This window comes from Paenibacillus chondroitinus NBRC 15376, from assembly GCF_004000765.1.
GTDB lineage: Bacteria > Bacillota > Bacilli > Paenibacillales > NBRC-103111 > Paenibacillus_E > Paenibacillus_E chondroitinus.
Genome location: NZ_BILW01000043.1, coordinates 1 through 51,942, shown reverse-complemented (window position 1 = coordinate 51,942; position 51,942 = coordinate 1). Strand labels below are relative to the sequence as shown.

Sequence of the window (51,942 nt, the reverse complement as noted above, 5' to 3'; positions counted from 1 at the left end):
CTCTTGTTGCTTCCGAAGGAAGCATGTTGGAAGAGGATTATGCGCGAGCGGGAAGCGAAAGGGAACTGGCGTCCGCTATTTCGATCAAATCAGCCTATTTCCCCGCCTAGGGGAACTACAGGGCTTTATTTGCTTCCAAAGGCGGGCGCATCACCCGAAAACGGCAAAATAGCGGACCATGGTTCCCTAGGAGGGGTGGATGCACCGTTTTCCAGCTAAATAGAGGCCTGTAGTTCCGTTAGCGTACAGAAGAGACACGGTACAGCCATGAAAGTCGACTTAACCCGATGCCAAAGCCCTCATATTTCTTGGCAAAAGTAAATGAAAGCGGTATACTTGTTTTGTTAACGTGTGCATTATCGTGAGACGATATCAATGAAATGAGGTCGGCGACTATGAAGGCGAAAAAGCTAGGACATGCGGGTTTTGACATCTCAAACATAACTTTTGGCTGTTGGGAGCTTGGAGGAGGTCCTTGGGAGTTCACGAACGATCAAAATAATATCGAGCTCATCCGTAAAGCGTTCGAACTGGGCATCACAACGTTTGATACAGCTGAAGGTTACGGCAATGGACACTCGGAAGAGATTGTCGGCGCTGCTTTGGCGGATATACGTAAGCAATGCATCATTACGACGAAGGTGAGCCGAAGCAATCTAGCTCCTCAAGATGTAAGAAGATCGGCAGAAAACAGCTTGAACCGTTTGAAGACTGATTACATAGATGTTTATTACATTCACTGGCCAAGTTTTGAGATCCCGGTGCAGGATACGCTTGGTGAATTTGTGAAGCTGAAAGAAGAAGGCTTGATTCGGGCGATCGGCGTTTCTAATTTTTCTTTGGAGCAGCTGAAAGAAGCCGTAAATTACGCGCAAATCGATGTGATTCAGCCGGAATACAGTTTGCTGCACAGAGCTATCGAGCCAGAGATTTTGCCATTCTGTCAGGAACATAACGTTGGTGTGATGAGCTACAGCTCGATCGCCAAGGGGATTCTGACAGGCGCTTTCCACCTTCATGGAAAGGCATTGAAAGAGGGAGACTTCCGCAAGGAGAGAAGGCTGTTCCTTCCGGAGCATCTGGAGGCGGAGAAAGAACTTTTAGCTGTCATGAAAGAAATGGCGGATGCCAAGGACGCTAACGTGACACAGATCGCAATTGCTTGGCTGCTGCACCAGGAAGCACTTACTTCGGCTATTATTGGGACACAGGATGAGCATCATCTTGAAAATAATATCAAAGCGGCCTCATTGTCATTATCCGCCTCGGAGTTAGCAACTTTGAACACAGTTAGCGATCGTGCGCTATCCGTAATTGGCTACACCTAATCGCAGGAAAAACCACCCTCTAGGGTGGTTTTTTTTGCCCATTATCCCTAGTATTCCGTACGCAATATGCGACAAAATCCAATGGTAAAACTTACCGTTTTGCAAAGGTTGTACCTACCAATTAAACTATGCTAGTCTAACATAGACAAAAAATGCCGAATCTTGGAGCATCGCAAGCTCTGGTACGGGGGACTTCTTTATTTGGGGTGAATGAGCGCTGCTAGCTGAGCGTACTAGGGAAAACCTCTTCCCGAACCCGTCAACTAACCTCGGAGGCGTCAAGGAGGCAAGGTTTTGAAATCTTTTTCTTCACGTCTTATTTGTTCATGCGCACTATTATGCGCCGCAGTACCGATGTTTACAGCACACTCCGCTCAGGCTGCATCCACGCCTACGGACAGCCCTGTCAAGGTGCAAGTCAATGATGAGCTCCTGAAGTTTCCGGAAGTTCAGCCTTATATTGATGACAAGGGCATCATGCAAGTTCCACTCCGCGTGTTATCTGAGAAGCTGGGCTATCAGGTGAGCTGGGAGAAACAAGAGGACCAAATCGAGGTCACACTGGTTAACAAACAGCAGTCCATCTTACTCATTACAGAGCAGAAACAAGCGCTTGTGAACAGTAAGAAGATCAGTTTGGAGAGCAGTCCAACCGTGTACCAAGGGAATACCTATGTTCCACTGCGTTTCATCACGGAAACCTTCGGTTCGCCAATTGAATGGAATGAAGCCAATCAGATCGCGATTGTGGATGTGGATGGAAAATCGCACAAGCCAGCCTGGATCGCACCGCCGCCACCACCAGCTCCAGCACCTGCACCTAAGGTGGCAGCCGCTGCCGTTGTTCCGTCTGTGAGTGAGCAAATTATTCAGGCGGCGAACTCCTATATGGGCGTGCGTTATGTATGGGGTGGGACGACGCCGAGTGGTTTTGATTGCTCCGGTTTTGTGCGATTCCTGTATCAAGCGAAGGGGATCGATTTGCCCCGTACGTCAGCGGAGATGCACAGTGAAGCAGGTACAAAAGTTTCAGATTTGAAAGCCGGAGACTTGGTATTTTTTGCTTCAAAAACAGTGAATCACGTAGGCATTTATCTCGGCAATGATCAATTCATTTCAGCGACAACATCCAGAGGCGTGGCTGTGGATAGCCTTTCGAGCGCTTATTGGAGCGCAAGGTATGTCGGAGCGAGAAGAGTTCTGTAAGGATAGGACTATCGAACACTTGCTTCTATGTTCTTTCAATTGAAAGACATAGAAAGCAGGTGTTTTTTTTCGTTCGCAGAATCATGCGATTTTTATCGAAATTTTATGGTTTTTAGCCTATAATGAAGAAATGTTTGGAAGAAAGAAAGAGCAGGTGAACACGAGCGCATGCAATTAAGTGTCTGGAAGAGTTGGTTTCATAAAAAGAGACATTCGAGTGTAGCAGATAGCATGTATACCGTGGATAAGGGACCTGCAATGCCAGATGAGGTCAGGGAAGTTATTCAGCAGTTTTTCCGTACATACAATCATTTCAAAGGGGCTAGAAGCCTGCAAACGGATACGTTTATCAAAGAAGTATTTTACGCAACGAAGCAGGATCCCAAAGATCAGAGATCAGTTGAAGAAATGGAAGCCTATATTCAACACAAGAATGTGCTGAGATTGCGCTTGAAATCTTATGTAATCGATGAGTATCTGAGTCTTGGTGAAAAAATTTGTATGATTGGTGTTACGAGGGAGTTTAGCAACAATCACAAGAATCGCGTCTTGTATTTTCTCATTAAGGAAAATAATTCCTGGAAGTTCCACCATATTGCAAGGTCGCATCATGGCACCATTTTAGATAAATTTCAAGTTAAAGAACAAACGGGTTTCGTCGTAGGCAACGATAAAGCCGCGCTCCTGTTCCTCACACACTCCAGTTCGTTAGATGCCTCCACGTTTATTACGGGAGATTACGTGCATGCGGAGGGGTATTTGGAAGTGGAACAAGAGCCGAGCAGCCATTTGTATTATAGGGTTGTACGGATGAATCGTGTTCACTAGAACGATAAACGATAATATGATGCCACATACCGTGAGGGTAAGCTTTGCTCTGTCGAGTAACGCTTATTTGGCGTTTGCTCCAAGGTTACCTTTTACTTCTTTTAAGCTCACGAAGCGAATAAAAGGTACCTCTCCAGTAAATGCCGCCTTGTTTCCAAGTTAGCCAAACGGACCGAATCATTGTATAGACAAGCAGTGAAGCGCTGACGGGAAGCAGATAGGCGGAATCACCTCGTAGGCTCATTAATCGGGACACTAGCTTGCGATAGAGCCAGATTTGCAGGATAACAGCAACCGCATAGACGGCTCCGCGCCAATCCCAGAGGAAGAGGAGGCCAAGCCACGGGCATATAAAAAAGCCGATCTGTCCCAAACAAGCGAGCAATGCGACTATGTAGCTGTAACGAAAGCCGGAAAAAAGGTTTTTTTCCAGTCCAATTACCGCATCTTTGAGCGAACGGTACCATTCTACTTGAAGCAGGTGTTTGGCAGACAGCACTCTTTGGCGGAAACCTGCTCTTTTGAGGAAGATACCTAACTGTAGATCATCGTCAGGTCGTAATGCGATTGCTTTATGCATACCAATTGCTTCATAAGCGCTCCGGCTTACCATATTAAAGGCTCCGATCCCGATGCCTGTTCCTTTCGCGTTGTCGATATTTGCGCGCCAAGGTCGAACGAACAAAGAAAATGAGAACAGAAAGAAATGGACGAATCCCTTGAGTAAAACGCCTCGCGCAAACATATTGGGGGTCAGCGTGAGATGGTGCACATCCTGTTCCTTCATATAGGTGACCGCGTCGGTGATCGTACCGGGAGCAAAAAGAATATCCGCATCTGTAAAAAGCAAATATTGCCCTCTAGCCTGGAGATACCCTTGGTATAGCGCATGGTTTTTGCCAAGCCAACCATCCGGCAGATGCGTGATGTGAATGATTTGCAGTTTGGTACGGATGTCCTGCTTACCTTCCGACCACTTGCGCAGCTCCTCCAACCGGACACCGGTAGCGTCCCGGGATCGATCATTCACCGCAATGATCTCGAGGCGCGGGTAATTTTGCGAAAGGAGATGCTTGACGGTTTCGCGGATTGTCGATTCCTCTTCTTTGGCGGCGATGATAACGGATACGAGCGGTGGCTTGTCCGAGAAAGGAGTGAGCGGAGACTTAGGCAGCGTTCGCAGGTTAGGCAAACCTTTTAACACATCCACAGTGACGTATAACCAATATAGGAGGGTCAGAAGAGCGATGATGCCGAGAGTGGACACAGGATACCTCCTTATGGAAGAATAGAAGTTGATCGCATTATATCATTCATCCTTGGTAGGGGGAAATTTTTGCTGGAAGCTTGTAAGAGGGGGTAATGATGGATGGGAGAGACGTTAGACAAACAGGAGCAATTTTGGAAAAAAATGAATGGCGAGCAGTTAGCTTCCTTTCTTGCAACTATTGAAAAATCGTCTGAGATGGAGCCGAGCGCGCTCTTTTTTGTATGTATCGGGACAGACCGATCAAGCGGTGATGCCTTAGGACCGTTAGTAGGCAGTAAGCTCGTTCAAAGTGGGTATCCTCATGTCATAGGGACGTTGGAGGCACCTTGTGATGCCAGTAATATCGCGGAGCGTCTACAGGAAATCCCGCAGGGCCATGTCGTTATTGCGATAGATGCGTGTTTGGGGCAAAAGCTGTCGATAGGCATGTACCAAGTATCGAATCAGCCTCTGGCGCCAGGAAAGTCGGTTGGCAAAGATTTACCGCAGGTTGGCGATTATACCATTGCCGCCATTGTCAACGTGGACGGGCCTAGGCAGTATAACATTTTACAAACGACGTCGCTTTACAGGGTTATGAATATGGCGGATGAAGTGGTGAAAGCGATTCGGCATGCATTCCCCCTTGCTTAGACAGTTTAAGTAACAGAATGGAGGGACGAAAATGGCACCAGGCGATATGAGGCGCCTATCCGATAGGGACCGGCCTAAAGCGAAATTGAAGGATGTGTCGGTTAAAAGAATTCTGACCTTATTCCGAGGGTACTGGGGACAACTGTTAGGCATTATCGGGTTGGCGCTGCTTGCAGCTGTGGTTGGGTTAATCCCGCCTTTGGTCATGAAAGAGATCATTGACCAGGCGATTCCGCAAGGAAGTATGAAGTTGCTGGCCGAGATGGCGATGCTCATGCTGCTGCTTCCAGTTGTGAGCGGCGTGCTCGGCGTATGGCAAAATCATCTCAATACCAAAGTAACGCAAGGGGTTATCCGGGATTTGGGGCTGTCTTTGTTTCAAAATTTGCAGCGCCAGTCCATGGCGTTCTACACGGATGCCAGATCGGGCGAAATCGTGCAGCGGATTACGGGCGATGTGCAGGCCGTTCAAGGGGTGGTGACCTCGCTTGTGGTGTCTTCCATCACCCAGCTTGTCATCGTTGCGACAACGATTGGGATTTTGTTTGCCCTGGATTGGAAATTGGCCATTATCGCCGTGCTGATTCTTCCTCTTTTCATGATGCCGGTTAAAAAGGTTTCCAAGCTGCGCAAAGCGCTTCGCATCGAAACGCAAAAGGTAAGGTCGGATATTACCTCGCAGCTGAGTGAAAACTTCGGCATCTCGGGCGCTTTGTTGACCCGTATTTTCGGCAGGGAGCGTCAGCAGGAGGCGGAATTTAAGGCGATGAACCAGAAGGTGATGGACCTGGAGCTGCGGCTCAATCTGGTCGGCCGATGGTTCGGGATGGCAACGAGTACACTTGGGCCGCTTGGGACAGCCATTATTTACTTATATGGCGGATATTCGGTGATTTCCGGCACCATGTCACTTGGGGCCATTGTTGCTTTCTCGGCCTATCTCGGCCGACTGTATATGCCTGTAGGCACACTGCTAAATCTACAGGTAGAAGTTGGGACGGCGCTGGGGGTATTTCAGCGGATTTTTGAATACCAGGACATGGTGCCCGATGTCATGGATGCTCCTAATGCGCGGCCGCTGAGCCAAGTGGCGGGGCGAGTGGCTTATAAGCAAGTTTCCTTCGCTTATAAGCCAGGGCAGTACGCGCTGCGCGACGTCATGTTCGAGGCGCAGCCGGGCGAGATGATCGCGCTCGTCGGGCCGAGCGGCGCCGGCAAATCGACGCTGATCGGCATGATCGCGCGGCTGTACGACCCGACGGAGGGGATCGTCGAGGTCGACGGCGTGAACGTCCGCGACGTGGGGCTTGCCTCGCTGCGCGCGCAAATCGCGTACGTGACGCAGGAATCGTTTCTGTTCCACGCGACAATTGGCGACAACCTGCGCTTCGCGCGGGAGGACGCTACGCGTGAGGAGATGGAGGCCGCGTGCCGCCAGGCCTACATTCACGATTTCATCGTGTCGCTCCCCGAAGGGTACGACACGATGGTTGGAGAGCGCGGGCACCGGCTCTCCGGCGGCGAGCGCCAACGGATCGCGATTGCTCGCGCGATCCTGAAGCGCCCGCGCATCCTCATCCTCGATGAGGCGACGTCGCACCTGGACTCGGAATCCGAGTCCTATGTGCAGGCGGCGCTCGAGGAGCTGATGCAAGGGCGCACGACGCTCGTGATCGCGCACCGGCTCTCCACGGTGCTGGCCGCCGATCACATTCTGGTGATCGAAGCGGGCAGCGTCGTGGAGCGGGGCACGCACCGCGAGCTGTTGGCTCTTGACGGGCTGTACGCGCGGTTGTACAGCACGCAGTTCGCCAAGACGGAGGAAGAGGCTTAGGCGATAGCCCTGCCCTGGAAGGTCTGAAAAGATCTTCCAGGGCTTTTTTGTGCGTGAGCCGAAGGGATAAGGAGCGCGAGGGAGAAGAGGGGAACTACAGTCCTCTATTTTGCCCGAAACCAGGTATTTGGCTGTGGGGTGGGAATTACGGTCCCCTATTTTGCTGTTTTCAGGCTGGCTAGACCTCCCTGGGGGAGAATAGAGCCCTGTAGTTCCACTCCATGGGGGAAACGTGCTGATTTTGCCCAAATAACGGCCTGTAGTTCCCATTCGCTGCTATCCAACGGCTGCTCAAAAGAGACACTTCTTGTGGAGATTGCAGGATTTGGTGCATAAACCGCCAACTATAGGATATTCCCACATGTCAGTTAGAGGACAAGGAGTAGTGACGATGGTCGAGATCAACCAAGTGCTGGAAGAGATCGTTAGCGATATGCATGAGAGGTTTGGTAGGAGCGTTACGGATACTTACCGGCTTAATAGAGGTTGGTTGAATGTGAAATGGCGGATGGTGACAGATCAGGGACCTGTTTTCGTTAAGTTTTATCATCCGGATCGGTATAAGCTGCATGTACCGGAGAAAAGGAAAAAGATAGAGTTGACTCTATCTTTGCAGCAGCGGCTGCATGAGTCGGGTTTGTCTTGTCCAGAGGTATATGCCTCCGCGGAGCGAGTGTTCATGCAAGAAACCCCGGCTGGCCACCACTATGCGGTCTTGAGCTGGGTTGAGGGGAATGTTCCTGTTCCTGGCCGCATGAGCGATTCTCATATGGTTGATTTGGGCAAAACAACAGGCCATATGCATCAGCTGCTTCAACAGGTTCCGCTAGCCAAACAAGCATGGAAACCGGATCAAGCAGCATGCCTGAAGGAGCTTCAGGCTAATCTGGAGCAAGCGATACAGAGCAATAACCTGCGACTGACTGCTTTGCTGGAAAAGGCGATCAGGAACATTCAGACGCTGGATTTTGAACGGTTTTCGGAGTGCCGGGTCGGTTGGCTGCACTGGGATCTGTGGGCGGATAATCTGCTGCTGGATGCGGAGAGGATAGCGGCGATCGTCGATTTTGACCGGATGGATGTGGCATATCCTGAAATTGATATCGCTCGAGCTGTGTTGTCCGGTGCATGGGAGCTGGGTGGGATTCGGCTGGATACGGTTCATGCTTTTTTACATGGGTATCGGGAGCATGCTGAAGCACCTAAGGGATTGCTTCTGCGAGCCATTCATATGCTGTATTTAATTGAATCCGTTTGGTGGCTTCGTACGGAGATTTATGAGGAGACTGGCGTCCCGGCGCGGTTTTTACAGGAGATGGAGTGGCTGACTGAGCAGTGGGACAGGCTGCCGGATTTAATTGGCCATTTGTAATAAACTCCCACGATCTGCACAAGATAACTGCAAATAAGCAGTAATGTGAGGTCATTATTTTGAAAATACTTATGTGCATTTGGACGGTTGTCCTCCTGTTTAGCGTCAGTTGTCTGCCAGTTTCAGCTGCTGACGGAGCAGAGGTATTTGACATTCAAAAGGGTGAGGTCGTGAAGTCTTTTCCCCACTCGGCCCAACTGCAAAGTGAAGTAGAGAAGTGGCTGGCAGCGATTGAAGGTCCTATAGGTTCTATGAACATTGAGCCAGATCTTATTTGTAAGTCAGTCGGATACGTACACCCCAAAGCTTTTAGTTTTTACACAGGAAAATAATATGATCGCAATGACGCTTAAGTATGATTTACACACATTCTTAATTAGGAATAATCTTTACCACCCACAGCTAAACCTGTCCATACCAAACTAGAACTCTTGCATACGATATATGGAATCGTATTTCTAGTAGGAAGCGGGTGAGGTTTCATGAAAAAGACACAGGCAGCTAGAATGGAAAATCAGGTGTATTCGAATCGGGTTGCGAGATCGGAGTTCGATAAAAACTGGCGGACGGTGATAGGCAGAAGCGGGTATATCATCTATATTGCGACGGCTAATCAGGCCAAAGTGACCGTTTTGCTGAATAACGGGTCAAGCAAATTAATTACCTTTAATAAAGGCGGCAGGGTGTTGGTTGGTTCCGGGGGCGTTAGTCATTATAGTAAACCCCATTTTGCCAAAGACCTTTAAATAGAATCAGGAAAATGAAGGCTGCCGAGGTTCGGTGGCCTTTTTTATGCCCAGATATGGTACGATATAGATAATATGTTTGCAGGAAGAGAGGTCATCCTTAGTGGAGTTAACGTATTTAAAAACCTTTCGTGAAGTAGCCAAATGGGGAAGCTACACACGCGCCGCGGAAGTGCTCGGGTATGCGCAGTCGAGTATTACGACGCAAATTCAAAAGCTGGAGGAAGCTTACGGAGCCGTTCTTGTAGAACGATTCGGAAGAAGTATGAAGCTGACGCTTGCCGGCGAGGCGCTTCTTCAGTATGCCAACGACATTTACAGGCTCCATGAGGAGTCTAAGGAGGTCGTTTCCCGACAATCCAAAGGCATACTTTCCATTGGAACGATAGAAACGTTAGCCGCTTTTTTCCTTCCGCCGCATCTACAGGCGTACCGCCAGCATTTCCCGGAAATCAATGTGATGATTCAACCGGGTAATGAGCCTTTCATTATCGAAGCTGTCAAAGAGGGTGCCCTTGATGTGGGCATCATTTTGGATCCGCCTTTTAGCGATCCTGAGCTGTATTGCCACATTTTAAGGGAGGAAGAGCTGGTGATCATCGCTAGTCCTGCGCATAAATTTGCCGCCGGTATCGAGGGTGTGCAGATCGGAGATTTGGAAAAAGAATCGTTAATTTTAACGGAAGAGGGCTGCACGTACAGGGCCATGCTGCTTAGGACGCTCAAAAGCAATCAAGTTCCCTATTCCTTGTCATATGAGTTTGGAAACCTGGAAGCAATCAAGCAGTGCGTCATGTACGGACTTGGCATTGCGTTATTACCGCGCATTGTTGTTGCTGAGGATATTCAGAATGGACGTCTCGCCGCGGTTCCGCTTGTTCATCCAGATTTTAAATTCTACACGCAGCTTATTTATTCGAAGAAAAAATGGCGGTCCAAAGCGTTTACCGGCTTCTTAGATGTTCTCGGTGCATCCAATTATCAAAATGAATGAAGTATAGTATCGAATTCTATCGATAACTCCATGGTTTAGGAACGTGTTATAGTCAACTCAAGTCATTAAGCAATTGAAAATAACACTCAATGGAGGTCTTCATTATGAACAATCAACCTGTAAATTCGCTAGTCCTGGAAACACCTGCTGCTTCTCCGGAGGCTGTACATCGCCATTTTATGAATAAATTATCGGTCGAAACGGATGTAGCGGATGTGCGCTATGACATGCAGCATGGGGTCAATGATTTCTTGCTGATTGATGTGAGGAGCAGTAAGGCGTATATGGAATGTCATATCCCCGGTGCAATCAATGTGCCGTCCAACCAGATCAGTGAAGAGACGACGGCTGCATTTTCCAAAGACCAAGTGATTGTTGTCTACTGTTGGGGGCCTGCATGCAATGGAGGTACGAAAGGCGCAGCCCGGCTATCCGGACTTGGGTTTAGAGTGAAAGAAATGTTAGGCGGAATCGAGTATTGGCGCAAAGAAGGAAACGAGGTAGAGGGCACATTGGGGCAAGCAGCTCCGTTGATTGGATAGTATTAGCTGAAAAAAGGCACTTCTTCGGTCATTCGATGACTGGGGGGAGGCCTTTTTCTTTTTCGGATTGGAGAGGAATGGATATTAAGGGTTTTTTAGATAAAACAATTGATATTGATTATCAGTATCAATATAATAAAGCTATTGAATAGGTAATCATCCAACAAATACCAGGAGGTGAACGAATGTTGTCTTTTCAGGAGCAAATCTTGCTTTGGAATCATGCGGCGCTGAAAGTGTTGGACGTGCGTCGTACGATTTTGCAGCCAGGTGAAAGTATACATGGTTATCAGCTTCCAGCGAGTGTATTTCTGTATACATCTCGGGGAAGGGCTCAGCTGCTGCTTGATCATAGTGTATATTCAGCGGATAAATGTCATGTTTGTCATGCGGGTAAAGGCACTTTTCTTGATATTGTCAATGTTATGGAAACTTTTGAGTATTTTATGGTGTTCTATAAAGCTGTTCTAGCGCTTCCTGCCAGGAAGGATCTGTTGCGGCTGCAGGAGAAAAACAATCCATTTAAATGGCAGTTTGGATTTATGCCGCAGCGTTCGCTCTCCTTGTTTCTGCAGATGGAAGAAATGCACCAACAATGGACACAGCTTGGCGCATTGGAAAAGTTCCACGTCAAAGCGTTATTCCATCAATTTGTCTATGTGATGCTGCAGCAGTTGCAAGAGCAGGGCGGCGAAATGACAGGCCCAGAGCCTGTCGGGCAAGCAATTCGCTATATGCAGGAACGTTATGCGGAGCAAATTACGCTGCAGGGATTGGCGGAGCTGTTGGACTGCAACGGACGACAGCTGCAGAGGCTATTCAAAGCGAAGGTAAGCATGGGGCCGATGGAATATTTGATGCAGGTCCGATTAGGGAAAGCGAAATCGCTTCTGCAACACACGGATGTACCGATTACCGAAATCGCAGAGGACGTTGGATATACGGACAGTTACTATTTTAGCCGGATATTTAAAAAGCATGTTGGCGTCTCTCCAGGTCGATTTAGGGAGAAGTCGGGTCAGGCTGATTTCGGTCGTCAAAATCCATTGGTTTTGTCGCAATTGCCCATTGTTCCCAGTAAATTGCAAAAGTATAGTGGGTTAGGTGAGGATGAATATCATTATCAAGATTTGGGTAGAGGTATGGCAGCCTATGCCGAATCAAATCCAAAGTCTTCTATTGCCGTTGGCTTCATGCTGACGCTTGCCTTGCTCCTTAGTGTATGTTCAGGACCAGCCGCTGTAAGTGCTCAGGCAGACGGGAGTTCAGCTTATACGAAAAGAGCTTTGGTACAGTCTTCGGCAGTAGTCGGAGGGACGGCAGAGTCGACTGCTATGGCTGCTGTACATACAACTCGAACGATCACACATCTTAAAGGCGAACTGCCCCTGGACAAAATACCCGAGAAAATTGTTGTACTTGATGCGCAATATATCGACCAGCTGTTGACGCTTGGCAAAAAGCCCGTTGGCACGGTGATTGCTACATCGGATGTTTCGGAATTCCCCGCTTATCTCTCACATCAGCTGAGTGGCATCCAATTGATGGGGACTAAGGAGAAGCCTGATCTCAAAGCGATTAAGCTGGCAGAGCCCGATCTAATTATTTGCACGGAGTTTCAGGCGCATAAATATGATGAGCTAGCTCAGATCGCGCCGACGCTGCTGCTGGATCGGAATACGGATTGGCGTTCCACGCTTCAAACATTCGCGCAGATTTTGGACAAAGAGCAAGAGGTGCCTGACGTATTGGGTTCCTATGAGCATAAGATCGCAACTCTGCAAGCTGCGCTGGCAAGCAAGTTGGGCGGCGAGACTGTTGCTCTGATCAGGCCGCGCGATCATCAAATTCGGCTTCATACGATTGCACACCGCACAGCAGATATCTTGTATAGAGATCTAGGGATTCAAGCTCCGGATTGCGCTAAGGATAGGGAGAGGTCCAGCAAGTGGATTTCCCTGGAGTCGCTTCAACATGTCGATCGATTACTAGTTTTAACTGACGATTCCAACAAAGAACTGATTAGCGAATATCAAAGTTCCGAAGAGTGGCAGTGTCTAAGAGCTGTGCAAGCCAATCAAGTGTACTCGGTTAATACAACCATGTGGATCGGATATTATGGTCCTATTGCCATCGATCTTATTTTGGATGAGATCGCAGTAGCTTTCCTGCAAGAAGATTTGCTGACGGTATAGAGATGCTAGTGTGAGAGTCACCTACTATATACGGATGGAGAAGAGAATATGACCTTAACCAAAGTGCGTTTGACGATCGATTCCAGTGCGGAGGATGAATTGGCGCGTGCTAAGCTGATCGATTTGCATCAAATTGTCGTTGACCAGGTGATGCGGCTCAAAATCAATGAATCGGTGAAAGTCACGATTGAATATGGGGGAGCCGATCTGGAAGATCGGCTTTCTTCGCAAGCGGTGGCGAGTGGTGAGAAGGATGGGGATGATTTGCAAAGCGGGAAAATGGATAGCTTAAGTGAGAGACAGCGGCAAATCGCCGAGATGCTCTGTAACCATTATTCGATTAAACGAATTGCAGAAGAGCTTTATGTGAGTGTAAATACCGTCAAGAAACATATACAGAATATGAAAAAAGTGCTCAATATCGATGTTTCGGGCGCAGATTTTATTTATACGGTGAAGAAAATACTGCAATATGGGGGCAGTGAGCGTAAGGTGATGCTTCAATCGGAGTAGTGATATTATCTGATTGGAGAATTTACTGTATTTGGACTTGTTTGGTATGCTGATGATGTTAACTGATAATGATTATCATTATCATGTAAATAACATAAATTAAACAAGATCTGAAGGAGTGAAGCAATAATGGTTAATCTTACTGTCACGGAACAGTCCCAAAATACGCGCTATCTCGAAAGCCAATCGCAGCGGGAATCCAATGCGAGATCGTATCCTAGAAGGCTTCCGATTGCGATACAAGAAGCGGAGGGAATTTACGTAAAAGATATGGACGGCAAGGTGTATTACGATTGCCTTGCAGGAGCCGGGACGCTTGCGCTCGGTCACAATCATCCTGTGGTCGTTGACGCGATCAAGCAAATGCTGGACAGCAAGCGACCGCTGCACACACTGGATTTGACGACTCCACTCAAGGAGCAATTCGTGGATGAGCTGTTTGCCAGCTTGCCGGAGGAATTCGCGAAGAACGCGCGCATCCAGTTTTGCGGTCCGACAGGCGGGGACGCCATTGAAGCTGCGATTAAGCTTGTCAAAACAGCTACGGGCAACCGCAGCATCCTGTCCTTCCAAGGCGGATACCACGGATCAACCCATGCGGCTATGAGCCTTAGCGGAACGCTTGGGCAAAAAGAAAAGGTGAACGGCCTGATTCCTGACGTACACTTCATGCCATACCCCTATGCCTATCGCTGCCCATTTGGCGTTGGCGGAGAACTGACGCATGAGCTTTCCTCCCGTTATATCGAAAATTTACTCGACGATCCCGAAAGCGGCATTGTTTCTCCAGCCGGCATGATTTTTGAAGTCGTGCAAGGCGAAGGCGGGTCTATTCCTGCACCTGTGGAATGGCTTCGCGAAATGCGGAGAATTACGCAAGAGCGGAATATTCCACTCATTATTGATGAGGTGCAAACAGGGCTTGGCCGGACCGGCAAGCTGTTCGCTTTCGAGCATGCCGGCATCATTCCGGATGTGCTGGTGCTGTCCAAAGCGATTGGCGGAAGCTTGCCGCTATCGGTCGTCATTTATAACAGCAAATTGGATGTATGGAAGCCGGGCGCGCATATCGGCACGTTTCGGGGCAATCAGATGGCCATGGCAGCGGGGCTGGCTACACTGAAGTTCATTAAGGAGCATGATGTACCAGGCAAAGTGGAGAAACTCGGCCAACATCTGCGCAATCAGTTAAACGAGTTGAAACTTGATGTGAACAGCATCGGAGATGTGCGTGGAAGAGGCTTAATGGTCGGCGTAGAAATCGTCAACGCGAAAGCTTCGTTGGACCGGCTTGGCCATTATCCCCAGTATCCCGAGTTGGCTAGAAGGATACAGCAGGAGTGCTTCAGCAGGGGCCTAATCTTGGAAGTAGGCGGCAGACATTCCTCCGTCATGCGCTTCTTGCCACCGCTCATCGTCACGCAGCAGCAATTGGATGAAATTGCGCGTCTGTTCAGTGAAGCTGTTCATGCATCCTGCGCTGCTTTGGATGCGTGAGCGGAGCGGCAGAGAGAGGAGAGAACGATCACGGATGTTACAACAGCAAACGGACGCAGCCGCGAAAAGTACGGAGCTGGCGGAAATGGCGACCATACGCGCATTGCTAAACAGCTATTTGAGAGAAACCGGAGAAAGAGACCCTAGGGCAGCAATACCTGGATTACGATATTTTATTGACTCCTTTCCTAAGCAAGGCGATCCGTTTATGCTTCATCTTCCCATGATCGGCAAAACGATCACCGGGGCCATAACGTATTACTCGGCTATTGGCCAGCATACGTATGGATCGTTCTTTTATGAAGCCATATCCGGTGGTGTATTTCGTGAGCTGAACATGGAGCGGTTGCTTACGCTGCTGCTCTCAGAGCTGGGAACAAGTGAAAAGGCAAAAAGTGGTCTTAGTGACGAACAGCGGGTAAGATCCCGAATCGACAACAGCTACCGGAAAATGAGCCTGTACATGGAGCATTTTCTTAATCAAACCCAGGCGGAGCTCGCCTGGAAGCCGGAATATGTCCGCTCGGAGCAATCGCTCTATATCGGTCATCCGTTTCATCCTTATCCGAAAAGCACCGAAGGTTTTGACTTTAGCGAACTTGCCGCTTACAGCCCTGAGATGGGTGCATCCTTTCAGCTGCATTATTTTGCAGTCCGCAATGAGCTGGTGCACGAAGAGTGGCTGGATGGAGAAGAAGCCGTGGCGCTTCGGCCTTTTGCTACCTTACATGCGCGTCAGCAGTTAGGCGATGCAGCAGGAAGCTACAAATTGCTGCCTATGCATCCTTGGCAGGCGGTTCATGTCCTGCGCCAGCCGCAAATGCAAGAAAGGATGAAGAAATCGGATATCATCAGCCTTGGGTTATGCGGTCCTGTCGTATATCCGACTTCATCGGTAAGAACAGTGTGGGAACCGGCCGGAGGCTACGGCTTCAAGCTGCCGCTCCATGTTCGCATCACGAATCTGCTGCGCGAGAATACACAGGAGCAAGCAGAACGGACGATGGATGCGGCACGCGTGCTGCATCATCTTAAGGATGCGTATAACAATGCACATTTTCAAATTCTTTCTGAAACGGGCTACAGCAGTGTGCGGTTGACGGAGATGCCAGAGGAATGGTCAGCCTGTTTCACGGTCATTTACCGTCCAATGAAGCTTCCTAACCCATTCACGTATGTGCTGGCTTCGGCGTTAGAAAGCTTGCCAGGGCAAACGGAGCCTAAACTGATCCAGGCCATTAGACGAAGCGGGCAGGGTACACTGCCTGACATGCGGGAGTGGTTGGCTGCATACTTACGAATCTCGATGGTATCGCTGCTGCGCCTTCTAGCCGAGCAGGGAATTTCCTTCGAGGCTCATTTGCAGAACTCGCTCGTTTCCTTGAAGAATGGCATGCCCGATTGTTTCTATGTGCGTGACCTCGAAGGCGTAAGCATCGACCGCCGCAAGGCCGCCGAAGCTGGCTGGACCCAAAAGCTGCTGGCAGAGAACAGTCCTGTGCTCTACGAAGAGTCTGAAGCTTGGATGAGAACGAAATATTATTTCTTCGTGAATCACTTAGGTTCACTGGTGCATACGATTGCGGCCTATAGCCGTGAAGCGGAGGAGCCATACTGGCGCATCGTCCAGGACGTACTCCAACAAGAGCGTTCGAGAGCGGACGAAAGGATGCTTCCTTATCTTGATGATTTGCTGCATAGCGAAAGCCTGCCCGCGAAAGCCAATTTTACAAGCTGTTTTTTATCCAGGGGTGAAAAACCGCTGTTTGTTGACATCCCAAATCCGATGAAGGTGTAACTGTGGAGAAGTGGAAACGGAATCTTTACATTTTATACGTCGGTCAATTTCTGGCTATGGCCTCAACGAGCAGCATTACCCCCTTTTTACCGCTGTACTTACAAGAACTTGGACTTACAGATCCGAAAAAGGTGCTTTTCTGGTCCGGCATGATCTACGGTGCGAACCTGCTGACAGCCTTTCTGTTCTCCCCGATCTGGGGAAAGCTGGCTGACCGCTATGGGCGCAAAGTGATGCTCGTCCGATCCGGCATCGGCATGGCGGTCACAATTACGTTGATGGGCGTTGCCACCAGCCCGTTGCATTTACTGCTGCTGCGCCTCGTCAATGGCGTGCTTTCCGGGTTCGGCCCGGCGGCCATCGCCCTTACCGCCACGAATACGCCCAAAGAGCGCAGCGGGTACGCGCTGGGTATTTTACACTCCGGGGCGGTAGCCGGAACGATTTGCGGGCCGCTGCTGGGCGGCTTGATGGCCGACCATTTCGGCCTGAGAGAGGTGTTTTTTTATACCGGCATCAGCATTTTTGTAGCCGCTCTAATCGTTATTTTCGGCGTTAAGGAAAAGTTCGAGAAGAAAATGAAAACGGAAAAGAAAACGGATCTGATTCAGGATTTTAAAATTATTGTAGCTAGAAAGCCAATTGCCTCGCTTTTCGTCTCCTCCGCAATATTAAGGGCGGCAATGATCGGCACCCTGCCGCTCATTCCGCTATATGTACAGCATTTGGCGGCCGGATCCGATAATCTGGTCGTACTGGCAGGGATCACCTCGGCATCCATGGGGATTGCCAATATGATCACAGCTCCGTATCTGGGCAAGCTCGGCGACAAATACGGTTCGCATCGCATTTTTATCTATGCGGTACTTGGCGCAATTGTGTTTTCGATTCCGCAGGCATTTGTCCACCAGTTGTGGCAGTTAATTGTCTTAAGGTTTTGCACCGGCGCTTGCATTGGCGGCATGATGCCATCGATGAATGTGCTTGTTCGGCAGTATGCGCCGGCAGGCATGGAGAGCCGCACCTACAGTTATGTCAGCTGCGCAGTGCTGCTTGGCGGCTTGGCAGGCTCACTCGGTATGGGCGTCATCGCGTCGAACTTCGGCTTGCCGATGATCTTTCTGTGTGCAGCCGGACTGCTGATTATGAGTAACATATGGATGAGAGTGAACGTGTTTCCCCACATCACGCAGCGCAAGGAATCAGCTGCTCTGGCCGTCGGCCAGGAAATAATCAAATGAGGTGTAGCGAATGAATACGACACAATGGGTATCTGCAAGCCAAGTTGATTTGGATAAAAAAGTAGAGGAACGGGTGCTTGGCCAGTTAATTGAAGCTGTTCTTTATGAGCAAATTGCCATCCCTTTAAGCGGAGTGCCGGCTTCCGGATTTGATGGGGGGCTTGTTTTGCATGGGAAAGCGGCTGACGGGGAGACGGTTACTTATCGTTTTCAGGCGAAAAGAAAAATGACCTTTGACCGCATCCGTTTAGCCAGAGATACGATCAAGCGCCAGAAGGGCAAGGAAGAATGGGCCACTGCGCAAGTGTCCCAGTTCGTCCTGGAAGTGCTTGGTCAGATTCAGCCGGATAAAGAACGGCTGGGTATGCTGCTTCAAGAGCTGCAAAACACGTTCGTGAACGATGTGCAGGCTCAGGCTTACCGGGCATCCTTGCCACAAACAGGGCAGCAGCGCAGCTATGATGAGTTGGAAAGCTTGCTGGACGGACATCCGTATCACCCGTGCTATAAATCTCGAATCGGCTTTAGCCTGGAGGAGAATGCACGTTACGGCCCTGAGTTTAATCAAGATCTGCAGCCTGTATGGTTGGCCGTTGCCAAGGCTCATAGTCAGCTTTCCCTTTTGGAAGGCGAAGATTATCGGAACATGATTCAGGCTGAACTTGGCCGTGGCGTTGTTAGCCGGTTCGAGGCGATTTTGACCGAAAAAGGGTTGAATGCGGCCGATTATCTGTTCATGCCTGTTCATCCTTGGCAGTGGGAACACATGATTACCTCGGCCTTTCAGCAGCAATTAACGGATTCTACAATCGTGAAGCTTGGGTTTGGGGAAGACATGTACCGTGCGCAGCAATCCATTCGCAGTTGGGCAAATCAGTCGAACCCGGAGAGAGCTTACTTGAAAATGGCGCTGAATATTACGAATACATCGACCAGACGCATGCTTGCGAAGCATACGATTCTGAACGCGCCGCTTGTTTCACGCTGGTTGTTGGCATTGACGGAGAAAGATGAGACGGCTCGGAAGCTTGATCTTGTTTTTCTGGCTGAATTTGCAGGCATTACCTATGAGTATGATCAGCTTCCAGCTGACTTGCAGCCGCAGGCTTACGGGAACTTGGGGGTCGTGTGGAGGCAAAGCGTACACCGCTTCTTGAAAGACGGCGAAGCCGCTATTCCGCTGAGCTCCGTCACATATATAGACGGTCAGCAGCCATTCATTGAGCCGTGGGTACAGCAATATGGCCTCCAGGCCTGGACGCGCCAGCTGCTTGATACAGCTATAACCCCGCTTATTCACATGCTGTATGCGCACGGATTGGCAATGGAGTCGCATGCCCAAAATATCGTGCTCATTCACAAAGACGGCCTGCCTGCTCGACTGGCGTTGAAGGATTTCCACGATGGTCTGCGATTCTCCAAAGCGCAGCTTCCACAGCCGGAGCTTTGCCCGGACCTGAACTTGGAACCAGCAGCGCACCGGGCAATCAACCGGCATTCCTATATGCAAACGGATGACTTGGAAGCCGTGAAAGATTTTCTGCATAGCGCCTTTTTCTTCGTGTGTTTGGGCGATATCGGGATATTTTTGAACGAGCGTTACGGGTTGGAAGAGTCAGAGTTTTGGCAAATGGTCGCCGATGTCATTCAGCAATATCAACAGGAGCATCCTGAGCATGAGGCTAATTTTGAAAAATATGATCTTTTCTCCGATACAATTCGGATCGAACAATTAGCGCGTAGAAGGCTGTGGAAGGACATGGAAGTCGATCCAAAGCATGTTCCGAACCCGTTAGCCCATTATCGTTTCTCACAAGGAGGCCGTGTATAATGCCAAACAAACATGCAGGTAATAAGGCTGAACAACGGGTAATGGAAGATCTGGTGAATGCTTTACTGGCCGAACAATTTCTAGAAGGTCAAGCGTCTGTAGAGCTGCTAGCCAAAGAAGAGTGGACTTCCATTGCCTCTCAAGACGATCAGTTGAAAATGGTTCAGGAGCAATTTGGAGCTGAGGTAGAAGCGCAGGCAACTCATGTATACCGGTGGAAGCTGGAGGATGCCGTCATTGTGTTTCCAGTGAGCACGTCGATCACACAGCCATATCGGTTTGAAGCTTCCTACGGTGTGTATAAAGTGAACCAAGGAAATCTGTCCAGGCTCGGCTCACTGGAGCTTATGGGGCATGTCGTGACGCTGTACGCCAATGACCCGGTGGCGGTAGATCCATATGGCGCAGTGAAGTTCCTGCATATGATTGAACAAACGCTGCTGCAAACCTCATTTTCGCTGGAAAATGAGCAGCCAAGCGCGCCTATTCTCGGATTGCCGCAGGCGGCTTCCCTGCTGGAGGCAGAACGCAAAGCGGCTTACCGTGACCGCCCTTTTCATCCGGTGTCCAAAGTGAAGCAAGGATGGGTTTATGACGAGTGCAGCAGCTACACGGCGGAATTCGGCCGTCCGATTAAGCTAAACTGGATGGCTGTGAAGCAGGATTACGTCGTATCCGGGCTTGAGGAAGGGCGCGAGTTGTTCCCGGTAGACCTGCTGCTTTCGGAGGAAGAACGAAACCAAATCAACGCGGAGTTGGACCGACGCGGTCTAGGTGAAGGCGCGTATACAGCGATCCCTGTGCATCCGTGGCAGATGTCCGCGATTTTGCCGGAGCAGATGAAAAGAGAGCTCGAAGAAAAGATCTGCATTCCTTTGGAGACGGAAACGGGCACCTTCTACGCAACATCATCCGTGCGTTCCTTAATGCCGGAGAATGAGAGTCCTTATCATGTGAAACTGCCGTTAGGCATTTATTCACTTGGCGGACTTCGTTATTTGTCGGCGATTAAGCTGATGAACGGCCAGCAAGCGGAGTCCTTGATGAGACAAGCCGTGGAGCGGGATACCGTACTGAAGCAAAAGCTGTTTTTATGCGATGAAACAAAATGGTGGGCGTATTTGCCGGAAGATCGCGATTTGTTCGCGGACTATCCAAGACATTTATCTACGATGATTCGGGAATATCCGGCAGAGCTTGTGCAAGATGCTGATATTCGTTTGCTGCCGATGTCGGCTCTATCGGTTCATGAGTCTGTGGAAAACGGGCATCTATTTGATGAGTGGTTAAAATGGATTGGATCGAATCAAAGTGAGGATGCCGTCGTGCAGCTGTTTCGTGAAGTGCTGGTGTCCTACTTCGAGATCTGTTTCCGCTTGTTCCGACTCGGCATGATGCCGGAAGTGCACGGCCAAAACTGTGTGCTGGTCTGGAAGCAAGGCAACATCGAAGGGCTGCTGCTTCGCGATCATGATGCGCTGCGCGTGCATGTGCCTTGGTTAAACGCGAATGGTCTCGAAGACCCGGCGTACACGCTCCGTGCGGGATATCCCAATTCACTGTATCACGATCAGCCGCAAAAGCTGCTGACTTTTTTCCAAATGCTCGGTATCCAAGTGAACAGCTACGCCATACTGAAAAGCGTTGCTGACTATTACGGTTTGAACGAAGCGTTCTTGTGGAAAGAGCTTCAGTCATGCTTGGAGGAGGCCATCCAGAATGCAGAAGTGCCGGATGAAGTAGCGGAAGTTCTGAACGACGCGCTGTTCGTTAAGGCTGCTTGGCCATGGAAGCAGATCGTGCGTCCGCTTCTTAAAAAGCAGGCCTTGCGCGTTCCGGGCAGCATGCCTTATGGCCAAGGCGAAGTGGCGAATCCCTTTCATGTTTGGAGTGAGGCACATCAGACAAAGGACTTGAGCAGAGAAGCTCAGCTGAGAGTCGTGCATAATTAACGAAGTTAAGGACTTTAACGAGGTTAACGATAGGAGAGATCACGTATGTTTCGTATTCAACCAAGGGTACAAGGCGTAACGCCTGAGCTTCTGGAGCTGTATAAAGACATTAGCCCCTCTACGATCGGTCATATGACAGACTTTGGCTTTCTGCATGGCGCTCAGCCGCTGTTCAGGCCGATTCGGCTGTTGGGGAACGCTGTAACGGTACGTACACCGCATGTTGACTCCAGCGCCATTACTAAGGCTATGGAGTTGGTGCAGCCCGGGGATGTGCTCGTGATTGACATGTCCGGCGATGAGCAGCGTGCTTGTTGGGGAGAATTCAGAACCTATGCGGCGATAGCTAAAAAGGTTGCCGGTGTCATTGTTTCCGGCTGCGCTGCGGATGTTCGCGCGATTACGGGGCTCGGATTTCCCGTGTATTCCAAGGGAATCAGCGCGCTTACCACGCGAACGCTGAAGCTGGAGGGCGAGGTTAATACGCCTGTTAGCATATTTGGGGTAAGCATCCAGCCCGGTGATTTAATCGTAGGGGATGATGACGGTGTTTTCGTTATCAATCCGAGCGAAGCGACGGAAATCGGTTTGAAGGCTTTGGAGAAACAGCAGAAAGAAGAGCAAAGAAGAAAAGAATACGGCTATGTCCTGCCGATCTAGATAAATTCCAATATATGAGGTGATAGGAGTGAAAGAACCGAAGAAACAGCTGCATTTGAACTTGTTTATTTTAAGCACAGGCCATCATGAAGCCTCATGGCGGCATCCGGACGCGCAGCCGCAGCTTGCGACAAGTCTGGACTACTACCAGCAGCTGGCCAAAACCGCCGAGCGCGGCAAAATGGATGCTATCTTTTTAGCTGAAAAATACAGGTTAACCCCGTTAATTAAATATCGGGTCATTCCCCAGCTTGAAGCATTCACGCTGCTATCGGCGATAGCGGCCGTGACCGAGCATATCGGACTGACGGCAACGGCCTCGACCACTTACAATGAGCCGTACCATATTGCGAGGAAATTTGCTTCTCTCGATCACATTAGCAGAGGTCGGACGGGATGGAATATTGTGACTTCGACAGGGGATGCAACGGCGCATAATTTTAGCAAGGAGCACCATTTGGATCATAAAGTCCGTTATGAACGCGGCAAGGAGTTTGTGGAGGTTGTTAAACGGTTGTGGGCTGGTTGGTCGGAAAACTCGCTGCTGGTTGATAAGCAGTCAGGCATCTATGCCGATGTCAGCCGGATTAAGGGCGCTGAATTTGCCGGTGAATTTTTCTCTGTAAAAGGGGCCTTGAATATCCCGCGTTCTCCGCAAACGCACCCTGTCTTGGTGCAAGCCGGTTCATCCGAAGATGGCAAGCAGTTTGCTGCCGAGTTGGCGGAGGTGATTTTTACGGCGCAGAACACGATGGAGGAAGCGATTGCCTTTTATACCGATGTGAAAAGCAGATTGAAGCAGTTTGGGCGTTCCGAGGATCAATTGAAAATCCTGCCTGGGTTTATCCCATTTGTCGGGGACACGGAAGCGGAAGCCAAGGCGAAAGAAAGAGAGCTGAATGAGCTGGCCGTTTCGGAATATGGCATTCGAAGCTTATCGGATTTGCTCAAAATCAATTTGTTTCAATATCCGCTGGACGGTCCCGTGCCGCTCGAGGATCTTCCAAATATAGACGAGATCCAAGGGCAGAAAGCACGGTTCCAACTATACGTCGACCTGGCGCGCCGGGAAAACCTGACGATTCGAGAGCTGATTATTCGGACGGCAGGGGGCAGGGGGCATTTTACTTTTGCCGGAACCGCTGTACAGATTGCAGACGAAATGGAGCGTTGGTTGGTAAACGGAGCGGCAGACGGATTTAATTTGATGCCTGCGCTCTTGCCAGGAGGTTTGGATGATTTTGTGAATAAAGTGATTCCCGAGCTTCAGAAAAGGGGCATTTATCGTACGGAATATACGGGTTCCACGTTGAGAGAGCATTTAGGTTTAACCCTTGAACATGAGCTGGTAACACGCAGTTAGGTTTGGAAGTATGGGGAAGATTGTCAGAAAAGTCCAAAAAAGTGGTCGCGAATGTCCATTTTCATTACCAGGTACTTCCGTATAATAATAATGAGAATCAATATCATTTACAGAAAATATATGTAGGGGGATCAACAAAAATGGTAAGGCCAAAAAAAGCAACACTAGTACTGGCTGCAATGCTTTCCATGGCAGCTATATTTACAGGCTGTCAGCCAAAACAGGAAGCGGCTCCGGCAGCCGCACAGACGCAAGCGCCGGCACAGGCGACTGCGGACGCGAATAGCGTCAGAGTGATCAAGCACGCGATGGGCACGACAGAAATCAAAGGTACGCCAAAAAAAGTCGTGACTTTGTTCCAAGGGGCGACAGATGCTGCTTTGGCTTTGGGCGTGAAGCCGGTTGGAGCGGTTGAGGCATGGATCGAGCAGCCTTGGTACAACTACATCAAGGACAAAATGGACGGCGTTACGAACCTGGGGTCGGAAAATCAGCCGAACCTGGAGAAATTGGTTGCTCTGCAGCCGGACCTTATTATCGGAAGTAAATTCCGTGATGAAAAAATTTATGAGCAATTAAAAGCTATTGCACCAACGGTAATGACGGAAGACGTGTATTTCTGGAAAGACTCGTTGAAATTGACAGCTGAAGCCACGAATACGAAGGATGCCGAAACTAAGTTTTTGGCTGACTGGAATAAAAAAGTAACGGATTTTAAAGCGAAAATGGGAGATAAGTTGAAACTGGAAGCCGGCATCGTTGATTTCCGTGTGGATCACGCACGTATCGTATACACAGGGTTTTCGGCATCTGTCTTGGAGGAACTTGGCATCACACGTCCAGCCAGTCAACGGGGCAAAGAGTGGGGCATTCAACTGCAATCCAAAGAGAATATCACACAGATGGATGCAGACATCATTTTTGACCAAACGGCAAATCGGACGGATGGACGCCTGGAGTTAAGAAAAACTTGGAGTGACTCCCCGCTTTGGAAAAACTTGAGGGCTGTTAAAGCAAATAAAGTATTCGAAGTGAATGCAGCAACGTGGAATAACGGTTCCGGCCCGTTAGCAGCAACTCTAATGATTGATGATCTTTATAAATTCTATGGTGTGACGAAATAATTGGAATTTCGAGGCTGTTGACCTTTATGTCAACGGCCTTCCCTTAATTTTACAGTAAATTTAGATGAGGGGGATCCCTGTGAGACCATTATTGCACCAGACACCCTATAAAGCGCTGGGTTTGGTGTTTGGGATAATTATTTTTGTACTATCCTTTGTGCTAAGTGTTGTGCTTGGTTCATCGCATACAAGTGTTGCATCGGTTGTGCAGTCATTGATTCATTACGATGTGAATTCGAACGAGCAAGTGATCATTCGAACGACCCGGATTCCCAGGGCTCTTTTCGCTACAATGGTTGGAGGGAACTTGGCCATTGCAGGTGCGCTCATGCAGGCGCTGACACGGAATCCGTTAGCGTCTCCGAGCATTTTTGGCATTAATGCAGGGGCCGTATCTTTTGTCGTCATCGCGATTACATTTCTCCCGCTTACGTCAATTGACCAATTGATATGGGTAGCATTCGCTGGTGCAGGTATTGCTGCTTTCGCTGTATATTTCCTCGGTTCTCTAGGGCGAGAGGGACTGACGCCGATTAAAATTGTATTGGCCGGTTCTGCCATGACCGCTCTATTCAGTTCATTCACGCAAGGGATGTTGGTCGTTCGTGAGGCTACCTTGCAGAATGTCATGTTTTGGTTAGCAGGGGCTGTGGCGGGCAAAAATCTGGATACGTTGATTCCGGTGCTGCCCTATATGTTAGTTGCCGCCGTTACAGCGCTGGTGATGGCACATCCTGTTAACATCCTTGCTTCGGGTGACGATGTTGCCAAGGGTTTGGGTCAGAAGCTTGGACTAGTTAAAGTGACGGTAGCCATAACCGTGATTCTGTTAGCAGGCAGCTCGGTGGCTGTCGCGGGTTCGATCGGTTTCGTCGGTCTTGTGATACCGCATATTGCCCGGTTTGTTGTTGGCCTCGATTATCGTTGGGTCATTCCATATTGTGCCGTTTTGGGGGCTATTTTGCTTCTTTTGGCTGATCTTGTTGCCCGATTTGTCATTATGCCGGGAGAGGTGCCGCTTGGTGTTATGACGGCTTTGATCGGCGTGCCCTTTTTCATCTATACCGCTAGAAAAGGGCTGCGTTCGAAAGGAGGGATGTCATCGTCATGAGTCGGTTAATTGTGTACCGAAGTAAAACCGGCAGGTTTTCTTTTCTTTTTCATAGGAGAACACTCCTTGTTATATCAGGTCTGACATTGCTGACAATCGGGGTGTTCTTGATTAGTACGGGGCTTGGCGGCAATTTCATAACACCGCAGGATGTGTTGAAAACGATCTTTGGACAAAGTACTCCGCAGCACGAACTGGTGATCGGAACGCTGAGGCTTCCGCGGATTATTGTGGCCATCCTCGTGGGCGCTTCGCTGGGTGTTGCTGGATCGATTCTTCAGGGAATGATTCGTAATCCACTTGCCTCGCCTGATATTATTGGCGTAACTGGAGGGGGCACGCTAGCGGCAGTTACGTTCATTACTTATTTTGCAGGCACTGTCAGCATTCATTGGCTGCCTGTAGCTGCTTTTGTAGGGGCTGGCTTCGTGTCCCTGATCATTTATTTATTGGCGTGGCATAAAGGGATTACACCCACGAGGCTGGTTCTAATCGGGATCGGAATTTCGGCGGCGACCAGTTCCTTAACGATGTTAATGATCGTGCTCAGCCCGATGAATTCAGCGACCAAAGCGTATACCTGGCTGACTGGGAGCGTCTACGGCACATCTTGGGACAACGTGTATACCTTGCTGCCTTGGGTGATTGTGTTCATTCCATTGGCGCTCTATTTTGCCAGGCATATTAACTTGCAGGAGATGGGAGACGACCTGGCTGCAGGGCTGGGAGCCACCGTTCAGCTGCATCGCTTTTTCTTGCTTTTCATCAGCGTGGCGTTGGCGGGTTCGGCCGTGGCGGTTGCCGGCGCAATCGGCTTCGTAGGATTAATCGCGCCGCATATTGCGAAAAAGCTGATCGCTCCCTCGTATGGGGGATTAATTCCCGTATCAGCGCTGATTGGAAGCCTGATGGTCTTGATCTCCGATACAGTGGCGAGAACGGCGTTTCCTCCGCTGGATATTCCGGCCGGCGTTTTTACCGCAGCTATTGGCGCTCTGTTTTTTATTTTCCTGCTGTATCGGAATCGGAATCGATGAGGGGATAATGTTTAAGAAGAATTTTTGGACACTATTCAAATAAACAAAGAAGACCAAACTTTATGGTTTGGTCTTCTTTGTTTACTTACCTATATGTCATATGTAATGGAGTTGTGTAATAGACTTTTTTTATATTTGGAAGAATTTCTTCCGCTTTCACCATATTATTCTTCAGGATATTATCTACAGTAAGGAAGTTAGTCCCGTAAAGATTTGCAAGGCTAGCATTTGCAGCATCGGCTGCACCCAAATGCTTCTTGAGCTTTATTTGGTGTAAAACGGAATTTTTATCACCTTCGAGTACTTTCAATATGCCCTCTTCGATAAAAATAGTTAGCATATTTTCAATAAACGCCTCTAGGTCATGGCGATCAGCATCAGAAAACATAATGCCGAAGCGTTCAGTGAAATTCTTAAGCGATCTGGTGGATAAATGCAACACTTCATTTACAACAAGCGGATTCGTATATAATAAAATGAGTTCGCCCTCAGGGAAAATATAATTGTCGAACAGTTCTTTGACCGTCTCATGCCATGGGTCATGGCTTGAGGCTAGAGCCAACAGAATCCCTGTATCAACTAAAATATCTTCCCCTTGATCGAACCCTTGAAATTCATGTGGATTATTAAAATCAACGATCACCATACTTTTCCCAATCCCTCACTTGATTCAAGTTTACGGGGGTTGTGGGAGCTTTGCCGATAAATTGCTTCATAATATCCTTTTGTCTTGTTGTTAGACCCAGGTTAGTTTTTGGAATTGGCTTTGCCTCTTTATGAGCAGCTTCAGTAAATGGCATGTCCTTACCCTCCTTGCCGCTACCTTCACTCATAGCCAAAACCTCCTAAAAGAAATTTAGGACTATTATATGCTAGAATGATAGGAAATATACTTCTGCTTCTGAAGTACCTATTGTTCTACTAATTATATCATTTGTTATGTAACACATTCAATATAGATGGAAATATTTTCATCTACTAGAAACTGATCGAGGGCCTTGGGCAGTTGCCAGACTCGAAGAGAACGAACAAAAGGGAACGGACACAGGGGATTCCCTGTTTCCATTCCCTTTTTAGGCGATAGGAAGCTACGCTCCATACCCTCGGCAAGTATTCAGCACGCAGGTGGCTGTGCTTGAAGAGTGTTGCGGCTGCAATCTATATACATCGGGTAAACAACTTCTCTTTTTTGGACGGAAGATAAAGACAGTGGCAATGTCTCCTCCGAGGTTCCGAAATCCGCAAGCCCCTCAAATACCTCAATGACCTTCGAAGGTTTTTCACTGCTTTCATTTCCGAGCTGACTCTGATAGGAGAACCTCATCGCTTTGTCCTTTATGAGCACATCTACAAACATGCAGAACATGATACCTACAACGAACACACCCATTATAATGAATTCCAAATCTCTCATCATGGTTGTCCTCCTATGAATCATTTTTCATAGGTTAACGTACTTTGGATAAAATGTCGCTCGAATGTCGGTGTCGTATTCTAGCTTATTTTAACGACAAGGCTCAATTGCCCTCATTTGTCCTGTTTCTTACTCAAAATAGGCTTTTTTCCCTTTTCCATGAACGCCGGCTAACCCGATTTGCCCGAATCCGGTTACACCTTCACGAGCGCCGTCAATCATGGGATCGACGTAGCGGGCAAACCAGGCTTCCAGTTCGCCTCTCATTGCGACGGTCTGATCTTGCGTCCCTGGCAGGTCGATCAGATTATGCCTTTCATCGGGATCCTCGGCCAAATGGTACAGCTCATGCGGACCGTAAGGGTAGCGGTGCACATATTTCCAGTCGGTCGTCCGAATCATGCGCACAGGACCGTACTCGTCATAAATGACAACCTGCTCACGCATAGGAGCCGATTCACCCAGGAGGAGGGAGTGGAAGCTTGATCCAGGAAGCTTAATGGTATTCGGTTGTTCACAGCCCACATAAGCAAGCAGCGTAGGCATGAAATCGTACCCGCTTACGAGATTATCGCAAACTTCCCCTTGGGGGATGATGCCCGGCTGGCTAAAAATGGCCGGTACTTTGACAGAAGTATCGAACATGTTCTGCGGGAACGTCCCGTTTCCTTTTCCCCATATGCCGTGATGGCCACAGTTGAAGCCGTTGTCGCCCATATAAATAATCAGGGTATCTTTGCGAATGTCCATGCTGTCCAGCTTATCTACGATCCGGCCGATATTCGTATCCATCGCGGTCACAGCGGCAAAGTAACCTTTCAAATTCTCCCGTTGGTCGTCTGACCATGGCGCTGTTTTGATCGACCATGGATGCTTGGGCTCCTGCGGACAAGTTTCGAACTTGCAGCTATCGTAAGAATCGACAATGTCCTGAGGATGATTATCGATCCATGGACTGTGAGGCGCCGTGTAGTGGACGCTTAAGTAAAACGGCTTGCTTCTGTCCTGCCGATCCAAGAAGGAGAGTGCATCGTCCGTGATGACGTCGGTCAAATAGCCAGGCTCATTCACCAGCTCGCCGTCGCGAATCATCGGGGCCTCGTAATAATTGCTGCCGCCGCTTTGGTGCGCATACCAGTGCGTGAAGCCTTTTTGTGGTGTGATGCTGTCTCCCAAATGCCATTTGCCGCTTAGTCCGCAAACGTAACCTTCACCGGCCAACACATCCGTGTACGCCATCTGCCCCTGCAAATATTGGATAGCAGAGTCACCTACATTGCCATCCCGGATCCAATCGTGTACACCGTGCTGGGACGGAATGCGCCCAGTCATCAGCGAAGCGCGTGCCGGCGAGCAGACCGGCGAGGTGCAAAAGAAGCTGGAGAACCTCATTCCTTGGTCTGCAAGACGATCCAGATTAGGTGTACGGATCTCGTGATTGCCTGCACATCCCATAGCCCAAGCCCCGTGGTCGTCCGACAAGATGACTATAATGTTAGGCTGCTCATTTCGGTTTGCATGCGTCGATTCCTGCCTTTGATCGGTACTCATCGTCGTTCATTCGCCTCCATCACTTATTTTTTTTGTGCCAAATAAGCTTTATTGACAGCTTCCAGCACCTTGTCGCCGCCTTGTTCCCGCCACTTCTTGGACAGTTCGGCCAGCCCGCTGTCGATATCTTTCTTGCCCGTAATCATATCCAAATAATATTGATTGGCCAGTTCATTAATGACACTGCCTCGTTCAATTTCTTCAGGAGTTGTCGTGTTGACCAAATTCGGAACCATATATTTGGAGGCAATCTCTACAGATTGTTTAGCCCTGTCTGCTTGAGGCTCGGTTTGCGGCAAGTAGGTTTCCGTCAGTGGCCAAACGACACTACCCCATGCAAGCGGATGAGACCATCCATTCGAAGCAAAGTTATCTTTTGCCCGTTCTTCTTCATTATAAGTGATTTTATCGCCTTGTTTGGTATAATGGACGCCTTCGATCCCTAGCTCCAGCAAATCACGGCCTTCTTTGGAGAGCATGAACTCAATGAATTTAGCCGCTTTTTCCGGATTTTTCGCACTTTTGGTAATCGCCGTTAATAAGCCGCTCTTCGGAGCCTGCGCCAAACCCCGTTTTCCATCCGGACCAGCAGGTGGAGCCATAAACCCAAGCTTGCCGTTAGGATTCACTTTTTGCAAACTTGTTTCCAGTCGACTCACATGCCGGTAAAGAGCAGGGGCCATGAATCCGACTTTGCTTTGATAAAACTTCTGCTCGCGCTGCTGCGTGTCGTTGAGCAAAAATTCGGGATCAATCAGCTTCTCGCTCCACAATTTGTGAATATATTGAACGCCTTGCTTAAATGCGGGATGCTCAAAAATGGGAATGACTTTCCCGCCATTATCTAGCGCCCAGTCGGAGTAAGGCAAACCGTAGGCATAAAATACGAAGTTAAAGGAACTGTTAAACCCGGTACTCTTAACTCCCGTTAGGCCATAGGTATCCGCTTTGCCGTTTTTGTCCGGATCTTGCGTAGCAATAGCTTTCATTGTTTGATAAAAGTCATCCAGCGTCTCAGGCGGTTTCAGCCCAAGCGTTTCCAGCCAATCCGCTCGGTAGGCAAGCGTTTGATTGGCACGTTCGAGTTCGACGAATGGATAGCCGTAATACTTTCCATCAACAGCCGTTCCCTTGAAATTGGCTTCAATTTTCGCTTTCGCGGTCGGCATATCAGAGAAATAGTCGTTAAGCGGGACGAGCAAACCTTCACTGATCCATTGGCTCACGGAAGCCGAAGGATAGTTAATCGTTACGACATCCGGCATATCGCCCGAAGCCATGGCTACGCTGATTTTCTCATATCCGCCCTCTGGAACGGTTCTGACCTCAAGTTCAATACCTAGTCGCTTGTTAATTTCAGCGATAATCCGGTCCCCGGGCTGTATCGACTTGGCGGCCGCATCACCCGAAGTTAAAAACACCAGCTTCGTAGGTTGCCCACTTTTTGCGCTGCCCTCCGTCGGGTTCGCATTGTCCGTTTTAGTAGAACATCCTGCCGTTGTTAATGCAAGTATGGAAGCCAAGGCAAAACCTGCCCATTTCTTTTGCAATCGCATGCTCGTTCCTCCTTTATTTTCCTATACATAAAATTACGATCCTTGCTACTCCTTAACAGCTCCAAGCGTAACCCCTTGCACGAAATAACGTTGAAAAAAGGGGTAGATAAGAATAACAGGAATGACAGATATCATAATCGTCGCCATTTTGACGGACGGACCGAGCAGGAAAGGGCTGTCCCCTCCCGATTGGAAAGCGGCCTCGTTATCAATCAGCATGGAGCGCAGGAAGAGCTGCAGAGGCCATATGTTTTTATCTGTAATGTACATGACTGCCGTGAAAAATTCGTTCCACCTGGATACCGAGTAGAAGAGGGCGATCGTCGCCAGCGCCGGCATGGAAAGGGGGACGACAACCCTTAGCAGAATGCCGAAATCATTACATCCGTCTAGCTTAGCGGACTCTTCCAAGCTCTCAGGTATGGAGCTGAAAAAGCTGCGCATAATGATCAGGTTATAGGTTGTAATGGCTGTCGGAACCATCATGGCCCATACGGTGTTCATCATGCCAAGCTGTTTAATGACCAAGTAAGTCGGAATAATACCACCGCTGAACATCATCGTAAAAATGATCAAGAACATGACCGTTCTGCCGCCGGGAAGCTGTTTTTTGGAGAGAGCATAGGCGGCCATTGTCGTTGCGATCATGCTGATGACTGTACCCAGGACGGTTATGAAAATGCTAATCCCGTAAGACGTCCATAGTTGCTCCAGACTGAGCATGTATTGATAAGCCTCGAATGTCACACTCTTTGGAATTAGATGCAAACTCGAAGTCACGCTCTCTTGCATCGGCGTAATCGAAACAATCAGCGAATCCCAGAACGGATATACCGTCAGTAACGCTAAGAGTGCTAGGAGCGCATAATTGAGCGAGTCGAAGATTTTGCTTCCTAAGCTGCTGTTAGGCATAGCTGGCCCTCCTAATACACACCCTGCTCGCCGAGCGCTCTGGACAACCAGTTGGCGACGATAAGCAGCGTGAAGTTGATAGCGGATTTGAACAGGCCGACTGCGGCAGCCAGGCTGTAGCGCCCTTCGGTGAGCCCAATTCGGTAAACATAAGTGTCGATGATATCGGCTACGCGATAGACGCCAGGATGATACAAAACGAATATTTGCTCAAATCCTGCCTCCATTAAACTGCCGATCCGCAGGATGAACAAGATGATAATCGTACTGCGGATGCCCGGCAGTGTAATGTGCCAGATTCGCCGCCACCGATTCGCCCCGTCCATCACGGCGGCTTCATACAGCTGCGGATTTAGACCCGCCAGGGCAGCCATGTAAATGATCGTATTCCAGCCGAACTCCTTCCAGATCATCGAACCTACCAATGTACTGCGAAAAATTCGCTCATCGGTTAAGAAGCCGATCGGTTCTCCAGAGAACGAACGGACGGCATTGTTAACAGCGCCCTGATCTGTAGAAAGCAAGCTGATCAAGAGTCCGCCCATAATGACCCAGGAAATGAAGTGAGGCAAGTAGATAATGGTTTGAACCGTCCGCTTGAACATGATTTTACGGGCTTCATTTAGTAGAATTGCGACGATAAGCGGCAGCGGAAACCCAAAAACGAGTCTGTACAAGCTGATTACAATCGTATTCCAGAAGACTTGCCAAAATTTTTCTAATTCGAATAAATACGTGAAGTGCTGGAATCCGACCCATGGGCTGCCTATAATGCCTTTGGTAATGCTGAACTGCTTGAAAGCAATAAGCGCCCCGTACATCGGTACGTAATGAAACACCGTATAATAGATAAGCGCAGGCACCAACATGGCATACAAATAACGGTTGGCCAGTAAACGTTTCCAAAAAGTCGGTTTACGAAGCTGGCGTTTGCGTGCAATTGTCGTCATTGGCACTGACATAGCTTTCTTCCCCCTCTCTTCTCATGCATTTGTGACTGCACTTTCATCATAAAAAGGAGGGGGAGGTCGGGCAAGAATCAATACCGTTGAATGGATTCAATTTTCGTTTTTGATGAAGTATCAGATTTTCATTTTAGTATCAATTGTTGCCTTTTATCTCGTTTTACCCCTTAATTCGCTGCACGGATCGCTGATTCCGATATTCGGAAGGCGTTAAACCGCAGTATTTTTTAAATGTACGGATCAAATTTTGCTTCTGTCCGAATCCGGTCGCTTCCGCAATTTCGTTAATCGTTAAATACGTTTGTTCAAGCAAACGGCAAGCTTCGTTGTAACGCGTTTCGGTCAAGTAATCGAGGAAATTTTTCCCGGTCACTTCTTTGAACAATTTGGACACGTACTGGCTGTTCATCAATGCCATATCCGCGAGCGTCTGCAAGCTGATCGGCTCCCGGTAATTGTGCTTGGTATACTCGACCAGCTTCTCAACGACGTCTTGATGCTTGACTTCACGTTTTCCTTCCAACCTTCCAGCGATGTCGCGTATCACGAGATCAAGGTCGACGCGAACTTGCTCCAAGCTGTTCTTTTTGCTGAATGCCAAAATCAAGTCCGGACTGCCGTCTTCTTCATCTCCGCAAAGCTCGATACGAACGGTCATAAGCGCATGAAGAAGCTGCGTCAACATAATATCTTTATAGGGAAAGCCAACCAATTCATCGCTCGCAAGCCGTTCGATCAGCTCGTCCTTGAGCTGCAGCGCCTTATCCGTGTTCCACGTTTTGAGCTCATGAATCAGCTTGTCCACGAGCTGCCTGCAGGCGGTGAAGCGACTGCGGTCCACATGGTTGGTCTGATAGTCTGAAATGCTTAGAATGCTGCCTTTGCCGGCAATCCGCTCATACAGCAAAGCATCCAAAGCTTCGTTATACGATAGGGAGATCTCGCTTAACTTCTCGTACTTCCCACCGATGCCTACGGTAACTGCCGTTCCATGCAGTTCATCGGCCACTCGGTTCCGCAATCGAATCGCCAGCTCCTTCGCATGATGGTAGGCGGATTGAGGGCCTCCCCAATGACCGGCGTTCATAATAAGTACATCACGGCTATGGAATTGGCTGACGTACAGCCCTTTCCCACAAGCTGCGATGAGCTCTTCACAGATGGCGCGTACCTGAAAATGCAGTAAATTTAGCGCCTGCTCCTCAGGCCCTGCCGGAATATCGGCATCCACATGGATGCGAAGCACCAGCACAATGAAATGAGTTTGATCTAAATCCAGCTCATAGTACTGCATTTGGCGCATCAACTCGTCGTCATTCGTCTTGCCCGACAGCAGGCTGAGTACAACGTGATCCCGAATGACGAGTTCTTGACCGCGAAATTTTTCTTTAAATGCTTCTTTTTCGACATAAAGCCTGTTGACCGAATCGCCGATATAGCTGAACTCATCTCGGTCGTGCATTTTGGAGAAAGGCTTGTCCAGCAGCGTTGAAATCATGTGAACCGTTTTTCTTACAGGCTTGTAATACCTGATGGATACGATAATCATCATCAGCATCCCCAGCGAAAAAGCGATATAGGAAATGAGGAGCGTCACGCGGATGACTTCGTGGGATTTCTTAAATACTTCTTCTGACGGATTCAGAGTCAAATAAATCCAGCCGTTGGCATCCGAGGTCAGAAAGGAAACAAGGGTATCCTGCCCATTGATCTTCTCCGTGAACGAGCCTTCCTTCTCACGCTGAATCCGCTGGATGTCCGCTTGATTGAACCGGCTAAGCAGCATGCTTTTATCCTTATACGAGAGCACTTCGCCCTCCTGATTTAAAATGGCTACATTCCCGAGCTTGCGGTTATTCGAATTAACGACGGCGCTGTACAGCACATCCTCTTTCAAATTCATAAGGATCGCGCCTTTCTTCTGGATGCCCCAGATGGGGACGGAGAACAGGAACGTCATGACGTTCACGGAATGATCGCCTTCTTCCAGATGCACAGCTTGCCAATCGTAGATATGTTTGCTTTCCATAAATTGCTGCACCCCTTGCTTGTATGAAAACTGCTGCAAGTCGGTGATGCCGGAGGAGGAGATCAACTTTTGATTTTGGGCGCTGTACAAATAGATGGAGTCCAGGTACGTGGAGGAATTAATCCGTTCGGTGAGAAGATCTTCGGTATTTTTCAGAAATCGATACTCCTCCTCCAAATCCCATGAAAGCCATACCGCTTTCTGCAAATCGGAGTGCAGAGCAAGCGAAGCCGCTGATTGCTTCACTTCTCCAAGTGCCTGCTCGACCATTTTCTTCGATTGCCCGAGCAATTCCTGATTATGGAGGAGCACTTCTTCTCTCAGCATCGAATCTGTATATCGGTAAACGAGCGTACCGACCAAGAGCGTAATCAACACGACGGCAATGGTTAAATGCAGCAATAGACGTATAAAGATAGTTCGTTTCATAGTTTCCCCCTAGAACGCCGGACTTCCGACCCTTTTATGTAAGCGCTTTATAAAAAAGTAATTCGAACGACTAAGCCAATAAGAAGCAGTATATCTATGAAGGATACCACAAAATTCATCGGCATAGATGTTTAGCGGCATTTAAAATAAGACAACCCTCAGGAAATCTGAGTAATTTCAGACCTTGAGGGTTGTAATGTCTTTTTATTTGACCGTATGGGCGGAGCTTTCACTGCTAGAAGTATTGGAAAGCGTTGCGTCTGGATCCAATTTGGTCTCTTCCCGCAGCAGATAGCCGAAAAACAGGATGTAGTAGGAGACGATGATGAAGAATACGCCGGCTGTCACGGGATCTTTTGTAAATTGTGTCGGATCAGCGGGATTCATGCTGGAGGGGTTCGGAGAAAGCGCGATGAACGCCACGCGATAAATAATCCGGCCAAGAAATAGCACAAGAACAGCAAATTCAATCCATAGATGAGTGCGGTAATACCAGCCGTCGGCCCGGTGCTCGAAGCGGGTGTGGCGAATGGCGGTAAGCCCTAATCCCACGCCGGCAGCAAGTCCGATCAAATAGCCGATGAAATGGATCGGATGAACGAAGCCCAGCAGGAAAATGGCGATTCCGAGGATGCTGAACAGCGTGAGGCGAAATTTGAGCCGGCCTTTGGCAAGCTTTTGAAAACCAATGGTACGTTTGGTTCGGCGATAAATGAAAAAACAAATCAAAACGGCAGGGATGGCGTAATGCATCCAATCTTGCATGGGTGTTCCTCCAATCGGTTTTGTAACATTTCCTCATTGTAGCAAATTTAGGCAGCTTGTCATGAGAAATCTTATTCCGTTTACAAAAAACTGTCATACACTTAATAGTAGTGCTATAAACTTACTATTACACACAAAATGCGCCGTAAGGAGTTGACATTCATATGGCTCTAATCACTCACGTTAATGTATGTAATGCAGACGGTGAAATTTACTGTTGTCTAAGGAATAAAATTGTAAAGCTGGATGCCAATCAGCAGAAGCACTTCTGTCAGGGATGTAAAATGTTTGCTGGAAATGCAGACGACTATGGGCGTGGGGTATCCTGTGTGTGGGAAGATCTTCGCATCGTCAGCAATCCGCATATCGCCAAAGATCCGCTTGAAGAGTTCGCGAATAATCAAATCAAAGAAGTGCCGACTGAGGGGCCGGCCCTGTTTCTATATACAACTGAATGGTAAAACATATCCTATTTGATTTTGATGGGACACTTGTCGATTCCAGGGCTTTGCTTGTTAAGTTGTACAATGAAATAGCGGGACAGCATCAGTTTCGCAAGATTCGCGAACAGGATCTTGCGCTTCTCCGGACACTTTCGATTGCGGAGCGGGTCGATCGGTTGGGCGTGCCGGCCCTGCAGATTCCTAGGCTTATCGTTGCCGGAAGACAGATGTATCAAGAAAACATTCGCACGCTTCACGTGGTGCCGGGCATGAAGGAGATTATAGCGAGGTTATCCTCCCATGGGCTGAAAAGCTCCATTCTCTCCTCCAATTCGGAGGCAAACATTCGTACGTTCCTGAAAAATAACAAGATGGAAGGCTCCTTTAAGGAAGTGATCTCAGCTAAACTTCTTTTCGGCAAGCACCATGCCATACGCAAAGTTATGAAGCAGTGGGGCACAACGCCTGGCCGAATGATTTATGTTGGAGACGAATTAAGGGATATCGAGGCTTGTAAAAAGTTAGGCGTGCCGATCGTCGCCGTTACATGGGGGTATGATGCTCCGCGACTGCTGCTTCGGGGACAACCGGATTACCTGGTAAACACTCCCGGTGAGCTGCTGAGAACACTTCTGACATTAGCTTGATGGAGAGCATGAAGATTACATGCAGAATGCTCCGTGTGTAGCTGCCTAAGCGTGACTGGGGCGGCTATTTGCGTTGTTAATGGAAGACTATGGGATAGAAGGGATACCGGGGCCGTAAGATTCGCCGTAGAGGCCATATATCATGTAAAATGGTGAGGAGCTTGTATTTTCAAAATAGGGGGAGTGTTATGTTATTTTATATCGTCTTTTTTGTCGTTACAGCCATTGATCAGATTTCAAAGGTCTGGATTCGAGCGATGCTGAAAGTGGGAGAATCCATGCCATTCTATAAGGATATTATTTCATTTACGCATTATCAAAATACGGGAGCGGCAGGCAGTTCACTGCAGGGCTGGGCACGTTACCTTGGCATTTTTGCCGTCATTATTGTTATAGCGATCTTCTACTACAGGAAGAAAGGACGTCTTCAAGGCGTTCTGCTGCAATGCGGAGCAGCGCTGTTTGCAGGCGGAGCGATAGGCAATGCGATTGAACGATTGCTCTTCGGCAAAGTGACGGATTTCATCGTCTTCCGTTCGGGGAACGGTATCATGAACGTAGCGGACTTGGCCATTAATTTGGGCGTCGTATGTTTTGCGTTGGATATGTTTTTCTCACTCCGACGAAAAGGTTTCCGCAAAGAAAAAACTGCTTCATAGGTTAGGTCTAATATACTATAATATATAGATCAAAAGAACTATTTGTGGTATCCTATTCTACGACAGTATGGATGATGTTGAAGTTAGACTGGGAGATGGTCGTATGAGTATGGAGAGACAAGCTTTGATCGATGATTTTTTTGTGATGATCCGTAAATTGAACAAAACGGGCGCTGACATTATACATGTGCGGGATTTCTTCTGGAAGTCTTCCGAAATACGCGGCTTTATTCCTCCGACAGTTGAATTTATGACAGTACTCAAAACATATAATGTTGTTTTATTTCATGAATTCCGCAAATCACTTGTCCCTAATACAAGTATGCATATATTGGCGAATGTACACATGGAAGCAGGAGAGGCATTGATTAGTTTAGGCATTACTAGCTTAGAGGAACTGCAGTTGGCGGTAAAAGGAAAAATATTGAATTAGTCTGCAGAAAAAAACAGCCAGCAGAAAAAAAACCAAGCAAGGACGAAAGTCTCTGCTTGGTTTTTTCATGCTCGTTCTAGGCTAGTCTTCCTTATTCTGCTGTAGTGCTGCAAGCAGCTTGTCAGCGAGCGAGTTTCCGACACTCGTTTGATCGGAATATTTCTCGATAAGCTGACGATTGGCTTTGGCTGAGGCACGACGGCCGCCGCCGGAAGCTTCGTTATCAATCTTCTCCACCACGTTGCAGGGACGGCATTGGAAGTACTTGCCGGATTTCCCTGTGTGGATCTCCATTTTTTTATGGCACTGCGGACAACGGTGGTTCGTCAGCTGGCCGTCCGCTTCCCGTTTGTAAGAGCATTCCCGGCTGGAGCAAACGAGATAACGCCCGCGTTTCCCCTTAACTTCCTGAAGAAATTCTCCGCAGTCCGGACATTTGCTGCCTGTTAAGTTATGCGGTTTATACGCCGCATCGCTTTTCTTAACCTCATTAACTAATTCCACGGCTTTGGTCCGAATGCCGCTTAGAAATTGCTCCATGCTTCCTTTGCCCTTGGCAATGCGCTCAAGCTCAAGCTCCCAGCGCGCTGTCAGCTCAGGAGAACGCAGCTCTTCCGAAGCGAGCTCAATGAGCTGTTTGCCCTTGCCCGTCGGAATGAGCTGGGATCCTTGGCGCTCGATGGTGTCGGACGACACGAGCTTCTCGATAATATCCGCGCGGGTTGCCGGGGTGCCGAGACCCCATTTTTCCATCTGCGACAGTAAAGAAGCTTCATTATATCGGCCAGGCGGTTTGGTCTGGCGGTTCAGCTGATGAGCCTGTTTAACCGTCACGGCGTCTTTCTCTTTGGCTTGCGGGAGCAGTTGAGACGCATCGTCATCCGTATCGGACTCTTCCCGTTCAGGATCGGTGAAATCGTTCGCGCCGTAAACTTCTTTCCAACCGGCCTGTTTGACGACTTTCCCTGAAGCATACAGCTTCTCGCCGGCAATTTCGACGGTCAGTTTCGTCTCATCATAACGGCAAGGACCATAGAACAAGGCTATGAATCTGCGTACGATCAGATCATAGAGTCGGCGCTCATCTGCGCTTAGCGTTGCGAGTGAAATGGCTTCGCCGGTCGGTATGATCGCATGGTGATCGGATACCTTGCTATCGTCGACGATGCGCTTTGTGATGGCTAGCGGCTTGCGCAGCAATGGAGCGGCAAGCGGTGCATAGGGACCAATCGCTGCGCCTTTGAGTCTGCCTGCCAACGTTGGAGCCATATCGGAAGTCAGATATCGTGAATCTGTCCGCGGGTAGGTCACGATTTTGTATTGTTCATACAAACGTTGCAGCACGTTAGACGTCTGTTTCGCCGAAAAGCCGAACTTGCGGTTGGCGTCGCGCTGAAGCTCCGTTAAATCGTAAGCAAGCGGATGAGGAATTTGCTTTTCGGTTTGCTGAATCTGCACGATGCGGCCGTTTTGGCCTTGCAGCTTCGCCTTCAACGCGTCCGCGCGCTCTTTATCGAAGATGCGCGAGTCGCCTGTCTTGGGGTCTCGCCACGCCGCGCGGAAAGAGTCCAAATCGGTTTCGATCAACCAATAGTCGACAGACCGGAAATCCCGGATTTCCGTCTCGCGGTTGATCATCATGGCCAGCGTGGGCGTCTGCACACGCCCGGCGGACAAGGACGCGCCGAACTTGCTGGTCAGCGCGCGCGTCACATTCAGGCCGATCAGCCAATCGGCCTCGGAACGGCACACGGCTGCTTGATACAGCCGGTTGTAGTCCGTGCCAGGCTTCAGCTGCGCGAAGCCTTCGCGAATCGCCTGATCCGTCTGCGACGAGATCCACAGCCGTTTGAACGGCTTCTTCCAGCGGATCAGCTCCATAATCCAACGGGCGACGAGTTCCCCTTCGCGCCCGGCGTCGGTTGCGATCACCAGCTCGGCGAGATCGCCGCGCCGGCTCAACTGCTCGATACCGCGAAACTGGTGCGACGTTTCTTTCATGACCTTGAGCTTCATGCGCTCGGGAAGGATAGGCAGATCTTCCAGGTTCCAGGTTTTGTACTTGGGATCGTAATCGTCAGGCTCAGCGAGGGTTACCAGGTGGCCCAAGGCCCAGGTGACAACGTATTTGGGGCCTTCATAATGGTGTTTTTGCTTCTGATTGCAGCCGAGAACGCGGGCAATTTCTTTGGCGACGCTCGGTTTTTCGGTGAGCACAAGAATTTTCATAGAATAATAACCTCATTTCGTATTACAAATTAGCATAAGCGATTGAAGTTTTCTTTTCAAACATGAACGGATATGGAGAAAAGTCTCTGGTGAAAAATGTCGAATTATCATATATTCTGCCTGTTTTTGTCTTGATTTCAAGGTATAATAAACGTATTGAAAGAAAGGGGCTGAGACCAGAATGGGACGCAAATTTGCTTATTTCTCCAGTCAATCCTTGAAAATGAGGTTTCAAATGTGGATTGGCGTCGCTATTCTGGCTTTAGCTTTTTCCATTATTGTGCCATTTTATTGGATAGAAAAGAAGAACCGAATTGGCGAAGCGGAAAATCAGCTCAAACAGATGATTACGCTGCAAAGCTTATATATTGAAAAATGGAATCAGGAAAAACTGGATGCCGTCCAACGGTTTGCCCTTTCGGATTACGCCAAATTTCATCAGTTGGAACCATTAAAACGGGAATTCCAAAACTATGCACGCCTTAATTCGGAATTTGATACACTGAGTTTCGTAGAGCCGAACGGGATTATCTACACAAGCAGTGACACAGCTATCTATGTAGGGGACCGGCCGTTTTTTAAAAATGCGCTTGAAAATAGGAGTTTTATATCGGGGGTCGACATTTCGCGTGAGACCGGAAAACCGATGATTACCTTTTCAGCACCGGTGCTTGGCGATCTGAATGAATTTAAAGGCGTTGTGATGGGGGTTGTGACCCTGGACATGCTGAATAAGCTAATGAAACAGCTGCGTTTTGGCGAAACAGGAGAGGTCTTTGTCTTAGATAACAAAGGCCAAGTTGTGACGGCGTCAGGTCATTCAAGCATGAGTGAGGCCGTCAACAATGTCTTCATGTCCTCCGAAATCATTCAAAGAGCGAAAAGCGGCACTACGTCAAGCAAGGTCTATACCGGCTTTCATGGTGAAAAGGTCTTCGGTCAGTACCAGTGGTCGACGGAGAAAAATTGGATTGTCGTCGGTGAAATCACGCAAAAAGAAGTTTTTCAGAAATTAAATCAGCTGAGTTTGACGATTATTATCATTTCCCTCATCGCTCTAATCCTTAGTGTCCTCGCAGCGCTCACGATAGCGTCCCGCATCGAGCGACCTATCCGCTATTTGCTCCGAGCCACCCAACACATTCGTAATGGTACTTACCATTATCAGATTGATGCAGACGAAATCAGAAACGCTCCAATTGAGCTCAAAACGCTCGTTAACACGTTTAATCTGATGTCGGACAAGCTGAATACGACCATTTCGCTGCTTGAGAAATCCGCGTTGGTCGATCAACTGACCGATATTCCGAATCGCCGATATGTCATGTCGGAAGGGAATGAAGAATTAAAGGCATGTATCGCAGCGGGTTATACGTGCTCGGTGATGATGATGGATATCGATCATTTCAAAAAAGTGAACGATACCTACGGGCATTTGGTAGGCGACCGTGTTCTTCAACAGGTAGCTTCTTTGTTGAAACAGCTGGCAAGCAGCCAAATCATCGTGGCACGTTATGGCGGCGAGGAATTTATTCTAGTGTGCCTCCGCCAAAATGCGCAGGACAGTGAACTATTAGCCGAGCGCATCCGGCAATGCATTGCAGCGAAGCCGTACTCCGATGAACAGGTGACGGTACACTTGACGGCGAGTATCGGCGTAGCCGAATTTTCGCCCAAACTGGAATTTGGCACGATGGTGCTTGAAGATATGATCTCTAGGGCAGATCATGCGCTATATCGCGCAAAATCAGCGGGACGAAACCGGGTGGAGCTGGATCGATGAGAAATCATCGGTCTGGCTTTTTGTGTTTTTGGGGGTTGAGTGGGCAAAAGCAAAGACAGGTGGCGCTAGGCGGAGGTGACCCGGGATAGGGGATCTACAGGGCGCTATTTGAGGCAAAACAGCCGATTTAGCTGAGGAAGGGAACTGTGGTCCACTATTTCGCCGCTATGACCGCAAATCAGCGGGATCAGGGTGAAATAAGGCTCGCTAGTTCCTCTTCGCCATCTAAATGGCTTTTTTTTACCGAAATAAGACCTTGTAGTTCTCTTAACTGGTTGAAATACCTCTACTTTCCTTATGCGAGTAGTTGCGTGAAACGCCAGCGAACGGAGTTCCACTATTGTTAGTATGGCGAACTGCTTGTTCATACAATTTAGTGGTCAGAATCTTGCAGGAATAGTGTATAATAGTCAGGGAGTTAAAGAATTACCAACATTTGGGGGGTTATGGTTAACCATGCAAAATGCAAGCGCACGACCGATGGGAATTGGAAGATTGTTAGATCGCAGTTTCCAGTTGTATCGAAAACACTTCATTGTATTAACATTCATCATGCTAATTTTATACGGCCCTTTTTATCTGCTGCAGCATTTGCTGACTTTTCAAGAAACGGCGGTAACATCGGGGTCCTTTATTGAACAAATTCGTAATGGCGGTTCGCTGCAGGATATGTTCGGACCGAACTCTACGTTTCTACAAAACGATCCTGCTTTACGTGATGAGGGCTACGTGTGGAAAATGCTCGTATTCGTGCTGGTGTTAGTCCCGATTATGTTTTTAGGTCTTATGCCAGCTTCAATCGCATCGGTTGTTCATCTGGTAAAGGCTAGTTTCGATGGGAAAGAGACGCCGAGCTTAGGGCAATTACTAAAAAAATCATTCACTCGTTTTTGGCCGATGGCAGGCAGTACGTTTTTATTTGGACTCATTATGTTTGGCTTTTATTTTGGAATAGCTCTTATTATGATTGTTTTTGCTGTCATTTTTGCCGTTGGCGGCAGCTTCTCAAGCTCGGTAGGCGGGTTCGGTGGCGGTGCGCTAGCGTTTACCATTGTGTTTTTTGCCATTCTCGGGCTGGGGGCGCTGTTCACGTTTGCTTATTTTATGATTCGCTGGAGTTACTATTTACCTTATGTAGCTTTGGGAGAAGAATCGATTGGCCTTGGCCGAAGCTGGAGCTTATCGCGTAAAAGTTTTTGGCGTTTATTTGGCATGTACATCGTGCTCAGTATTATTTTGTACTTGTTTCTAGCCGTTGTTCAGCTCGTTATTGCCGCTATTTTCGGGTTGGGGCTAGGGGCGCAGCTGCTGCAAAGTTTGATTTCCATTCTGGTTATGTCACTGTGGTTTCTGCCGTATGTGGTCAGTTTCTTTGACCAACGGGTACGGAATGAGGGTTTGGGCTTAGAGTCTATGATCGATAGTACAATCTCAGACGCTTCGACCCCTTATCTGCCTATTGATTTGGATAAAAAGAATGAGTTATAGGTTCGTAATTTCTTTGCAGGACGACAAAGAACAATTGCTGCAAATCCTGAAACAGGATGAATACACAGCCTATGAAGCCAAAAAGAATGGTTCGCTGTTGACATGGCTGGAACCCGTTCTTCAGAAATTACGGAGCTGGCTGCCTCATTTTGAGGTATCTGCAGCGGTGTCAGACTGGTTGACTGTCGTAGTAGCAATTCTGTTGTTGGGGATTACAGCTTTTGCGATTTACTGGTTCCTGAAACAAATGATGTGGCAAAAGCGGGTCCGTTCGGAAACGTTTTTGCCGCAAGGTGAAGTAAGCCGGTCGTATCGCTATTACTGGCAGCAAGCATCGGAGCTTAAGGGAGTAGGCGATTGGAGAGAGGGAGTGCGCTCCGTCTTTCTGTCGTTTCTGTTTTATATGGAAGATGCGCGTCTGATTCGTGTGGAAAAATGGAAAACAAACTGGGAATATGCGGAGGAACTAAGAGGCTCGGCCTCATCGTTAGTTCCTTTGTTCCAGGAGAGCTCGTTGCTTTTTGAACGAGTTTGGTACGGAAAAGAAGCCGTAACTGAGCAGCAGTTCTCATGGTTGTATGAACAGGTAGCCAGGGTTATCGCCAGGAAGGAGGTAACCGGAGATGACGAAAGGGCTGAATAAGCTCCATGTGGGACTAGCTGTCAGCATCTTGCTGTTTTTTGCACTGGGGTACTGGCTGGCGAAGCCGAAGCTGCCGGATTTACCTCCTTATCTTTCGTTTTCTGCAGATGTAGATGGTACCAAAGCTTGGAAAGAACTGCTTGCCACTAAGCAATCAGCCGTTAAGGAGTGGCGGTTGGATTGGAAGCATTTGCCTGGGGGAACCTCCATGCTGCTAGTCGCTATACAGCCGTCCGCCGTGACGAAATCGGATCGGGAGCATCTGTTAAAGTGGGTGCAGGCGGGGAATGATGCCATTATTTTTGACCGCGAACCTCAAGGCTGGGCGTCTTGGGAGACGGTCCGCGTGGATGGCGGGCCGCAGGATGCACGGGGGGCGTTGGGGGAACTAGAGCAGTTAGGGAAACAAGAGCAACAAGTGAAGGCTGTCTCAACGATTCGTGTTTCGGCGGATTATGCGTCAGCGGACGAGACGCTGACGGGCAAAGTTGAAACCTCTTATCGGCTTCAGCCTGGGGGCAGCGGGCTGGCGCTGTTTGAAGATGAGCGCGGCGTGCTCGCCAGCCGCGTGCAGGAAGGGGCGGGCAGCATCACGATGGTGCTGACCCCGACGTGGTTGCAGAATGGGACAATTGATGAGGCGTCCCATTTCGAATTAATCTGGCCGCTGTTCGCGAAGTCCTGGGACGCCGTGTGGGTCGACGAGACCCATCACGGCTACGGGACGAAGCCCGGACTGCTGGCCGTGTATCCCGCGTGGCTCGTGCTGGCAAGCGCGCAGCTTGGTCTTGCGCTGCTGCTGTGGCTCTGGCTGCGCGGCAAGCGCTTTGGCCCCGTCCACACGCCCCGGGCGTGGACGGTCCGTCGCGGCGACGAAGGCGTGCACGCCGTCGCCGCTTGGTACGAGCGCCTCGGCTACAGGCGCGAGGCGCTGGCGCAGCAGCAGCTGTTCCTGCGGCAGCTGCTGTATCAGCGCTGGGGGCTTAGCCCCAGCGCTAGTGTTTTGCAGGCCGCGGAAGCTGCGCGCGGCCGGATGCCGGAGGCGCAGGCAGCGCAGCTGATGCGCCTGCTGGCGGAGCCGCCGGTAGAGAGCGGCGGCGTGAGCACGACAGCGTTCGTGCAGCGAACGCGGGAGATGGGCGAAATGATCGCCTACTTGGAGAAGGAGTGAGCGTAATGAATGAACTGATACAAGCTTTGGAGCAGCGCGTGTTCGGCCAAAAGCTGAACACCAGACTGCTTGCAACCGCCTTATTAGCAGGAGGGCATGTCCTCCTTGAGGGCGTGCCGGGTCTCGGGAAAACGAAGATGGCGCGCACCCTCGCGGAATTAACCGGCGGGGAATACCGCCGTATTCAATTTACACCGGATTTGATGCCTGCAGATATTACAGGCAGTGTGATCTACCAAATGCAGGACCATTCGTTTACAACGATTCAAGGTCCGATTTTCACGAATGTGTTATTGGCTGATGAAATTAACCGTTCTGGGCCGAAAACACAGGCTGCGCTGCTCGAAGCCATGGAGGAGCGGCAGGTCACGATTCAAGGTAATACGTACAAGCTGCCTAATCCTTTTTTTGTCGTAGCGACCCAAAATCCCGTCGAATACGAAGGCACGTACCCGCTGCCGGAAGCACAGCTCGACCGGTTCATGTTTAAGCTGGTGCTCGATTACCCCGGCGAAGAAGCGGAGATTGCCATTCTTCGGGGACATTTGCCTTTTCACCAGCAGGAAGAAGAGCCGCTTCAAGCTTTAATGACCCCAGAGCGGATCGTTGAACTGCAACGGAAATTGACCGATGTCGTGGTGGAGGACTCTTTATACGCTTATATCACAACGCTTATTCGCAAAACCCGCGAGTCCAAGAAGATTCAACTGGGCGCTAGTCCCCGAGCGGGAATCGCTGTGCTGATGGCGAGCAAAGCCTGGGCTCTTATGGATGGCCGGACCTATGTCACGCCGGATGATATCAAGCTTGTCGCGCGGCCTGCGCTGCGGCACAGACTGCTGCTGACACCGCAAGCGGAACTGGAGGGCGGAACGAGTGACCAAATCATTCAAGAAACGCTCGGCTCTATTCCGGTTCCTAGATAAAACCTTCTTCCACGACTTCATTTTGCCCACACGAAGACTCATTGTTCTGGTGCTTATTGGCGCAGCCGGGATGCTGATCGCATCTCCTTTTGATGCGGTTCTGCCTGTTTTTTGGAGCTTCAATGCGCTATTACTGGTACTAAGTGCAATCGACCTTCTTCTGCTTCCCAAACGCAGCAGTTGGAAAATACGGCGAACACTCCCTGAACAGGCGGATGTGAGGAGCACTTTTGAGGTGAGTCTAGAGCTAGAGAGTTTGGGTTTGGAGCAATCTTCTGTCGTGCACGTTGAGCTAATGGATCATATGCCCTACACCTTTCAACTGGAAAGCAGCCAATTATGCGGCTCTATTGCGGGTAAATCAACTGCTTCCTTAGGTTATACGGTGATGGCTACTGAAAGAGGCCGATATGTTTTTGAAAATGTGGTTCTGCGCTATTTCGGAGGCATGGGGCTTTGGAAGAAGCAGGTGGTTCTGAACTCCCCAAACACCATTGAGATTTATCCGGATTTGTCACAGGTGCGGGGGGTGCTTAACGCGGTTCAGGATGTTTTAATTCTGGAGGGCCATCGTGTTTTCAAAAAGCAGCGCAGCGGCTCCGAGTTCCACTACATTCGGGATTATGTACAGGGAGACGACGTCCGGCTTATCAATTGGAAAGCGTCGGCGCGTACGACGAAGCTGATGACAAACCTTTTTCAACCGGAAAAAGGGAAAATTGTCACCATCGTGCTGGACTGCGGCAGGCAAATGGCAATTGAGCTGGAAGGCCAAGTGAAGCTGGATCGGACTTTAGCAGCTGCGTTGACTTTAGCTGCAGTAGCGCTCAAGCAAGGAGATCAAGTTGCGTTGATCGCTTACTCCAACAAGGTTAAAGTGTATGTGCCGGCAGGAAAAGGACTGCCTCATCTGCAAGCCTTAACGAAGGCGGTGTATGATTTAAACACGGATTTTGTGGAATCCAGCACGCAGATCGCCTTCACACACATCCTGCGTTTTCTGAAAAAACGCTCGCTTGTCGTCCTATTTTCCGATATGGAGAGCTATCTATATAACCAAGAAATGCTGCCGTATGTGCTGCGGCTCCGCAGAAGCCATCAGGCGCTGCTCTTATCGATCCAGGATCCGCTGATTCATCAATGGGCGCGTGTTCGGGCTGAAGATAGCCGGCAAGCCTATAAGATGAGCATGGCCCACAAGTTTACGACGGATCGATACGCCTATGTAAACGAAATGGCCGGCAGAGGCATTCCCGTGATGGATGTCCCCGCCGACCAGCTGACGCTTAGCGCCGTTAATGCTTATTTGGATTTGAAAGCGAATGACCGTTTATAGCGTTAATAATTGCTTGCTGCTTGTGCGTTTGCGGATGCCATAAACGAAATACAACGCGAGGAGCAGTAAAGTAACGCCGGCGATAATGTATTTCATTTCGAGTGGCAGCGTGGAAGGCGTAATGTAACCCTCGATGAGACCAGCGATAATAAATAGCGGAATCGTACCGATCAAGAGCTGGGCGGATTCCTTGGCCGACTCCAGAAAACGCAGCTTGCGCGGATAAGGTCCCGGCACGAAAAAGCGATAGCCCATGTATAAACCGGCACCACCTGCTATAAAAATAGCGGTAAGCTCAATAATCCCGTGCGGCAAAATGTACGCCCAAAATACATAACTTTTTCCGGATTGCATGTAAATAGCAGCCAAGGCGCCAACGAGAAGGCCGTTGCTAATCATCAGGTAGACAGTTCCGATGCCAAGCGTGATGCCGCTGATGAAGGCGAGAACCGCGACTCGGATATTATTTGTCATGATTGCCGTCGAGATTAGCGGCGAATGCAGGTCCCCTCGGGGATCCGCTGTTTTGGACGGATCGATGTTATCAGCCATGCCACCTGGCATAATGAAGGCTAGATTCAGCGGATCATGCCAAACCGAGAGGAAGCCGAGCAAACCTCCCAGCAGAAACAGAACGAAAGCAAAGCCGACGAACAGGCTTCTTGCTTGGATCAGCGAAGGGAAATAATGGAGGAAAAACTCCTTCATTTGAGCGCTGCTTGTAAGGCTGTCTTTGTACATTGTATTGTGCGCTTGTGAGACAAGATGATTTAGATAAACGGTTGTTTCATCTGCGGGCGAGTGGGTTTGGAGTGTGGCCAAATGCGCTGAAGCTGTTTTGTAAAGCTCCGTAAACCTGTTCACTTGACTGGCCTGAAGGCTGCGTTTTCTCTTGCCTAGCTGAAGCAGCAATTGTTCTAGCTCTGTCCATTGGGATTTGTGTTCTCGGATAAATCGCGAGATGTCCATAAAAGCCTCCTAAGCGTTCTACTAGCTCTAGCGAAACCTATCCGGGTTGTAGGCTGAGGTTTGCTGTAATCTGTTCATTTTATCATAGGAAAGTCTTAAATTACCATAATTATGCAACATTAAGGAGATGTTATGAACGAGCCTTTGGATAGAGAAGTAACGGTCGTCACCCCTGAGCAGGTGCAATTGCAATTTCAAACTGCCGGAATAGGCAGCAGGGCGGCGGCGCATCTGTTGGATAGCCTTATTTTAATATTTGTAAATGTCCTGTTGTTCGTATTCGTCATTTTGGTGAGCAGGTTATACTCGGGCAGTTGGCTGCCTGACCTTGCGGATTATCTTTTGGCAATTACTATCGTTTTATGGATTGTATTAAACCTGGGTTATTTCGTATGTTTGGAAGCTTTTATGGGTGGACAAACGCTGGGAAAACGCTGGTTAGGCCTGCGTGTCATTCAAAACAACGGCCAATCTGCAACGCTGTTATCCATTATCATTCGCAATTTGTTTCGCTTGCTCGATGTGATGCCTTCTTTCTATTTTGTGGGAATGCTCAGCATTTTCTTAAGCTCGAAGGATAAGCGGATCGGTGATATGGTTGCTGGGACCCTTGTTGTGGTTGAAGCGCGATTTGAACGGATAAAACGGCGAAAACAACTTGAAAAGGCGATCGCTCGCAAGAACTATCCGGAGATTGTCATGGGGCATATCGAGGAGGCTTGTATGCAGGGAATCACGGCTAAGGATTGGCAGCTTTTGCAGGCTTGGATCGAAAGAGTGCCTACTATGTCTGATGCGAGGTTGGCCGAGCTGGCTGCGCCTATTGCGCACTATTTTGCGGAAAAATTAGATCAGGATTCAGCGATTGCTCAAGATGCGTCTGCGTTCTTGGTTAAGCTATATGAGACTCTGCGTGAGGATTGGGAAGTTTGAGGCACCGATGCGAGTTGAAGGAGGAGCAGTATGGGAGTGACGGCCATAGTAGCGGGAGGTACAGGATTAGTAGGACGGGAATTGATTCAGCTGCTGCTGGAGGACTCTAGGTACGATAAAATTATTGCGCTTGTCCGCAGGGACATCCAGGTCCGTCATCATCAGGGAAGTGAAAAGGTCGTTCAAGTGAAAACAGATTACAGCCAATTAGAAGCGGACCTGAGCCCGGCTGTTATGGCTGCTATGGCAGGTGCTCATGTGTTTTGTACATTGGGGACAACCATTAAAAAAGCTGGCTCTCAAGAGCAATTTCGCAAAGTAGATTTCGAATTCCCTATGAAACTGGGTGAAGTTTCCGGTGCAGCGAAGGCTGATGTCTTTGCTATCGTGACTGCGATGGGAGCGAACCGTGCTTCTTCTATCTTTTATAATCGGGTAAAAGGGGATGTTGAGCAGGGGCTTCGGGGGTTGAATCTTCGCTCACTGTATATGCTTCGTCCTTCTCTGATTCTAGGGGATCGGGATGAAGTCCGAGTGGGGGAGCAGTTGGGGAGCCTGGTTTCACGGGCGATTGCTCCGCTTATGATTGGCAGGCTACGGACTTATCGCCCTATTCAAGCGAGCAAAATTGCTGCTGGGTTAATCGCTTGTGCCCAAAAAGGCGAGGCAGGCGCTCATGTGGTATTGTCCGATCGAATCGCCGAGTTGGCGGGCAAGTAGAGGACTGTTTTCCTAATGCGTTGGAATCCTGGTCGTGCGCCGGTGTTCAAACCCGAAATGAGATATCGCTGTGGATATCGACGAGCCGATCCCTTCCTGATATGATGAAAGACGTTACATATTAACGTGCCAAAATTGTTTTGGAGAAAGTAGGGTTTGTATTATGATCGATCATATTGTACTTGTAAAATTCGGAGAAACAACTACGCAGGAGCAGCTTCAAGAAGTTGTTGACCGCTTCAAAGCGCTTCGTTCTCATCTGACGGGGATTGTCGATATTCAAGCAGGCATTAACTTCTCAGAGAAAAATAAAGGATACCAAGTGGTTTTGTCGGTGCGTTTCGAGGATCGCGCTGCGCTTGAAGCCTATGGTCCAAATCCGGAGCACCAAGCGGTTGCTGCATATATTCGCGAGGTAGGCCGTGAGGATAGCTTGATTGTTGACATTGAGATCTAAGAGGGCGAAGTCCTTCGATGGGCAGTGGGCAGCTTGCTGATCTGTTAACTGGAAATAGTCCCGTTAAAACAGACAAAACCGATAAGGGTTATCTCAAAAGGTCAGGAATTTGACCATGGGGATAGCCCTTTTTGGTGCATGGAGCCAAGCGAGGGGAACTATGATCCTCTATTTTCGAAATTACTCGGGCATAGGCCGGTCAGAGGGAACTGTGGTCCTCTATTTTGTCCATTTTTGCCCAAATGTTGGGTTTTCGTGGCGAATAAGACCCTGTAGTTCCCCAATTCTGACGATATCGGCAAATTCGGTCAAATAGCGCTCTATAGTTCCCTTCCGCGCATAAAAGAGGGAGGCAGCGTTGCTTGTAGCCGCCCCGTCGCCGCTCGTCGTGCTCTTGCCTCCGCGCCCG

47 protein-coding genes and 1 riboswitch are annotated in these 51,942 nt (G+C 49.0%); of the genes, 34 read left to right on the top strand and 13 right to left on the bottom strand.

The window, feature by feature from the left end; translation table 11 throughout:
• Positions 1-395 precede the first annotated feature (395 nt).
• From PCH02S_RS29710 to PCH02S_RS29700, 3 genes are all read left to right on the top strand, one after another.
• A complete protein-coding gene (locus PCH02S_RS29710) occupies positions 396-1,328 on the top strand; it encodes an aldo/keto reductase (protein WP_127457712.1) in 933 nt (310 codons plus the stop codon).
• 143 nt (positions 1,329-1,471) lie between these two features.
• Positions 1,472-1,621: riboswitch (cyclic di-AMP (ydaO/yuaA leader) on the top strand.
• 1 nt (position 1,622) lies between these two features.
• Positions 1,623-2,534: a C40 family peptidase gene (locus tag PCH02S_RS29705; RefSeq protein WP_246069295.1), complete on the top strand. Its 912-nt coding sequence runs from the start codon at positions 1,623-1,625 to the stop codon at positions 2,532-2,534.
• Between the two features lie 168 nt (positions 2,535-2,702).
• Positions 2,703-3,362, top strand: coding sequence for a hypothetical protein (locus PCH02S_RS29700; protein ID WP_127457711.1), 660 nt, complete (start codon positions 2,703-2,705; stop codon positions 3,360-3,362).
• An 85-nt stretch (positions 3,363-3,447) separates the two neighbouring features.
• Here the strand turns inward: PCH02S_RS29700 and PCH02S_RS29695 are convergent, their stop codons facing one another.
• Positions 3,448-4,629 carry a glycosyltransferase gene (locus PCH02S_RS29695; protein WP_127457710.1) on the bottom strand — a complete coding sequence of 394 codons (1,182 nt, stop codon included), beginning with the start codon at positions 4,627-4,629 and terminating at the stop codon, positions 3,448-3,450.
• 102 nt (positions 4,630-4,731) lie between these two features.
• Here PCH02S_RS29695 and yyaC point away from each other — a divergent pair, with 102 nt between their 5' ends.
• The 18 genes from yyaC (at position 4,732) to PCH02S_RS29605 (ending at position 27,075) form a co-directional block, all read left to right on the top strand.
• A complete protein-coding gene (gene yyaC / locus PCH02S_RS29690; RefSeq protein ID WP_164819785.1) occupies positions 4,732-5,265 on the top strand; it encodes a spore protease YyaC in 534 nt (177 codons plus the stop codon).
• Between the two features lie 31 nt (positions 5,266-5,296).
• Positions 5,297-7,099 carry an ABC transporter ATP-binding protein gene (locus PCH02S_RS29685; RefSeq protein WP_127457709.1) on the top strand — a complete coding sequence of 601 codons (1,803 nt, stop codon included), beginning with the start codon at positions 5,297-5,299 and terminating at the stop codon, positions 7,097-7,099.
• Positions 7,100-7,460: 361 nt separating this feature from the next.
• Complete coding sequence (locus PCH02S_RS29680; RefSeq protein ID WP_127457708.1) at positions 7,461-8,471, top strand: phosphotransferase enzyme family protein; 1,011 nt, start codon at positions 7,461-7,463, stop codon at positions 8,469-8,471.
• A 482-nt stretch (positions 8,472-8,953) separates the two neighbouring features.
• Positions 8,954-9,217, top strand: a complete 264-nt coding sequence (locus tag PCH02S_RS29675; protein WP_127457707.1) for a hypothetical protein — start codon at positions 8,954-8,956, stop codon at positions 9,215-9,217.
• Between the two features lie 103 nt (positions 9,218-9,320).
• The gene (locus PCH02S_RS29670) at positions 9,321-10,211 is read left to right on the top strand and encodes a LysR family transcriptional regulator (RefSeq protein WP_127457706.1); all 891 of its coding nucleotides are present in this window, start codon (positions 9,321-9,323) and stop codon (positions 10,209-10,211) included.
• A gap of 104 nt (positions 10,212-10,315) precedes the next feature.
• Positions 10,316-10,753 carry a rhodanese-like domain-containing protein gene (locus tag PCH02S_RS29665; protein ID WP_127457705.1) on the top strand — a complete coding sequence of 146 codons (438 nt, stop codon included), beginning with the start codon at positions 10,316-10,318 and terminating at the stop codon, positions 10,751-10,753.
• Positions 10,754-10,938: 185 nt separating this feature from the next.
• A complete protein-coding gene (locus PCH02S_RS29660) occupies positions 10,939-12,948 on the top strand; it encodes an AraC family transcriptional regulator (protein ID WP_127457704.1) in 2,010 nt (669 codons plus the stop codon).
• 48 nt (positions 12,949-12,996) lie between these two features.
• Positions 12,997-13,461 (top strand): response regulator transcription factor, encoded by a 465-nt coding sequence (locus PCH02S_RS29655; RefSeq protein ID WP_127457703.1) that lies wholly within the window; start codon positions 12,997-12,999, stop codon positions 13,459-13,461.
• 129 nt (positions 13,462-13,590) lie between these two features.
• A complete protein-coding gene (locus tag PCH02S_RS29650; RefSeq protein ID WP_127457702.1) occupies positions 13,591-14,958 on the top strand; it encodes an aspartate aminotransferase family protein in 1,368 nt (455 codons plus the stop codon).
• 34 nt (positions 14,959-14,992) lie between these two features.
• Complete coding sequence (locus tag PCH02S_RS29645) at positions 14,993-16,756, top strand: IucA/IucC family protein (protein WP_127457701.1); 1,764 nt, start codon at positions 14,993-14,995, stop codon at positions 16,754-16,756.
• A 2-nt stretch (positions 16,757-16,758) separates the two neighbouring features.
• On the top strand, positions 16,759-17,997 hold the full coding sequence (locus PCH02S_RS29640) for an MFS transporter (RefSeq protein WP_174806838.1): 1,239 nt from the start codon (positions 16,759-16,761) through the stop codon (positions 17,995-17,997).
• Between the two features lie 10 nt (positions 17,998-18,007).
• Complete coding sequence (locus PCH02S_RS29635) at positions 18,008-19,828, top strand: IucA/IucC family protein (protein ID WP_127457700.1); 1,821 nt, start codon at positions 18,008-18,010, stop codon at positions 19,826-19,828.
• Positions 19,828-21,780, top strand: a complete 1,953-nt coding sequence (locus PCH02S_RS29630) for an IucA/IucC family protein (RefSeq protein WP_127457699.1) — start codon at positions 19,828-19,830, stop codon at positions 21,778-21,780. The genes PCH02S_RS29635 and PCH02S_RS29630 overlap by 1 nt, the downstream gene beginning before the upstream one ends.
• A 45-nt stretch (positions 21,781-21,825) precedes the next feature.
• Entirely contained in the window at positions 21,826-22,440 is a 615-nt protein-coding gene (locus tag PCH02S_RS29625; protein WP_127457698.1) for an RraA family protein, read from the top strand.
• Positions 22,441-22,468: 28 nt separating this feature from the next.
• Positions 22,469-23,803, top strand: a complete 1,335-nt coding sequence (locus tag PCH02S_RS29620) for an LLM class flavin-dependent oxidoreductase (RefSeq protein ID WP_164819784.1) — start codon at positions 22,469-22,471, stop codon at positions 23,801-23,803.
• 140 nt (positions 23,804-23,943) lie between these two features.
• Complete coding sequence (locus tag PCH02S_RS29615) at positions 23,944-24,927, top strand: ABC transporter substrate-binding protein (protein ID WP_127457696.1); 984 nt, start codon at positions 23,944-23,946, stop codon at positions 24,925-24,927.
• Positions 24,928-25,006: 79 nt separating this feature from the next.
• A complete protein-coding gene (locus PCH02S_RS29610) occupies positions 25,007-26,038 on the top strand; it encodes a FecCD family ABC transporter permease (protein ID WP_127457695.1) in 1,032 nt (343 codons plus the stop codon).
• Positions 26,035-27,075 (top strand): FecCD family ABC transporter permease, encoded by a 1,041-nt coding sequence (locus PCH02S_RS29605; protein WP_127457694.1) that lies wholly within the window; start codon positions 26,035-26,037, stop codon positions 27,073-27,075. Before PCH02S_RS29610 ends, PCH02S_RS29605 begins: the two co-directional genes overlap by 4 nt.
• Before the next feature lie 85 nt (positions 27,076-27,160).
• On the opposite strand, the gene PCH02S_RS29600 is transcribed toward PCH02S_RS29605, so the two are convergent.
• The 9 genes from PCH02S_RS29600 to PCH02S_RS29560 form a co-directional block, all read right to left on the bottom strand.
• Positions 27,161-27,721 carry a type II toxin-antitoxin system VapC family toxin gene (locus PCH02S_RS29600; protein ID WP_127457693.1) on the bottom strand — a complete coding sequence of 187 codons (561 nt, stop codon included), beginning with the start codon at positions 27,719-27,721 and terminating at the stop codon, positions 27,161-27,163.
• Positions 27,708-27,908, bottom strand: coding sequence for a hypothetical protein (locus PCH02S_RS29595; protein ID WP_127457692.1), 201 nt, complete (start codon positions 27,906-27,908; stop codon positions 27,708-27,710). The genes PCH02S_RS29600 and PCH02S_RS29595 overlap by 14 nt, the downstream gene beginning before the upstream one ends.
• A 281-nt stretch (positions 27,909-28,189) precedes the next feature.
• A complete protein-coding gene (locus tag PCH02S_RS29590) occupies positions 28,190-28,492 on the bottom strand; it encodes a hypothetical protein (protein ID WP_127457691.1) in 303 nt (100 codons plus the stop codon).
• Positions 28,493-28,618: 126 nt separating this feature from the next.
• On the bottom strand, positions 28,619-30,040 hold the full coding sequence (locus tag PCH02S_RS29585; protein ID WP_127457690.1) for a sulfatase-like hydrolase/transferase: 1,422 nt from the start codon (positions 30,038-30,040) through the stop codon (positions 28,619-28,621).
• A 23-nt stretch (positions 30,041-30,063) separates the two neighbouring features.
• Positions 30,064-31,596 (bottom strand): extracellular solute-binding protein, encoded by a 1,533-nt coding sequence (locus PCH02S_RS29580; RefSeq protein ID WP_127457689.1) that lies wholly within the window; start codon positions 31,594-31,596, stop codon positions 30,064-30,066.
• Between the two features lie 45 nt (positions 31,597-31,641).
• Positions 31,642-32,508, bottom strand: a complete 867-nt coding sequence (locus PCH02S_RS29575) for a carbohydrate ABC transporter permease (protein ID WP_127457688.1) — start codon at positions 32,506-32,508, stop codon at positions 31,642-31,644.
• A gap of 11 nt (positions 32,509-32,519) precedes the next feature.
• Positions 32,520-33,470, bottom strand: coding sequence for an ABC transporter permease (locus tag PCH02S_RS29570; protein ID WP_218033194.1), 951 nt, complete (start codon positions 33,468-33,470; stop codon positions 32,520-32,522).
• A gap of 163 nt (positions 33,471-33,633) precedes the next feature.
• Positions 33,634-35,931: a helix-turn-helix domain-containing protein gene (locus tag PCH02S_RS29565; RefSeq protein ID WP_127457687.1), complete on the bottom strand. Its 2,298-nt coding sequence runs from the start codon at positions 35,929-35,931 to the stop codon at positions 33,634-33,636.
• 204 nt (positions 35,932-36,135) lie between these two features.
• Complete coding sequence (locus PCH02S_RS29560; protein WP_127457686.1) at positions 36,136-36,696, bottom strand: hypothetical protein; 561 nt, start codon at positions 36,694-36,696, stop codon at positions 36,136-36,138.
• Between the two features lie 164 nt (positions 36,697-36,860).
• Between PCH02S_RS29560 and PCH02S_RS29555 the strand changes: the two genes are divergently transcribed.
• From PCH02S_RS29555 to PCH02S_RS29540, 4 genes are all read left to right on the top strand, one after another.
• Positions 36,861-37,157, top strand: a complete 297-nt coding sequence (locus PCH02S_RS29555) for a hypothetical protein (RefSeq protein WP_127457685.1) — start codon at positions 36,861-36,863, stop codon at positions 37,155-37,157.
• Positions 37,151-37,786: an HAD hydrolase-like protein gene (locus tag PCH02S_RS29550; RefSeq protein ID WP_127457684.1), complete on the top strand. Its 636-nt coding sequence runs from the start codon at positions 37,151-37,153 to the stop codon at positions 37,784-37,786. The genes PCH02S_RS29555 and PCH02S_RS29550 overlap by 7 nt, the downstream gene beginning before the upstream one ends.
• Before the next feature lie 188 nt (positions 37,787-37,974).
• On the top strand, positions 37,975-38,445 hold the full coding sequence (gene lspA / locus PCH02S_RS29545; RefSeq protein ID WP_164819783.1) for a signal peptidase II: 471 nt from the start codon (positions 37,975-37,977) through the stop codon (positions 38,443-38,445).
• Positions 38,446-38,548: 103 nt separating this feature from the next.
• A complete protein-coding gene (locus PCH02S_RS29540) occupies positions 38,549-38,878 on the top strand; it encodes a hypothetical protein (protein ID WP_127457682.1) in 330 nt (109 codons plus the stop codon).
• An 81-nt stretch (positions 38,879-38,959) separates the two neighbouring features.
• Here PCH02S_RS29540 and PCH02S_RS29535 read toward each other — a convergent pair whose 3' ends face one another.
• A complete protein-coding gene (locus tag PCH02S_RS29535) occupies positions 38,960-41,107 on the bottom strand; it encodes a DNA topoisomerase III (RefSeq protein WP_127457681.1) in 2,148 nt (715 codons plus the stop codon).
• A gap of 181 nt (positions 41,108-41,288) precedes the next feature.
• Here PCH02S_RS29535 and PCH02S_RS29530 point away from each other — a divergent pair, with 181 nt between their 5' ends.
• The 6 genes from PCH02S_RS29530 (at position 41,289) to PCH02S_RS29505 (ending at position 48,454) form a co-directional block, all read left to right on the top strand.
• Positions 41,289-42,890 (top strand): sensor domain-containing diguanylate cyclase, encoded by a 1,602-nt coding sequence (locus PCH02S_RS29530; RefSeq protein WP_127457680.1) that lies wholly within the window; start codon positions 41,289-41,291, stop codon positions 42,888-42,890.
• A gap of 456 nt (positions 42,891-43,346) precedes the next feature.
• Positions 43,347-44,378 carry a hypothetical protein gene (locus PCH02S_RS29525; protein ID WP_127457679.1) on the top strand — a complete coding sequence of 344 codons (1,032 nt, stop codon included), beginning with the start codon at positions 43,347-43,349 and terminating at the stop codon, positions 44,376-44,378.
• Positions 44,368-45,021 carry a DUF4129 domain-containing protein gene (locus PCH02S_RS29520; RefSeq protein ID WP_127457678.1) on the top strand — a complete coding sequence of 218 codons (654 nt, stop codon included), beginning with the start codon at positions 44,368-44,370 and terminating at the stop codon, positions 45,019-45,021. The genes PCH02S_RS29525 and PCH02S_RS29520 overlap by 11 nt, the downstream gene beginning before the upstream one ends.
• Complete coding sequence (locus tag PCH02S_RS29515; protein WP_127457677.1) at positions 45,002-46,192, top strand: DUF4350 domain-containing protein; 1,191 nt, start codon at positions 45,002-45,004, stop codon at positions 46,190-46,192. The genes PCH02S_RS29520 and PCH02S_RS29515 overlap by 20 nt, the downstream gene beginning before the upstream one ends.
• Before the next feature lie 5 nt (positions 46,193-46,197).
• Positions 46,198-47,118 carry an AAA family ATPase gene (locus PCH02S_RS29510; RefSeq protein WP_127457676.1) on the top strand — a complete coding sequence of 307 codons (921 nt, stop codon included), beginning with the start codon at positions 46,198-46,200 and terminating at the stop codon, positions 47,116-47,118.
• Positions 47,069-48,454 carry a DUF58 domain-containing protein gene (locus tag PCH02S_RS29505; RefSeq protein WP_127457675.1) on the top strand — a complete coding sequence of 462 codons (1,386 nt, stop codon included), beginning with the start codon at positions 47,069-47,071 and terminating at the stop codon, positions 48,452-48,454. Before PCH02S_RS29510 ends, PCH02S_RS29505 begins: the two co-directional genes overlap by 50 nt.
• Here PCH02S_RS29505 and PCH02S_RS29500 read toward each other — a convergent pair.
• Positions 48,449-49,423 (bottom strand): stage II sporulation protein M, encoded by a 975-nt coding sequence (locus PCH02S_RS29500; protein WP_127457674.1) that lies wholly within the window; start codon positions 49,421-49,423, stop codon positions 48,449-48,451. The two genes, PCH02S_RS29505 and PCH02S_RS29500, sit on opposite strands and share 6 nt — an antisense overlap.
• Before the next feature lie 132 nt (positions 49,424-49,555).
• Between PCH02S_RS29500 and PCH02S_RS29495 the strand changes: the two genes are divergently transcribed.
• The 3 genes from PCH02S_RS29495 (at position 49,556) to PCH02S_RS29485 (ending at position 51,533) form a co-directional block, all read left to right on the top strand.
• On the top strand, positions 49,556-50,356 hold the full coding sequence (locus PCH02S_RS29495; protein WP_127457673.1) for an RDD family protein: 801 nt from the start codon (positions 49,556-49,558) through the stop codon (positions 50,354-50,356).
• Positions 50,357-50,386: 30 nt separating this feature from the next.
• A complete protein-coding gene (locus tag PCH02S_RS29490) occupies positions 50,387-51,076 on the top strand; it encodes an NAD(P)H-binding protein (RefSeq protein ID WP_127457672.1) in 690 nt (229 codons plus the stop codon).
• Between the two features lie 163 nt (positions 51,077-51,239).
• Entirely contained in the window at positions 51,240-51,533 is a 294-nt protein-coding gene (locus PCH02S_RS29485; RefSeq protein WP_127457671.1) for a Dabb family protein, read from the top strand.
• Between the two features lie 219 nt (positions 51,534-51,752).
• Here PCH02S_RS29485 and PCH02S_RS36280 read toward each other — a convergent pair.
• Positions 51,753-51,942, bottom strand: a 190-nt coding sequence (locus tag PCH02S_RS36280) for a hypothetical protein (RefSeq protein WP_218033193.1), incomplete at its 5' end; no start/stop codon positions are given.

What these genes read in the sequence shown, in the direction of transcription:
- PCH02S_RS29655 (WP_127457703.1), top strand. Translation starts at nt 12,997, where the DNA reads ATGACCTTAACCAAAGTGCGTTTGACGATCGATTCCAGTGCGGAGGAT.
- PCH02S_RS29685 (WP_127457709.1), top strand. Translation starts at nt 5,297, where the DNA reads ATGGCACCAGGCGATATGAGGCGCCTATCCGATAGGGACCGGCCTAAA.
- PCH02S_RS29600 (WP_127457693.1), bottom strand. Translation starts at nt 27,721, where the DNA reads ATGGTGATCGTTGATTTTAATAATCCACATGAATTTCAAGGGTTCGAT.
- PCH02S_RS29590 (WP_127457691.1), bottom strand. Translation starts at nt 28,492, where the DNA reads ATGATGAGAGATTTGGAATTCATTATAATGGGTGTGTTCGTTGTAGGT.
- PCH02S_RS29525 (WP_127457679.1), top strand. Translation starts at nt 43,347, where the DNA reads ATGCAAAATGCAAGCGCACGACCGATGGGAATTGGAAGATTGTTAGAT.
- PCH02S_RS29555 (WP_127457685.1), top strand. Translation starts at nt 36,861, where the DNA reads ATGGCTCTAATCACTCACGTTAATGTATGTAATGCAGACGGTGAAATT.
- PCH02S_RS29485 (WP_127457671.1), top strand. Translation starts at nt 51,240, where the DNA reads ATGATCGATCATATTGTACTTGTAAAATTCGGAGAAACAACTACGCAG.
- PCH02S_RS29550 (WP_127457684.1), top strand. Translation starts at nt 37,151, where the DNA reads ATGGTAAAACATATCCTATTTGATTTTGATGGGACACTTGTCGATTCC.
- yyaC (WP_164819785.1), top strand. Translation starts at nt 4,732, where the DNA reads ATGGGAGAGACGTTAGACAAACAGGAGCAATTTTGGAAAAAAATGAAT.
- PCH02S_RS29650 (WP_127457702.1), top strand. Translation starts at nt 13,591, where the DNA reads ATGGTTAATCTTACTGTCACGGAACAGTCCCAAAATACGCGCTATCTC.
- PCH02S_RS29500 (WP_127457674.1), bottom strand. Translation starts at nt 49,423, where the DNA reads ATGGACATCTCGCGATTTATCCGAGAACACAAATCCCAATGGACAGAG.
- PCH02S_RS29680 (WP_127457708.1), top strand. Translation starts at nt 7,461, where the DNA reads ATGTCAGTTAGAGGACAAGGAGTAGTGACGATGGTCGAGATCAACCAA.
- PCH02S_RS29710 (WP_127457712.1), top strand. Translation starts at nt 396, where the DNA reads ATGAAGGCGAAAAAGCTAGGACATGCGGGTTTTGACATCTCAAACATA.
- PCH02S_RS29580 (WP_127457689.1), bottom strand. Translation starts at nt 31,596, where the DNA reads ATGCGATTGCAAAAGAAATGGGCAGGTTTTGCCTTGGCTTCCATACTT.
- PCH02S_RS29530 (WP_127457680.1), top strand. Translation starts at nt 41,289, where the DNA reads ATGGGACGCAAATTTGCTTATTTCTCCAGTCAATCCTTGAAAATGAGG.
- PCH02S_RS29585 (WP_127457690.1), bottom strand. Translation starts at nt 30,040, where the DNA reads ATGAGTACCGATCAAAGGCAGGAATCGACGCATGCAAACCGAAATGAG.
- PCH02S_RS29535 (WP_127457681.1), bottom strand. Translation starts at nt 41,107, where the DNA reads ATGAAAATTCTTGTGCTCACCGAAAAACCGAGCGTCGCCAAAGAAATT.
- PCH02S_RS29645 (WP_127457701.1), top strand. Translation starts at nt 14,993, where the DNA reads ATGTTACAACAGCAAACGGACGCAGCCGCGAAAAGTACGGAGCTGGCG.
- PCH02S_RS29665 (WP_127457705.1), top strand. Translation starts at nt 10,316, where the DNA reads ATGAACAATCAACCTGTAAATTCGCTAGTCCTGGAAACACCTGCTGCT.
- PCH02S_RS29510 (WP_127457676.1), top strand. Translation starts at nt 46,198, where the DNA reads ATGAATGAACTGATACAAGCTTTGGAGCAGCGCGTGTTCGGCCAAAAG.
- PCH02S_RS29660 (WP_127457704.1), top strand. Translation starts at nt 10,939, where the DNA reads ATGTTGTCTTTTCAGGAGCAAATCTTGCTTTGGAATCATGCGGCGCTG.
- PCH02S_RS29490 (WP_127457672.1), top strand. Translation starts at nt 50,387, where the DNA reads ATGGGAGTGACGGCCATAGTAGCGGGAGGTACAGGATTAGTAGGACGG.
- PCH02S_RS29565 (WP_127457687.1), bottom strand. Translation starts at nt 35,931, where the DNA reads ATGAAACGAACTATCTTTATACGTCTATTGCTGCATTTAACCATTGCC.
- PCH02S_RS29700 (WP_127457711.1), top strand. Translation starts at nt 2,703, where the DNA reads ATGCAATTAAGTGTCTGGAAGAGTTGGTTTCATAAAAAGAGACATTCG.
- PCH02S_RS29520 (WP_127457678.1), top strand. Translation starts at nt 44,368, where the DNA reads ATGAGTTATAGGTTCGTAATTTCTTTGCAGGACGACAAAGAACAATTG.
- PCH02S_RS29515 (WP_127457677.1), top strand. Translation starts at nt 45,002, where the DNA reads ATGACGAAAGGGCTGAATAAGCTCCATGTGGGACTAGCTGTCAGCATC.
- PCH02S_RS29630 (WP_127457699.1), top strand. Translation starts at nt 19,828, where the DNA reads ATGCCAAACAAACATGCAGGTAATAAGGCTGAACAACGGGTAATGGAA.
- PCH02S_RS29570 (WP_218033194.1), bottom strand. Translation starts at nt 33,470, where the DNA reads ATGTCAGTGCCAATGACGACAATTGCACGCAAACGCCAGCTTCGTAAA.
- PCH02S_RS29595 (WP_127457692.1), bottom strand. Translation starts at nt 27,908, where the DNA reads ATGAGTGAAGGTAGCGGCAAGGAGGGTAAGGACATGCCATTTACTGAA.
- PCH02S_RS29560 (WP_127457686.1), bottom strand. Translation starts at nt 36,696, where the DNA reads ATGCAAGATTGGATGCATTACGCCATCCCTGCCGTTTTGATTTGTTTT.
- PCH02S_RS29675 (WP_127457707.1), top strand. Translation starts at nt 8,954, where the DNA reads ATGAAAAAGACACAGGCAGCTAGAATGGAAAATCAGGTGTATTCGAAT.
- PCH02S_RS29540 (WP_127457682.1), top strand. Translation starts at nt 38,549, where the DNA reads ATGAGTATGGAGAGACAAGCTTTGATCGATGATTTTTTTGTGATGATC.
- PCH02S_RS29575 (WP_127457688.1), bottom strand. Translation starts at nt 32,508, where the DNA reads ATGCCTAACAGCAGCTTAGGAAGCAAAATCTTCGACTCGCTCAATTAT.
- PCH02S_RS29605 (WP_127457694.1), top strand. Translation starts at nt 26,035, where the DNA reads ATGAGTCGGTTAATTGTGTACCGAAGTAAAACCGGCAGGTTTTCTTTT.
- PCH02S_RS29635 (WP_127457700.1), top strand. Translation starts at nt 18,008, where the DNA reads ATGAATACGACACAATGGGTATCTGCAAGCCAAGTTGATTTGGATAAA.
- PCH02S_RS29495 (WP_127457673.1), top strand. Translation starts at nt 49,556, where the DNA reads ATGAACGAGCCTTTGGATAGAGAAGTAACGGTCGTCACCCCTGAGCAG.
- PCH02S_RS29625 (WP_127457698.1), top strand. Translation starts at nt 21,826, where the DNA reads ATGTTTCGTATTCAACCAAGGGTACAAGGCGTAACGCCTGAGCTTCTG.
- lspA (WP_164819783.1), top strand. Translation starts at nt 37,975, where the DNA reads ATGTTATTTTATATCGTCTTTTTTGTCGTTACAGCCATTGATCAGATT.
- PCH02S_RS29615 (WP_127457696.1), top strand. Translation starts at nt 23,944, where the DNA reads ATGGTAAGGCCAAAAAAAGCAACACTAGTACTGGCTGCAATGCTTTCC.